Below are 57,671 nucleotides of genomic sequence, written 5' to 3'. Positions count from 1 at the left end.
AGCGTAAAGCGTTCTCTGTTTCTGTTGCCATGCGCATTTATAGTGATCAATTTGCGGGTGAAGTTCGCCGAACCCAGTACCGGTATTCCGTCGATATCTCGCATGTCCTTGTCGGAATGACTTAAATCGATTGATAGTGCCGAGCAAACCCGTTCAAGATTGACTGGGCCACCTTTGTATTTAACTTCCGCCAGGACCTCTTTAACGGAATTTTTGATGGCGTCGATTGAAACGTAGGGAACTGATGCGGGGACGTATTCGTGCTCGACTTCAGGAGGCCTTTCTGGATCAATGCTTCGGAGGAGCTGGGCAATGGTGCTAAAATATTTGCCATCGTGATACGCTGAGAATTTCAGCGATTTGCGCGAATAATCACGCTGGAAGATTTGTGACTCCACATACCCGTTTTCTACGCATGGGCTTCCATGACGATCAGCAACGATTTCGAGGCCGTTCTGATCGTATTTGACGATGCCCATTCTCCGGTTTCTAGCGACCTTGTCAGCGCCGGATTGTAGGCGTGAAGAAACAACCATTATCCCCTTCACCGCATGGTGAAACATCCGACCAATCTTTGAGGAAAAGTCATTTACGTGTAGCTCAGATACGTTGCCGTCGTGGTTTTTGCACTCAAATATCACGTAAAGGTGGGGGTGAGCCCGTCCTTGAGCGTAAAGTTCTATTACAATATCGAACTCGACGTCGGCTTCGCGCTCTTTGCAATAATATGTCTTCTTCTTGAAAATCTTTGAATTTTCCGGCGGGTATGCGCCGAGCAACAACTGTCCATTTTTCTTCTGATCCAGAAGATAATGGTAGAACGCGTCTTCGAGTTTATTGCCCTTGTCTAAGGAACTCACGTTTCGTCCTTTGAAGCAATCGATTGTTTGCACGAATTTAATGACAAACAACTGATATGAAAAGCCTTCCGGTAAATCCTTGTATTAACGTGCTGGCATCACCTGCTTCAGTACGGGGAGATTCAAAGCTAGTTGGGATGGACCGCTGCGATTACCCGATCAATTACATCAGGCCCGGTAGCCTCCCTCGGCGGACCGTCGACAAAGTCATATCCTGGCTCGACAGGAAAAATGGATAACTGGTTCATGCCGCTCTCGATTGCTTGTTTTGCGAAGTCTAACTCTGCTTCGCCGAGGGACGGACTGGACGCGAAGTTGATAAATCCGGCGACAAGATCGCACAATTGAAGGGAAGCGCACTCATGGCTCCTAGATGCCATAGTGGAATGAACGTTGAGGGGGAGCTTTAGCGTTTTGTCGCCGACCTGAAGTGTCGTGGACTTTGCAAGTGGATTCGTCATCAATTCCCACATGCGCGACCGCTTGAAGAAGTGCGTGCTCTCGTCGTGGATCACCTCGAACGCACCCGGGTGATGGTCCCGCCAGAACCCCATGCACTGAACGGCTGCGGTCACGTGCAGGTCGTTCGTGTCCTCGAAATTGCCGATGTTATGAAAACGCTCGAAGGCATTTGCGCCGGTTGCCATTAAGCTCAAAAAATTCTCTGAACCACGAGGAGCAACTGCAAGCGCTGCTTCTAACTCTGACTGAAGCAAGCCCAGCGTCTGTGCCGATGGCGCTCGGGCGAAGGCATTATACGAAGCCATGAGGGCAGTCGCGGCTTGCTCCGCCATGATGTTAGAGAAAGCATAATATGCCATGTTGGCGAAGCGAACGGCATAGTTTTCAGCATAGAAGTCGTGGCCCGCCGCGCGGAACAGCGGCTCGACAAGGTTGTCTACCATTTTGCAGACAATTGAAAACCGCTTGTCGATTTTCGCTCCGCAAAAACTGGAGGACCGGTGTCCGACCACTTCGGCGAATGCGATGAAGGCTCGGCGGCCGCTCTCGCGTCTGAAAAGTGATCTGGACTTGAGTTCTGGGCCGTTCACCCTGGGGAAGCACTTTCTGATGATCTCGACGGCTTCCGCTTCCGGAATGTCGGTGCTTCCTAGCGTGAAATAGGGCTGGTCTCGGTCCAACAGATGCGCGCCGGTTTGACCGCTTTCATCGAAAAATACTCTTGTCACGCTCACCTCATGGAAACAGAAGACATTGTGTTGCCCGTTCACTCAAATCTGGGGGCAGCGGTCGATTACGGTGCCGTGTCCCAGCGAGCGAAACGGGCAAAAACAAGCGTTCGGAATACTACAGTCCGCCGAAGGCCATTTCACTTGCGAAATATCAAACAACGTTCAAATTCCGTTCTTTCCTTAGTTAAAGTTGTGGAACTTTAGCGCGAATCCCTGTCATTCTAGGTTGAGACGATACGTTTCTTAGAGGGACAGTTCATGATCGACTTCAACAAGCTCTCGCGTCCGAAGAGCAACGCGGCTCCGCTCGATCCCTTAGAGATTTTTGCCAAGACGCCCAACCTAAGCAACGCGCCCAACGATTTGTGGAAGGGGCAGGCGGAAGCGCTGACCCGCTGGCATTTGGATCGGAAGAAGGAGGATAATGCCATCCTCCTAAACACAGGCGCGGGCAAGTCCATCGTCGGTGTTTTAATCGCGCAAAGTCTCGTCAACGAGCAGATTGGGCCTATTGTTTTCGCGTGCAGCACGATTGATCTGGTCGAACAGACAGCCCGGGAATGCCAGCGTCTTGGAATTCCGTTTACGACGCGGACGTCAGGGGAGTTTTCGGACGACAAGTTCGAGACCGGCAAGGCCTTCTGCATAACCACCTACCAAGCCCTCTTTGTTGCAAATACCACCTTCTCAAAGGGCAAAGCGCCAGCGGGGGTGATTTTCGATGATGCACATGTCGCGGAGCGCACGATTCGAGACGCGTTCACGCTGTCGATTTCGAAGGAAGACTACCCCACACTTTATTCGGATATCCTGGCTTTGGTTCGGCCCGAGTTCGACAAACTGAACAAGGGACCTCATCTCAATTCCGTATTGGATCAACACGGATCGCATGCCGTGACGATGTGCCCTCCGGCAACCGCCCATCGGTGCCAAACGCAGATTATTGAGGCGATCAAGCGGGTCAAGGATTGGAATCGACCCGGAAGCGACCTTCTTTTTCCGTCCTTGCGGCTGTGGGACAATATTGGCAATTGCGCTATTTATGTTTCGGCGCACACCATCGAGATCACGCCGCCATTCATCCCGACGGGTGTTTACGGGTTTCTCGGCAAGGGCGTTCGGCGCGTATACCTGTCTGCCACCTTGGAATTCGAGACCGATTTCGTTCGCGGTTTCGGCCGCCGGATTGTTAACCAGATTGCTCCAGACAACGATGCGGGTAATGGCGAGCGCCTGATCCTTTTGAGCAGTCTCTTCAAGTCTAAGCCAGACCAAAAGCAGGTTGCGGCTGAGATTTTGAAATCGAACAAATTGCTAATTTCGGTTCCCTCGTATCCGAAGGCACAGGCGTGGAAGCACGTCGGTACCCCGCCAAGCCGAAACAATTTTTCATCTGAACTACAAGCGTTTCGTAACGCTTCGTCGGGAGCGTTTATTCTTGTCTCGCGTATTGATGGGATCGATCTGCCTCAAAACACCTGCCGGGTAATGCTGATTGACGGCGCTCCATCAGGCACCAGCCTCATGGATCACTACCTTTACCAACATCTCTCGCTAAGCAACCTGTTCTCCACGAAGATGGCGGGGCGTATCACGCAGCTGCTGGGCCGCATCAATCGAGGCCGAAGCGATTACGGGGCTTTTGTCATCTATGGCTCCGATCTGAACGTCTGGCTAAAGACAGAGCGTAACGTGGCCCTATTGCCGCCGCTGATACGCAAGCAAGTAATCCTCGGCCAGACCGTTCAAGAGGGTATGGGTAGCGATGCCCCGTCAGATATCGCAGCGCTGATCTCTCAGGTCATCTCACGCGACCAGGGCTGGCTGCAATTCTATCGCGACACAGTCGATGGCCTTGAGGTTTCTCAGGACGCGCTGAATAAGGTGAAGGAGCGTGAGGCTCAACTCGCCACGTCAGCCGTCGCGGAGTGCACGTTCATGACCCGCATGTGGCAAGGGGACGTTGATGGTGCCAGACAAGCTCTCCTGGATGTGCTTGATGACACTGCGCTTGCCGACGCCAAACTTGCAGGATGGTACTCGGTCTGGCTCGGTGCCGCCTATGAAAACGAGGGTGACAACGAGACAGGGCTCGCTCACTACAAGAAGGCCCGGTCGCGTCTGTCAGCTTGGCTGAACGTGCCGTTCAAGGGTGATATTGATGCTAGAGTTGAGGCAGAGGGGGCCAAGACCCCGTTGCAGCGCACCCTTTTGGCTACAAATCACCATGGCCCTCAGGCGATAGGTGATCTCGTTTGGAAGCTGAACCACCAGGCGAAGATTTTGCTCGATGCCGGATCGTCGTCCAACGCGAAAGAGGAAGCTGTTCGGATGTACGGGGAACTTCTCGGTTTCGACGCGTCGCGTCCTGACAACGAATATGGCTTGGGCCCCGATGTGATCTGGATCGATCCCGAAGCGAAAGCGGGGGCGGCATTTGAACTAAAGACCGAAAAGAACAATCCGGCCGAATACAACAAGACAGAGGTAGGTCAGGCTCACAATCACATCCAATGGCTGGCTGACAATGAGGCGGCAACGGCCTGGGAGGGACTGCATATCGTTGGACCGCCCGGAGTTTGCAAAGGGGAGGCCAGTCCTTCTGAGAATATATACCTGGTCGAAACTCAGGCGCTCGCGGCTCGGATGAGAGAATTCGCAGCGAAAGTGGGAGATACGAGGGGACGCACGGCGATAGAGCGATGGACAATACTCAATGAGATCGGTGGCCTGTCCGAGTGGCAGGCGTCTGGCTGGTTCAAAGCCCTCGCAAAAACGACGCTTAAAAGTTTGAAGTCTTAATCTTCCACTGGTCGCCACACTGCAGAACAATAGCAACCCCATCGGCGGGGCCGCCATCTACGGTTCTTGACAGACTGGTATGTGATTCATCGTGCAGCTTCCGGCCTGCATGGCAACATTCAATATTGACCCGGGGACGTTAGTGAACAAGGCAGCGGAGAAATCAGGGAAAGCCACGGTCCAGCCGACGCAGAAGAAGCTCAGACTGTTCTACGCTTGGCAAAGCGACCTCCCAAGCAAAGCAAACCGGAACGGCATCCGCGATGCCCTGAAGGCTGTCGCAAAGAGTGTGCAGCCCGGTGTGAAACTTTCAATCGACGAGGCGACACGAGATACGCCTGGGAGTCCGAACATTCCCGCGAAGATTATGGAGAAGATTCGGGCCTGCGATCTCTTCGTTGCGGATGTCACCACGGTCGTTGGCAAGGCAGGTGAAATCAGGCCATGTGCCAACCCCAATGTGATTTTCGAACTTGGGTACGCGGTCGCCCAGGTGGGTTGGGATCGGATTATCTTGGTCATCAATGGCAAGATTTCACCGGTGAGCGATCTTCCATTCGACTTTGATCGGCACCGCGCGATGGTCTACGAGCACGATGACAAGCCGACGAAGGAGCAGAAGGGAGCATTGACGAAGGACTTGAAGGGGGCCATTGACTTGATCGCTGAGCACGAGCCTCCTCGACCGAAGGACATTGAGGGCCAATCCGAGGAGCAGGTGCGCAAGCGGCGCGATGTCACCAACATTACCTGGGCCTTGGAGCAAATCCATCAACCAAGCGTTGACGATCTCATCGTTGACCTTCCTTACAAGTTGAGCGACAAGGCATTGTGGCACTTTGAGAGCTTCAAGGGTGTCGTCACCAACAGCCTGTTCCACATCAACGATTCGGCCGTAGCCAAGTTGTGCCAAGAGATGCTCGATGGCTGGACGATGGCCCTCTCGGCCGGACAACATTACCAGATATCAAGCAATCCAAATTACTACGTGTGGGTGGGAAACCAGCCTAGTGCGAGCAAGGCCGAGGACAGGGTCTTGAAGGGTGCGGCCAAGCTTGCCAAGGCCCGCAAGGCACTGCTCGACCGGGTTCGTAAGGACTATGTCGAAGTGGACATAGATGCGGCAAGCAGGAAGGCCTTTCACGCGTATCGGGATCAGCTCGTAGACCACTGACGAGCAGCGCGGGCAGTTGGGAGCGGCACAATTTCCCTCAAGGCGATCATTGTTCAGGTTGAACTATGGTCTCCCGAAACGGGGGCGGGGAGGGCGAGTTGCGTCAAGGAAATATACATGCTCTAGCAGGCCTCATCGCCTTGGTTTGCTTGACGCCAGCGTACGCGGAAAACCCTTCGCGGGAAAAGTGCACCTGTGATCTTCAAGCGGATGGGCAGCCGGACAACGGAGCTTGGGTGCAGAACGCGACTTCCTGCTGGTCTACGGAAATCGTCGAACGTCAGTGGTGCGACATCGTAGTTCAGAGCCTTGAAGGCGATGTGCAACAGCAGTCGGTCATACTGAAGATGTTTTCGCGCCCGGACGATGTAACGGCCATGACGACGGCGATTGAAAGCCGTTTCAGCGAGTTCGTCGCAGCATTGGAGCGGCAGGGTACGCCCCTGGACGTTGCCGTCATCTCAAAGGAAGTCCCAGAACTTTTGGCCGACAACGCGGACGTTATCAACGAATGCCTGAATGCGGCGGTCTCCGGAAAGCGCGGGTCCAATGCGAAAGGGCTGCGTGGATTGTGGTGCTCCGTTGGAGAGAGCAGCGGTTGGTTGCGGATCGAAATGCCAGTCGCAGACGTCAGGCTGGTCTACCTAGTCGCGCCCTTACGCGGGAGCTAGGAAATGCTGGCAAGATTTGTAGGTTGGCTTCTCAGTAACATTGGGGCGACGCTGATCGGATTACCGGTAGCGTTCGTAGTCTACTGGCTATATGCGTATTGGTCTGGACCTGCGACCATCGAAATTGACTTCCAAACCTCACACGGCTGTCCAACTGGCCGATTGACCGATCTAGCTCGGCATTTCGATGATAAAAACGTGAGGCTCGAACAAGGCGCTGACCGACTCGTCATTTGTGATCCTGACACGCTACGCACGAACTCGCTTAACGCCCCAGTAGATATCGCCCGCGCATTTCCAGGCTGTCTGACTTATCGATCCGGATCGCTTCTGATGCTTAGGGCAAGCGAGGCAGTATGTGCAGTCCCGTCGAAAAACATCTTCGTGTGTGATGGAGATGTGGCTGGGGTCTCAGTTGGATCGGTCGGAACCGGCCAACCGTCCACTGAGGTGCCCTCTTGCTCAAATGAGAAGTTGTCGCGGTTTGGCATCCGTACCTAAGCGCCATTGGCCAAAGCCCCGTTTATCTGTGCACCGGTTGCGAGACTTATCGGCCCGAGGCTTGGGTTTCGATGCTCGCCTTGCGGCTTTCGCGCCATACGGTGAACAGGCCAGCTGCCACGACGATCAGCGCACCAAAAATCATGTTGCCGGTGACACCTTCCAGCGTCATGGTGCAACCTACGTGATCCTTGGCGAGCGTGGTTCGAGGTGCTGCATTCTTAATGGCGCTGCAGCGCGAACCTGCCAGCCTGGCGACCAAGTGATAATCTGCAACTCGGTATATCTCGACGAGAGCCGGATCACATCGTTGAAACCGACCATTCTTACGTTCGATGAAAGCAACCATGTTCGGGATCGCCTGAGTTATGCAGTGTCCATCGACGACGAAGGGCGGCATACGTTTGAAATCCTTGACGAGGCGAGCAACGTTCTTCCGATCCCGCTGCTCGTGACGAATTCACCCGAGCGGCTTTATGCCAAAGCCGCATTTCCGACTAACGCCCGAGCCATCGCGTCTGTGCTCCGAGAGTATTATTACGGCACCTTGTTGCCGGGTAATCAAGATCAGATGTCGACTACAAGTCCTGACACAAACCCGGTTTGAGCGCGTTCCCGCTCGTATCCTCGCGGATTGCAAATTACACGTGTGTGGCCTTCGCGATAATCGCGAAAGTGATGAATGTGACCGTGCACCCATAGGTCGGGTTTTCCCTGAGCGATAAGCGCGGAGAGGTTGGAAGCGAACGCGGCATTACTCGGATGCCCTCTGAAAGCAGGGTGGAGAGATCGGGGCAGCGGCCCGTGATGAGATAGGACCACAGTGCGCCCATCGAATTGATCTTCCAGTTCGCTGGCGATGAAGGCACGACTTTCCATATGGCGCTCGATTAACTCTTTGGCGGTGAGAAGGCCAGGCATCCCCGTTTCCGGCCAATCCGACCGAAAGATGGCGTGAAAGTCCATCATGTAACGCTTGCAGATGTTGATAGCGTAGGACTTCCTTTCTGGAAGAGGCAGTTCGTTTTCGATGCCATGCTCGATCTCAAAATCGGTCCAAAGCGTCGCACCAACTATGCGAGTTTTGCCCAGCACGATGGTGTCATTCTCAAGTACGGTGACGTTAGAATGCTTTGTCATCCGCCTTGCGGTTTGAAGACCTGCGTGGATCGTCGCCCCGTAGAACTCGTGGTTACCCAGGACCATGACGACCGGCATTCGAGGACTGATGTTTCGGATAAGGAACTGAATCGACATCTCGACGATTCCGGAAACGTCACCGGCGCAGATGCAAATATCTGCATCAGGGATTTCGATATCATGGCGCGTAAGCTCGGAATTGCTGACATGCATGTCGCTGATTATCCAGGCCTTCATGGTGTCGCCTCAAGGTCTCAGGGTACAAGGGAGGGCAGCGGCGAGGAACTGGTCTGCACCGACCGATCAACGACGGGCCAACGTTTGGTCAGCCTGCAAGGCCCACAAGTTTCGTAGGACCTTCGGTTGGTGAAAGGCCTACCAAAAGGGTCTTCAGACGTTCGCCTTCCAGTCGCCTTTCTTCTTTTAGCGCGCGGGCGAGGTCGATTGTGACCTTGAGGTTCGCTTCCAGTAGCCTTTTTGCTCGCGCATATTCCGTAGCCAGAATGAAGTCGACATCCGCTCGGAGCTTGGGTGATGTTTCGAAAACCTTGTAGACTGGCTGGTCAACATCGTCGGGAAAGACAGAAAAGCGCCTCCCTAGACCAAACCTCGCAACCATAAGAGCAGCGGCTTCGGTCGCACCGGTGAGATCACTTCCCCGCGAGCCACCAGCTGTGGTCGAACGATTACTGAAAACAAGCTCCTCACCAGCCATCCCGGCCAAGCTGATTGCGATGTCCCAACGGAACCATTCCTCAGTTCTCAGGGCGGGGACAGGGCAATCTGAAGTCGTCCGACCCAGCGCGTCGTGTGCCTCCACACAGTCATGCATGTCATAGAACACTTCCACGCAAGTCACGCTTCCTACGTCAGACAGCCCGGTCATCACCGCGTGAGCGGCCTCGTGAACGCAAATTCGCCATAGGTCTTCATCGCTTAGCGGTGGCTGCTTCGGCACAACGGCCCAAATGTCCGCGATCATGGGCTTTCGGCTCTCAGCGCGTGCCCGTTGTTTTGCTTTACGAACCAGGCGCTCAAGATCGGCTCCTGTCTGCCCACTTAGTTGCCGGGCAACCTCATAGAATTCCTTGGTCGCACCAAGCGTGGGCAGGTAAAACTGGAGGATTTGCGCCCGCTCAAGTGTATTTGGGCGTTTCATCTCGACGTGTGTTTCCAACCGTCCCGACCTCAGGAGAGCTGGGTCAAGGGCTTCAGGAAAATTCGTCGATGCGACGACGACCACGCCTTCGCGACTGGCCACGCCGTCCAAGGCTTCCAGAAGGGCATTTACGACTTCGATGCAATAGTGCGCGTTATCGCCGGAAAAGGAACGGCGGTCCCCGACGCTATCAACTTCGTCGATCAGCAAAATTGACGGGGCTCTGTCGCGAGCTTCGGCAAAATCCTGTCTCATTGCCTTAAGCAGGTCACCCAGATGGCCGTGGCTCTGCCATTTGGAGAGCGACGTCGGCACCAGATGTGCACTGCATTCCGAGGCGAGTGACGCCGCAAACGACGTCTTCCCTGTTCCCGGCGGGCCATACAAAAGGACTCCCTTATCAAGGTCGGACCAATCCAACTGACCGGCTCGCCACAGCCGGAGATCGCTTTTGAACTTGATGCCCCATTGTCCGGCTTCACCGAATGAAGTGAGCGGGACCAATCTTTGGCCCTTTGTCGGTTTCGTTAAAATACGTTGAAGTCTGGTTAGCGCAGCGGCAGTCGACCGACCTCTACGAAAAATGGAATCGATGAATGCGGGGTCGTGTTGTCTGAGCTGTTCCTTGTCCTCCTCCGAAAGCACACCCGTATCCAACTGCCGGGCGAGGCTGTCGAGATGTCGATCATCAAGGATTTCGAGATCGACGACGGCATCGGCGCTAATCTCGAATTCCGGATGCAATTCCGCGCCTCGCGGAAGGAATACAATGACTTTCTGAGCATCGAGATAGGCGCTTGGGCTGAAGTCCCACGCTCCCCTTTTGGTCCGAGGTGGGTGACAGAAGGTCTTCAGTTTCGAGGGGCCCCGGTCGCCCGATTTCAAGCAAATATCGGCAACATAGTCGAAGTCGTCGATTGGCCAATCACGCGGCACCGTGATCACCAGGACTGATGTCGCTTCAGCGAAAAACTCCCTTTGCCGCCGCATGAGCCTTATAAAGGCGCAGAACGCTAGGAATTTCCGTGGACTCGCCGCCAATGCGGTTTGGGCCGACCGACGACAAAGGCTACCCGGGGTCCGGGAAATTACTGCCCGGAGGTTAGACGTCGCATCCATAAGATGCTTGATCGCTCCGTCGACCAATTCCTGCTCCAGATCGGATTTCACTGGGACGTTCCTCCGACCAGAGGACGACCAAGGCGATACCAGCGGTTGAGAGTCCGCGCGAGTTGCCAGTGTTCGTCCCAGAAAACGATTTCTGTTGTCGCCGCTGGTCTCCCATCTGCCACGCGAGGATGCCCAAGGACGGTACCAAGAAGAATGGGGACTGCGCGCTTGGCGATCATCCAGTCAGAAATGGAAGTTTCAGGTGCGATAGATTCAGGTCCATCTCTGCAGACCTGCTCAAGGTCGTTTGCCAGACGCCTGTAAATTTCGATCATCTCTTGAGTAGCTGAAATCTCCAGACCGAGAGGGTGAGAGAGCATGGTACCTCCAGTGATTCTGTTGAATGCGAAAAAGCCGAGCCGTTCGGATAATTCATTTTGAATACTGTAGGATTCAAAATGTCAACTATGGCATTCATTTTGAATAATGTTGACATTTTTTTCTGCCGTGCGTTTTTCGCCTTTATGGCCATTATCCCGTCTGCAGAAATGTTGCGCGCTGCCAGGGCTTTGCTCGGTTGGAACCAGCGCCAGCTGGCTGCTGCAGCAGCAGTGTCTCGGCCCACCGTGCATAAGCTAGAAACTCGTGGAGCAACGCGTGGTGAGAATGCGCGGGAGAGCGGGGACAATGCCACTCTCGAATCGGTCGAGGCAATTGTGCAGGCCTACGAAGCTCAAGGAATAGAGTTCATCGAGGCGACGTCATCGACGGGGTCCGGGGTTCGTTGGCGAACGCCAGCCGGTAGGATCGGAGACGACCCTGCTGAGGAGGCAGTTCAAAGGAAGCTGTAGTTTCTATGATTCCTCGTCTGGGTGGGCCCTCAAAGCCTAGAGGGTCCGAAACGGCTGATTTGATTCGCGGTAGTGCGATTGCGGAAGCTTCCGTTGATGAAATCAGGAGCTAGTGCAGCTGGCCCAAGTTAAGCGGTCGCAAGAGTGGGTCCGGTTAACACAATCAATGGGCGATCAGAGGATTAGCCATGGCAACAGCCTCGCCAGAGATTTTAAGGGCCGCCAGAACGATGCTCGGGATGCAGCAAAAGCAGATGTCAAAGTTGGCGGGAATTTCTACGCCCACCCTCCACAAGATTGAAAGTGGGAACAAGCGCATCGCGATAGAGTACGTGGAGCGCCTTCAGGCCGCTCTTGAAAAGGCAGGTGTCGAATTTCTCGGGGAAGGCGAAGTTAGCGGGGAGGGGCTTCGCTGGCGCACCAAGCCTCATCGCGCGATTACCTAGGGCCTTCGCTCCTTTATCGTATTGTCCATTCCAATTGATCGAAGGTCGGGTACCGGCTGCATTTTGTAAGCGGAACGAGCCGTTGGGCGCAGACCTGCCACTGAAATTTCATCCAGCGGCGACTAAAGCCCCGGTGGTTCTAGATACGCCAAGTGGCGCGGCGTGAGCAAACGGCGGAAACGCGAAGCTTTCATCTTGCGCAGCGTTGGAGCCGGTTTCAGCGATGGTCCCGGCAAAGTCTGCCGGGGTATCCGAGCGATGAGTGCGGCCGGAAATGGGTGTAATCGTCCGCCCATTCAGCAATGGCACTTCGAGCATGATCGAGGCCGAAGAACAGGCTTTCGTTGCCTCGTCGCGCATGCGGCCGTTGAAACTCTCGACATAGCCATTCTGCATCGGCTTTCCCGGCGCGATGTAGTGCCATTCGACCTTGTGATCATTCGACCAGGCGTGGATGGCATTCGACGTCAGTTCAGTGCCGTTGTCGGAGACAATCATTCCTGGCTTGCCGCCTCGTTCGATCAGCGTCGTCAGTTCTCGGGCGACACGTCGACCGGAGATGGATATGTCCGGGATCGCTGCTAGGCATTCGCGCGTCACACCATCGACAATGCTGAGCACGCGGAAGCGTCTGCCCCAGGCAAACTGGTCATGCACGAAGTCCAGCGACCAGTGAGCGTTGGCCTTCGCTGCAATCAGGATCGGTGCACGCGTGCCGACAGCACGCCGCCTGGGTTTCCGCTTGCGAACGGAAAGACCTATCCTCGCGATAGAGCCGGTAGATGCGATTGATGCCGGACGGCTCTCCAACCGGCTGAAGCAGGACGAACAGCCGTCGATAACCGAAGCGCCATCGCTCATTCGCCAAGTCGCTCTTCCGTAAATCTGTGCTTCTTCATGCGTCCGTCCTTGACTGGCCGGACACTAATCCATTCCGGAGGAAATTCGCAGTGGCAGGTCAGCGCTTGGACAGGTGATGTCAAATTTCCGTGTTGCAGGTCTACACGAACCGCAATCACCTCGGTCACTCACGCGAACGTGATGAACACCCTAGGAAAGGAGTTAGCGATAGAAACATCCGCGTTGCTTTGGTGGGGAAATTCGAACATTTGAAATTATTAATCGTGCATTCATGGAATTAAAACTAATGTCAAAGAAGTTTTCGCAAAGATAAAGAAGTTCTTTTCGAGATAGAATGCATAATTGAAACACATTATTTATGTGAATGAGCAAATGTTGACAAAACAAGCCATGTAATGATCGATTATTTGTATTGATAATTTTAAACTAGTACATTTATACTTTAGTGATGCGGCAGCGGACCGTAGCGTGAGTAACAGGCCGCTGTTTGCCGGTCCGCAAACACGGAGTACCGCCGATGCTGGTCTATTTAACCGACGAATGCCTCATGACCACCGCCCAAGTGGCGGCGCGCCTTTCGATTTCAACGAAGACGCTGTTACTCCACGTCCGCGACGGCGAGATAGGCTGCGTAAACATCGGGACTGGACTTCGCAAGCACCGCCGCTTCGCGCTCTCGCAAATCGCGGAGTTCATCTCCAATCGTCAGACAAGGGAGATTCCGCCATGTCTGTCTATAAATCTAAAGCAAGCCCTTTCTACCACTACGACTTCTGGTTCAACTGCCATCGCTTTCACGGAACTACCAAGGCCCGAAACAAAAGGGACGCGGAAGCCATAGAGCGCCAGCTGAAAGAGCAGGCGAGGCGGGATGCCGACCAGTTCCGCAGGACCGGGAAAGCGCCTATGACCATCGACACTGCCGTCGGCAGATACTGGACGGAGAAAGCGCAGTTTCGTGCCGACAAGGAAGAGTTCTTCGGAGTTCTCGAACGTATCGTCCTATATTTTGGCAAGGGCAAACGCCTCGACGAAATCGACGACGAAGCTATCACCGGGCTGGTTGCGCACAAACGCAAGCTGTTTCGGTGGGGAAAATCCAAGCTCAAGCATGCGCAGGTGAAGACGGTATCGAACGCCACAATCAATCGGAAGACCCTGGAACCCCTCAAGGCCATATTCCGACGTGCCAAGTTGGTGTGGGGGTGTTCTTTGCCGCATGAGCCTCATTGGCGAGAGCATCTGCTGAAGGAGCCGAATGAACGGCTTCGCGAACTTCATCAAGACGAACAGCTGGCGCTCGATTGGGCCATGAGAGACGACTACTATCGTTGGTTCCTGTTTCTCCACCTGAGCGGTCGTCGGTTAAACGAAACACTAATCCGCTGGTCGGACGTCAACTTGCAGAGTGGCGAGATCATGACAAAGGGCAAAGGAGATTTTCCTGTTTGGACTCCAATCTTTCCCAGCATACGTAAGATTCTCGAATCTTGTCGGGGCCATCATCCGGAATTCGTGTTCACTTTTATTGCGCGACGGACAGGTCACGGGAAAGTGGCCGGAAGACGATACCCGATTACGTATCACGGAGCGCTCACGGAATGGCGCCGCGCTCGGGAGCGTTCTGGCGTAAAGAATTTTCGCCTTCACGATTGTCGTCACGACAGGGCGTCGAAGTTGCTGCGGGAAACCCGTAATCTGAAGCTCGTACAGCGCGTGCTGAATCACCATAATATATCCACTACCGCGAAGTACACGAATGTGATGGACGAAGAGGTGTGTATCGCGCTCGAACACAGCGCCAAGTCCCGAAATCAGTCCCGAAAAAAACTTGGAGACGGCGCTCAACCAACGGATTTTGCATGATTTTTCAGGAGCATGGCGTACTGCTCCACAGGCAGTGGGTCACTGCCTTCTAAGCAGGTTGTCGCAGGTTCGAATCCTGCAGGGGTCGCCAATAATTTCAAGCGCTTAGCTGGTGCGTTGGTCGGCTAAAGAACGACGTTTACGGTTCTCTCGCTACCGCTTACAGAACTCATTACGTGATGATCTGCGAGACAGCGTCATCGCCGGCTTGTCTTCTCAGTATCGATTTTCTCATCCGCCATGGGGAGCAGATCTCCGCTACGCCAGCGTGCGGCGGAAAGACCCACCGATTCACGCCCCTAACGCTCAGCTAAGCTCGTTTCCGGAAGCAGGAAAGAAGAGCGATAGCGGGCTTGAACAAGAGCCTATGGCCCTTGGTGTACATGCGGCCGGGCCGATGGATCGTCAGCGCATAGAGATACGAGCGCTTCCCTTGCAAGTAGGACCGGAATTTCTGCACGACCTGACGCCGTGCATCGTTCTGTCGAGCCCGCTTTGCGTCCGTAAGGCTGAGGTGTTGCGTGACTAGGCTTTCTTCGCAGCCAACGATCAGCCCGCCTTCCAAGGCAAAGCGAATGGCCCATTCGCGATCGACGGCCCTGCGGAAATTCTCGTCGAAGGCGAACTTGCGCAAGGTCGAAACGCGGGTGAGCATGGTGCAGGTGCCGACCCTTCCGTCGCCGGGGAGGGGATCGTCGCAGAGGAGATGAAGCGCGACCGCATCGCCGCCCACCGGCTGCGCGCTGCCCATGGCGCTGAGGCTCCTCGTCTTGCCGTTGGAGATCACGCGTCTCCTGCAATAGACCGAAATTGGCGCCGTATGCCGTTCCTCCGCCGCCAGCAGCTTTGCGACCTGAACCCTTAGCCGTTCCGGAGCGTTTTCGTCGTCCGAATCGAGGAACGCCAGGATTTCGCCGGTTGCTTCGCGCGCGAGCGTGTTGCGCGCGCCAGCGTTCCCCTTGTTGGTATCATGACGAACCAGCCTTACCCGCGGATCCTGCTGGCTGACGGATTGAACGATGGCGGCGGACCGATCGGTAGAGACATCGTCGCAGACCAGGATCTCCAGATCATCCCAGTCGAGTTGTCTGGCAGACAAGAGCGTCCGCTCGATCGTCTCTTCGGCGTTGTAGCAACATATCGCAAGTGTTACGCGCATTGATGCCTGTTCCTGTTGCGACCTGTGCTGTTCGGTGACGGTCCCGCCATCGCCGGCATGTTTCCGGATGAAGACTAATTCTGCTTGTGCGCTTTGACGGACGAGCCGACGATGCGCACGGGAACGGCATTGGGCTCCAGATATGAGCTGTCCGAGCGCACGAAGAGGACGTCGACGAGGCGATTGTGCGAACGATGGGGGATGACATCGGCGACTTCGAAGCCTTGCTCTGCCATGTACGCGACAAGTTCTGAAAACCGATAGCTACCTTCAAACCGGCGACGAAGGCTCGCCTCTGTGAAGACGAATTGCGTTTCCCGAAGCGTTTTTTCTGCTCCCTTGAGAACATCAAGGTCAAAGCCTTCGGTGTCCACTTTCAATCCGAATGGACCTTTGTAGCCCTTGTTTTCCAGAAGTTCGTCCAACGGCGAAATCTGTATCTCGACCGTCTTTTCCGGCTGCCGCTTCCAGTCCCTGCGTTTCATCAGGCTCGAGGAGGGACCTTCCAGGGAAAGCGTTGCTACGCCCTTGGCAGAGCCTGCGCCCGATTGAATGTAATCGAAGTTCAGGCCCTTTACGCTGTCTGCGGCCTTCTCCATCGTATCCGGCTGGGGATCGATCAGGACGAACTTCTTGTCCTTGAACAGTTCGTAGAATACCGGGCTGCCTTGATAGACGCCGACATCGATGAACGTACTGATATCAAAGCCGTAGCGCTTCAGGTACGCAGCAGAGTAACGTTCCTCGGAAACATGGAAACCTTGTCGCGTCAGCATCGAGGCGGCTGAGCGAAGCACCCGATTGAACAGCTTTCCCTTGGTCATAGTCCCCTCGGCAATTGCAATTTTTTCCAGACGAGACGCCTGGCCAAGTTGATTTCGTACTGGCTTAGATTTTGAGGCAGTTGTCCGGCATGTAGAACACGGACGTCCGCCACGGACGGCCGTTCACTGGTCCGAAGCCGTCGAAGTCGATACGGCGATAGCCGTTGTTGATCAGCAGGTCGTATCCCTCCTGATACCGCTCGCGTTCACTGTTGTCCCAGATGATTGCGGAGGGCCTTTGCTTCAGGTTCGTCGTCGCCTTGGCGCAATTCACACGATCGCGGCCGTCGATGACGACAACGTCGAAGGCGGTATCCTGGTGGCGCGTGACCTCGGTGGAGTAGTCGCCCCCTTCTACCAATTCGCGGTAGTTGTAGGTTACGTTGGCCGGCGATTGCTTGGAGATCAACTCGAACCAGTCGCGGTCATGTTCGACGCTGACCACCGACTTTGCCTTGCGGCTCCACCAAAGCGTGGAATTGCCGCTTCCGTATTCGAAAACGCGTAAATCAGTCAGCTGCCGGGTGCTGAGAAAATGCAGCATCGGGTAGGTGTACCAGGGGCATGGTTCGCCGTCGGCGGTCATCGGCTTGTGCTGTTTTGCACTTTCCAACCAACCCATCTGCCTCGCGCTTTCGACGAACTTCGGGAAGAAGTCGCGCGGGATATCCGGAGTCTCCCAAAGAAGCAGGTCGAGTTTCTGCTCGATCTTTGGAATGCGGCCGATGAGCTTTGTCGCTTTTACGAAGTTCTTCATCGCGCCCAGCATGATAGTCTCCCTCAGTTTCGGACATGCTTAATGGCTTATATGTTTTGTTAGCGCAAGCGATTGAAACGCGGTTCTGGCAAGCATCGAAGTCAGCCACGCGCATAGCCTAATCACGGATTCCTCACGAACAATGGGCGCCTTGGTCAGCTTGCCGAGGCGCTGGATGTTACGGCAGTGCCGCTACCAATCCGGAAAAGCACATAAAAAAACGGGCCGGCGGATGGTTTCCGACCGGCCCGTTCCGGCAAAAGGCGGAAAGGGGAACGTCTCTGCGCGGGGCTGCAGCGCCGCGCGTAGGGAGATCGATACGGTCCGATAATGCCCGAAAGGCGACATTGGAATTGACATTTCCCGCTTGAAATTTGACATTTCCCGCATGTCTTCCGATGGGCGCCTACAATCTGTGATCGAAGTTTCCGTCGTCATCTTGCCGGAGTCGTCGATCATGTCGCTTGCCTCCGTCTTGGACCCGATGCGCGCTGCAAACCGCATCTCGGGCCGCGATGTGTTTCGCTGGCGGCTGCTTTCGGCCGATGGCAAGCCGGTGGTCTTGACATGCGGTGTGCCGATCGCGGTCGAGGGGATGCTGCACCCGCCGCTTGCCGGCGACGCGCTGCTGGTGATCGGCGGCTTCAACCTTGATCGTCACGCCAGCAAGAAATTCATCGGCGCGCTGCAGGAGTGCTCACGGCACTTCGACATCGTCGCCGGCATCGAATCAGGCTGCTGGCTGCTCGGCCGCAGTGGTCTCCTCAATGGCCGCAAGGCGACGGCGCATTGGGAGGAACTGGAGGATTTCAGTCAGGCGTTTCCAGAGTTGGCCGTGCTTGGCGACCGTTTCGTCGTCGACGGCAAGTTCTGGACCTCGGGCGGCGCTTCGCCGACCTTCGACATGATGCTGCACTGGATCACGCAGCGGCTGGGGTCTGCCCTGGCGCTCGATGTCGCCAGCATCTTCGTCTACGACCAAACGCACAATGCAGCCGACGTGCAGCCCTATGTTTCTCTCGGGCGGATCGAGACGCGCGACCCGAAACTCGCCGAGGCGATCCGCCTGATGGAGCGCACGCTGGAGCGTCCCTTGACGATCGCGGCACTGACAAAGCGGCTGTCGATCTCGCAGCGCAAGCTGGAGTCGCTGTTTGCGCGAGGATTATCGACGAGCCCCGGCGCCTATTACCTTCGCCTGCGTCTTCAGTTCGCCCATCGACTGGTGCGAGACTCTGCTACCCCGATCCGAGAGATCGCGCTTCGATGCGGTTTCGACAGCCTGTCGGCCTTTTCGCGCGCCTATAGCCGCGAGTATGGAATGAGTCCACTGAAGATGCGACTGGCCCGCAGAGGAGCGGAGGCATAGGCAGCGCATCCCGTTAGAGGCCATCGACAATTTAGGGCCGCATCGGTCTCGTCGTGCAACGAGAAAGAGAGGGCTCCGCATGTTTCACTGGTCGCCAATCCGTTTGAGAAAAGGCAGCATCGTCGAGCCCGGCAATTTCGGGCGCATGATCAGGCGCTACCGGCCAGATCAGTTTGGCGACGGCTGGCGGTTGGCCCGCGAACTGCTCTTCGAGCAGGCCCGCGAGGCCTACGCTCCCAAAGCTCCCTCGCGGCTGAATGCCTGCTTCATGTGTCCGACCTATGATGACGCCATGCGATATCAGGCGGCCTACGCTCCTCACTTTCTACAAGTGCTTCACGAGGTGGAGATTGTTGAACACGGTGCGTCGCAACATGCCGGTGCGCTGATCCTGCTGGATGAGAACCAGAACATGTCCTTCCTGGATTCCTATCGCCGTCAGGCGCGCGACTATTGGGAGGGCCGGGCGAGGGGGATCGCGAACTGCTTACGGCGTCGTCGATCCGGGTTGTTCGGGTGTTTTGACCCATTCGCCTTCCGACCGCATCATTGACGTTCGTTATGCATGGCGTGTGACGCGGTTTGGCGGCCAGGCGTCGGTGGGCTGAGCCGGCCGGGTGCAGTGGCGGGGCAACCAGACGCTAATGAACCGTTTGTGGCGGCTCGTCGGTAAAGGCCTGGATGCCGTCGCGCTGCACCGTGGCGATAAACTCCTCGAAAGCTTCCCTGTCGGTCGGGAAGGGTTCCTCCCATGTCGTCGAGAAGCCCTCCTCGTCGATGACCTCGAGGGTCCAGTCGCGATTCGTGCCTGCCTCCCGGTAGATCCGCAATTCCACGACGACGCCGTCGTCACTGAATTGGCCGGAAAATTCCGAAAACTCGTAGTTCTGTTCTTCGTCAGTCATTTCCGAAGTGTAACACGCTTGCTTGAGGACGTCCTGCTATGTTCGGCCTCGACTATGCTGCTCGCAGCTTCAGCCGGGCACACAGGCACATCCGATCGTCTCTACGAAGGTTTGGACCGGAACGCGCCTGTTACCTTGGTGAATGGTTCTGCCGCTACCGGCAGCGGGCCTCGTAGCGGCGGCCATAGCGGTCGCGATAGATGCAATAGCCCTGGCGCTCCTGGGAGCGTCCGATCAGGTTGCCAACAACGCCACCGGCGACCGCGCCGATTGCCGCGCCGCCCCAGCTGTCGCTGACCGCCCCGCCGATGATCGCACCGGTGCCGGCGCCGATCGCCGTGCCTTTCTCGGTCTGCGTGCAGGAAGCAAGCGTACCAATCATCAAAACCGCAATGACAAGCTTTCTCATGCCTTCATCCCTTTGCTCTATACCAAACTGGGCAGTTCACCGCTTTGCATCCTCAGCGAGAGCCTCAGCATCTACTCAACGCGACGAATTGTCGATAGCACGGAATGCAACAGGCGAAAGATGGGGCGCGGCGCGCACCGAAAGTTGGAGCCAATACGCGCAAATGATGATGAAACTCAGCGTCGGAAACGCTGATAAATAACAAATTTCATTGGGGTTTTCGTGGTGAGCGCGCAGGGATTCGAACCCTGGACCTACTGATTAAAAGTCAGTTGCTCTACCGGCTGAGCTACGCGCTCCCTGGCCGCGGCGATGAAGCCCGGCGGAAGTGGGCGGACATATGCACGCGTGTTTCCCCCCGGTCAACCGAAAAATTGCGGGTTTTGTGAAGAAACGGTGCATGGCGCAATGATCGCCAAAAGGTGATTGGTATCATCATGATCCTGCGGCTAAGGAATGGCCCAAATGCCGCGTGCCGGAGTTCTTGCCGTTGTCGATCGCCGATATTTCCATCTGGACCGCCGTCCTTGCCGGCGCCCTTTCGTTCCTTTCTCCCTGCGTTCTGCCGCTCGTACCGCCCTATCTCTGCTATATGGCCGGCGTTTCGGTCGATCAGTTCCGCAGCGGCGACGCGGCGACCATCGGCAGCACGAGACGTGCTGTCTTGCCGGCGGCACTGTTGTTCACGCTCGGCTTTGCCACCGTCTTCGTGGCGCTCGGGGCGGGGGCCTCGTCGATCGGCATGGTGCTTCGACAGCACATGGACCTGCTGTCGCGCATCGGCGGTGTGATCATCATCATCATGGGCCTGCATTTCCTTGGCGTGTTCAAGATCGGGCTGCTCGCGCGCGAAGCCCGTTTCCAGGGCGGCGGCAAGCCGGCGACGCTCTCGGGCGCCTACATCATGGGTCTGGCCTTCGCCTTCGGCTGGACGCCCTGCATCGGCCCGGTCCTCGGCACGATCCTTGGCGTCGCTGCCGCACGTGACACCGTTTCCGATGGCGCGATGCTGCTGGCGATCTATTCGCTGGGCCTTGCCGTGCCTTTCTGGATCGCTGCTGCGTTTTCCGGCTCCTTCATGCGCTTCCTCTTCCGCTTCCGCCGCCATCTCGGTCTGGTCGAGAAGCTCATGGGCGGCCTCCTTGTGCTGGCAGGCCTTGCTTTTCTCTTCGGCTTCATCAGTTCCGTCGCCATCTGGTTCCAGACGACCTTCCCGATCCTGATGAAAATCGGCTAGGGCATACCCTCGTATTTTAGAATCACTTTTCGGCCGGACCGGCCTAATCGTCAGGGCGGTTGATGCGCTAGGCGTGCGGGCGTCGGCGCGGGAAGGTGAAGAATGCGGGGGACAAGATGACGGAAATCGCGGGCCTGGTGCTGCCGTTCTTCGGCCTGATCTTCCTCGGTTATCTGACGGCGCGCTTCGTCCACCATCCGGGCGAGGCGATGGGTTGGCTGAACACCTTCATCATCTACCTCGCTCTGCCGGCGCTGTTCTTCAAGCTCGTCTCGCGCACGCCGATCGAACAGCTGGCGCGCGCCGACTTCATCCTCACCACCGTCGGGGCGACCTACATCGTCTTCTCGCTGATTTTTCTCATCGGCGTCTATGTCAGGCGCAACTCCATAGCCGAGGCGACGATCCAGGGTTTCGGCGCTGCCTATGGCAATATCGGCTATATGGGGCCCGGCCTTGCGCTTCTCGCCTTGGGCGATGCGGCTGCCGTGCCGGTAGCGCTGATCTTCAGCTTCGAGAATGCCGCGCATTTCGCGGTCGCACCGGCGATGATGGCGATATCAGGCGGCCGCCAGGAAAAGCCGCTGGTGCTTGCAGCCAGCGTTGCACGCAAGATCATCCTGCACCCGTTCATTCTCGCCACACTTGCCGGCGTGGTCGCCGCCTTCTTCGCGGTACAGCCGCCGGTGCCGGTGCAAAGATTGATCGACTATCTTGCGCAGTGTGCGGCACCTTGCGCGCTCTTTGCCATGGGTGTGACGCTGGCGCTGCGCCCGATTAAGCGCATTCCCGTAGAGATCGGCTACATCGTCCCGGCCAAGCTGCTCTTGCACCCGCTGGTCATGTTCACGGCGATGAGCCTGACGGGGAACTATGATCCGATCTGGGTGCAGACGGCCGTATTGCTCGCAGCCCTTCCGACGGCGACGAACGTCTTCGTCATCGGCCATCAATATGGCGTGTGGCAGGAGCGGGCCTCGGCGACGATCCTCATCACCACGACGCTTTCGGTCGCGACCGTCACCGGTCTGCTTTACCTAATCCGCTCAGGCGCTCTTCCGCCCGATCTTTTCCCGTAAGCCTTCCTTGAAGGCATTGAGCGCGCTGCCGGGGTGGACGCCTTCGCGCATCAAGAGGCTGCGCAGCGGCCCGACGGCGGAAAGCACATGCAGCCCCAGCGCGCGAAGCGCCTGCACCGGCAGGAATCCGGAAAGTAGCGAGCGGTTGAGGAGATCCACGCTCGCCGTACGGCTGATGATATCCGGCCGGCGGCGGCTGTCGAAGCGATCACCGATATCGCCGGCAAGCGGCTCGCCGCCGGATGCGCCGATGATATTGACGAGCGTCATCACATCGCGAAGGCTGAGATTGAGCCCTTGTGCGCCGATCGGCGGGAAGGCGTGCGCCGCTTCGCCAAGAAGCACGACGCGGCCCTTGCCAAAGCGCTGGGCGGTCATGCCCGAAAGCGGGAAGGATTGCGGCGCGCCTTCGACCGTTGCCTTGCCGAGGATCGATTGCATCCGGTCTTCGACGGCGCGAGAGAGCGCCGCAAGATCGAGCGTCAGCGTTTGCGCGGCATCTTCGGGCTTGCGCACCCAGACAAGACTGGAGCGGTTGCCCGGCAGGGGCACTTGCGTGAAGGGGCCGCTTTCGGTGTGGAACTCGGTCGAGATGTTCTGGTGCGGGAGCTCGTGCGCAAAGTTCAAGACGACCGCTGTCTGCGGATAGGACCAGGTGCTGACGGAGATCTTCGCCGCTTCGCGCACCGGCGACCGACGGCCATCGGCGCCGACGAGCAGATGCGCGCTGCATTGGCTGCCGTTTGCAAGCTCTATCGTTGCGACCGTGTCCGAAAGTTCAAAGCCGATCGCCGACGTGGTGATACGCGTCAGCGTCGGGCTCTCTTCGGCGCGGTGGCGGAGAATATCGATGAAAGGGGCATTCGGAATATTGTAGCCGAAGGCGTCGAGCCCGACTTCGGAAGCGCGGAAATTGACTGGTGGCGCGCGCAACAACCGGTTGGTGCCGTCGAGGATGCGCATGGTCGAAAGCGGCGCGGTCAGCGGCTCGACCTTTTCCCAAAGATTGAGCGTCTTCAGATATTCGATCGATTGGTCCATCAGCGCCGTAGTGCGTCCGTCGGCAACCGCCGGCTCCGGTCCGATCAAGGCCACGCGGTAGCCAGCATCCGCAAGCGCGATGGCCGCGAGGGATCCGGCAAGGCCCGCACCGATAATGGCAATGTCGAAGTGGTCCATGATGCAAAAGCCCTTTCGCGCAAGCTGTGAGGCGTCTTGGCCCAGCCTCGATCATACCTCTAGTCGTCGGCGCATGCGAAATAAATGGGTAGAATCAGCGCAGAAGCAATTTGCAGGTGTCCACAGGACAATGGGGCGAGGGGAGGCTGTAATACTTGAATTTTAGTGGCGATGCGTTGCAAAGGGTGCATATTACGGGCAACGCGCCGCACAGCGGTCGAGGCGGGTCAAGGCCCGCACGGGGAAAACAGCAGGGGTGGGCGGCGTCCGCAGATGAAGTTCTTTAACTACAGACGAGTTCCCTACGCCGAGATTCGCGCCTTCTCCGTGCATATCTTGACCGCATCGGGATCGTTTCTCGCCTTCCTGGGTGTCGTGGCTGCGGCCGAGCACCGTTTCGTCGACATGTTCTGGTGGCTGGGGCTGGCGCTGCTCGTTGATGGCATCGACGGGCCGATCGCCCGCAAGGTGCGCGTCAAGGAAGTGCTGCCCAACTGGTCGGGCGACACGCTCGACAACGTCATCGACTACGTGACCTATGTGCTATTGCCAGCCTTTGCGCTCTACCAGAGCGGCATGATCGGCGAGCCCTGGTCGTTCGTCGCGGCCGGCGCGATCGTGGTTTCGAGCGCGATCTATTATGCCGACATGGGCATGAAGACGGACGAATACTTCTTCTCCGGCTTCCCCGTCGTCTGGAACATGGTCGTCTTCACGCTGTTCGTCATCCAGGCGAGCGAGTTGACGGCGTCGATCGTCGTCTTCGTGTCGGTGGTCCTGACCTTCTTGCCGATCAACTTCCTTCATCCGGTTCGCGTCCAGCGCCTGCGACCGCTGAACCTCGGCATCTTCCTTCTGTGGTCGGCGCTCGGCATCTACGCGCTGCTCCTGCATTTTGCGACGCCGGCATGGGTCGTCACCGGTTTCGTCGTCACAGGCATCTATCTCTACGTGATTGGCTTCGTGCTGCAGATTTTCCCAAGTCTCGGCCGGAAATAGGAGCAGGCAATGGCACAGGCGATTGTGGTACGCGAACTCGGAGGACCGGAGGTCCTGAAGCTCGAAGGCGTGACACTCTCGCCGCCGGGGCCGGGTGAGGTGCAGATCCGGCAGGTGGCCGTCGGACTCAATTTCATCGACGTCTACTTCCGCACCGGCCTCTACAAGTCAGCTTTGCCCTTCGTGCCGGGCAAAGAAGGCGCCGGTATCGTCACTGCGGTTGGCGACGGCGTCAGCCTGTTCTCCGTCGGTGACCGCGTCGCCTATGCGTCGGCCGATGGCGCCTATGCGAGCGAACGCAATGTCGATGCCGCGCAGTTGGTGAAGGTGCCTGACGGCATCAGTCTCGAGACCGCGGCCGCGATGATGCTGAAAGGCATGACGGCGCAATATCTGCTCAACCAGACCTATCAGGTCGGGCCGGGCACGACGATCCTCTTCCATGCCGCAGCCGGCGGCGTCGGGCTCATTGCCGGCCAGTGGGCGAAGGCGCTTGGCGCGACTGTCATTGGTACCGCGGGCTCGCAGGACAAGATCGATCTGGCGCTGGCGCATGGCTACGACCACGTGATCAACTACCGCACCGACAATTTCGTCGCCCGGGTCAAGGAATTGACCGACGGCCGCGGCGTCGATGTCGTCTACGATTCCGTCGGGCGTGACACCTATCCGGCGTCGCTGGATTGTATCAAGCCGCGCGGCCTCTGGGTCAGCTTCGGCAATTCGTCGGGTCCGGTGGATGCCTTCAGCATCGGCATCCTGGCTCAAAAGGGCTCGCTTTTTGCGACGCGTCCGACACTCTTTGGTTACGTTGCCACGCGGCCTGCGCTGGAAGCGTGTGCAAATTCCCTGTTTGATATTGTGCAAAGCAACAAAGTGCGTATCAATATAAATCAGACTTATCCGCTCGCCGATGCGGGGCGAGCGCATACGGATCTCGAGACAAGAAAAACAAGTGGAACAACACTGCTGATTCCGTGATCGAAGCCTTAAGGCGGACGCGGATCAACAGAGGGGAAAGAGGGCAGCGTGCCTGTTGAGGGAGTAGCGGCGAACGGTCATCTATTGGCTGTGAGCAACCTGACGAAATTGTTTGGCAGCTTCGCGGCCTGCAATGGGATCAATCTGCAGATTGAACCGGGCGAAATCCACGCCCTTCTCGGCGAAAACGGCGCCGGAAAATCGACCCTGGTCAAGATGCTGTTCGGCGTATTGTCGCCGACGGCCGGCGAGATACTCTGGCAGGGCCAGAGCGTGCGCATCGCCAATCCCGCGGCTGCGCGCAAGCTCGGCATCGGCATGGTTTTCCAGCATTTTTCGCTGTTCGAGGCGCTGACGGTCGCAGAGAATATCGCGCTTTCCATGGATGCGAACATCTCGCTGGCGAGGGTGGCGGAAGAGGCGTCCCGTCTGTCGCATGCCTATGGCCTGCCGCTCGACCCCAAGGCGCATGTGGCGGATCTCTCGGTCGGCGAGCGCCAGCGCATCGAGATCGTGCGCGCGCTCCTGCAGAACCCGCGCCTCATCATCCTTGACGAGCCGACCTCGGTGCTGACGCCGCAGGAAGCCGATCGCCTGTTCGAAACACTCTACAAGCTGAAGGCCGAAGGCCGTTCGGTTCTCTATATCAGTCACCGGCTGGAAGAGGTGCAGCGCATCTGCGACCGCGCAACAGTGTTGCGCCACGGCAAGGTGACCGGCGCCTGCGATCCGAAGACGGAGACCCCCTCGTCGCTGGCGCGCATGATGGTTGGCGGCGACGTCGCGGCGGTGACGGCCGAAGGCACCAGCGCCAAGGGTCAGGTGCAGCTGGAAGCGCGGCACTTGAGCGTGCCGGCGCGCACGCCTTTCGCCGTTTCGCTGAAGAACATCTGTCTCAAGGTGCATGCCGGCGAGGTGCTGGCGATTGCCGGTGTTGCCGGCAACGGCCAGGGCGAACTCTTCGACGCGCTCTCGGGCGAATATCCGGTTGCCGACGACAATGCGGTGCAGATCCGCCAGAAGCCGGTCGGCAACCGTAACATCAACGCTCGCCGGCTGATGGGCGCGGGCTTCGTTCCCGAGGAGCGCCATGGCCACGCCGCGGTATCGGCGCTGCCGCTCTCGGACAATCTCGTGCTTGCCCGCAGTCGCTCGGACTCCAAGGCGTTCCTCGGCGGCGGCATCCTCAAGATCATCCGTCGCGATGCGGTGACGAGCGCCACGAAGCGCATCTCCGAGGCGATGGACGTGCGCAAGAGTGGCGAGGATCCGCCGGCCGGCTCGCTTTCCGGCGGCAACCTGCAGAAGTTCATCGTCGGGCGTGAGCTCGACCGCCAGCCGAGCGTGCTCGTCGTCAACCAGCCCACCTGGGGCGTCGATGCGGGTGCTGCCAGCCGCATCCGCCAGGCGCTCGTCGATCTCGCCAAGTCCGGATCTGCCGTGCTCGTCATCAGCCAGGATCTCGATGAGATCTTCGAAGTGGCGACGGAGATCGCCGTCATCAGCGACGGAAAGCTCTCCGATCCCTATCCGGCCAAGGAGCTTTCGCGTGAAAAGATTGGCCTGCTGATGGGCGGCATGTACGGCAAGACGGAAGGCACGGAGGCCGCACATGCGCATTGAACTGGAAAAGCGCGCCAAGGTCTCGACGCTGTTTTCGATCCTGTCGCCGTTCATCGCCTTCCTGCTGACGATCGTCTTCGGCAGCATCATGTTTGCGCTGCTCGGCAAAAACCCGGTCATGGCGCTCTACAGCTTCTTCGTCGAGCCGCTGAGCGAGGTCTGGTCGCTGCACGAACTGGCGATCAAGGCCGCCCCGCTGATCCTGATTGCCGTCGGATTGTCGGTCTGCTTCCGTTCCAACAACTGGAACATCGGCGCCGAGGGCCAGTTCATCATGGGCGCGATTGCTGGCTCGATCCTGCCGGTGGTCTTCTTCGACTGGCAGTCGCCGCTGGTGCTGCCGCTGATGATGCTGATGGGCATGCTCGGTGGTGCGCTGTTTGCCGCCATCCCCGCCTTCCTCAAAGCGCATATGAACACCAACGAGATCCTGACGAGCCTGATGCTGGTCTATGTCGCCCAGTTGTTCCTCGACTGGTTGGTGCGTGGACCCTGGCGCAATCCGGGCGGCATGAACTTTCCGGAGACGCGCACCTTTGCCGTCGATGCGATCCTGCCGGAAATGCTTGCCTCCGGCCGTACCCACTGGGGCTTCGCCTTCGCCATCATAGCGGCGATCCTCGTCTGGTTCATGATGCGTTACACGCTGAAGGGCTTCGAGATTTCCGTGCTTGGCCAATCGGAGCGGGCAGGGCGCTTTGCCGGTTTCTCCTCGCGTAAGATGATCTGGTTCTCGATGCTGCTTTCCGGCGCCTTTGCCGGCCTGGCCGGCATTTCCGAGGTCAGCGGCGCGATCCAGCAGTTGCGCCCGGTCATCTCGCCCGGCTACGGCTTCACCGCCATCATCGTTGCGTTCCTCGGGCGCCTCAATCCGCTCGGCATCGTCGCCGCCGGCCTGGTGCTGGCGCTCACCTATCTCGGCGGTGAGGCGGCGCAGCTGTCGATCGGCGTGTCCGAAAAAGTCACGCGCGTCTTCCAGGGTCTCCTGCTCTTCTTCGTGCTCTCCTGCGACACGCTCATCCACTATCGCATCAAGCTGGTCTTCGACCGGTTGACCGCGACTAACAGCGAGGGGAGCCGCTGATGGGTATCGTCGAAGCGATCCTTTTGAGCGTCATCACGGCCGCAACGCCCCTGGTGTTGGCCGCAATCGGCGAACTGGTGACCGAACGGTCCGGCGTGCTGAACCTCGGCGTCGAGGGCATGATGATCATGGGGGCGGTCTCCGCCTTCGCAATCACCCAGATCACCGGTTCGCCCTATCTGGGCATGCTTGCAGGCATCGCCTGCGGCGCGCTGTTCTCACAGCTCTTTGCCTTCCTCACGCTGAGCCTGGTGGCAAACCAGGTGGCGACGGGCCTGGCTTTGACCCTGCTCGGCATCGGCGTCTCCGGCATGATGGGGGAGAGTTTCCTCGGTATGCAGGGCGTCAAGCTTCAGCCGATCGCGATCCCGCTTCTCGCCGATATCCCTTATATCGGGCCGCTGCTCTTCCGGCAGGACATCATCTTCTATCTTTCGATCGCGATCGTCGCAGGCGTTCACTGGTTCCTGTTCAAGAGCCGCGCTGGCCTCAAGCTGCGTGCGGTCGGCGACAGCCACGCCTCAGCACACGCGCTCGGCGTCAACGTCATTCGCACCCGTTATCTCGCCGTGATGTTCGGCGGCGCCTGCGCCGGCCTTGCCGGCGCACAGCTGTCGCTCGTCTACACGCCGCAATGGGTGGAGAACATGTCGGCCGGTCGCGGCTGGATCGCGTTGGCGCTGGTGGTCTTTTCGTCCTGGCGTCCGTGGCGGCTGGTGGCCGGAGGCTATCTCTTCGGCGCGGTTTCGATCAGCCAGTTGCACGCGCAGGCCTTCGGTCTGGGCATTCCCTCGCAGCTCCTTTCGTCGCTGCCCTATGTCGCGACGATCGTCGTCCTCATTCTCATTTCGCATAACCGGCGCATGACCCTGATCAATACGCCGGCATCGCTCGGCAAACCGTTTGTGCCGGACCGGTGATCGCAAGCATTTCATACTGACGTTTCTCAAACCGACAGAGGTCAAGAAAATGAAAAAACTACTGCTCGTTCTCGCAAGCTCCGCGGCCGCGCTCGGCGTTGCCACCGGCGCAAGCGCCCAGGAAAAGGCCAAGGTCTGCTTCGTCTACGTCGGTGCAAAGACCGACGGCGGCTGGACCCAGGCGCACGACATCGGCCGCCAGGAGCTGGAAAAGGCGCTCGGCGACAAGATCGAGACGCAGTATCTGGAAAGCGTGCCGGAAGGCCCGGATGCCGAGCGCGCGATCGAGCGTCTGGCACGCTCTGGCTGCGGCCTGATCTTCACGACGTCCTTCGGCTTCATGGATGCGACGATCAAGATCGCGCAGAAGTTCCCGGACGTGAAGTTCGAGCATGCGACCGGCTACAAGACGGCGCCGAACGTCGCGACCTACAACAGCCGCTTCTATGAAGGCCGCTACATCCAGGGCGTGATCGCTGCCAAGATGTCGCAGAAGGGCGTCGCCGGCTACATCGCTTCCTTCCCGATCCCGGAAGTGGTGATGGGCATCAACTCCTTCGTCATCGGCGCGCGCTCGGTCAACCCGGACTTCAAGATCAAGGTCGTATGGGCCAACACCTGGTTCGACCCAGGCAAGGAAGCCGATGCTGCCAAGGCATTGGTCGACCAGGGCGTTGATATCCTGACGCAGCACACCGACACGACGGCTCCGATGCAGGTTGCCGCCGAGCGTGGCATCAAGGCTTTCGGCCAGGCCTCCGACATGATCAAGGCCGGCCCGGAAACGCAGCTGACGGCGATCGTCGATACCTGGGGCGCCTACTACATCAAGCGCACGCAGGCCTTCCTCGACGGCAAGTGGGAAACGACGTCGAGCTGGGACGGCCTGAAGGATGGCATCCTGACGATGGCGCCCTACACCAACATGCCTGACGATGTGAAGAAGCTCGCGGAAGACGCCGAAGCCAAGATCAAGTCGGGCGAACTGAAGCCCTTCACCGGCCCGCTGAAGAAGCAGGACGGCAGCGAATGGCTCGCAGCCGGCGCGTCGTCGGACGACGGCACGCTGCTCGGCATGAACTTCTACGTCGAAGGTGTCGACGACCAGCTGCCGAAGTAAGCAAGCGCCTACGAAACACAATGCAAACCCCGCCATTTCGGCGGGGTTTGTCGTTGGGAGATCGCGTAAGGGTTGCTTGTCCGTTCGGCGGTGCGCGGTTTACGGTTTTGCACCCGCCCTGGGGCTTTCCGGAATCGACCGTTCAAACTACATTCATTTGCACAGGTTTAGGGGTGACCTCCGTGCTTCGCACGAAGGCGTTGTGGCGCAGCGCGCCGTATGAAGTCAGGCAGGGGAGTGCCTGGAGGAGATGGATTGAACAGGAGTGTGCTGGAAACCGTTGTGTCCGGCTCGCGCAAGCGCACGAGCCACGCACATGTTGTCGATCAACTCGGCAAGGCTATCATATCCGGCGAATTTCCAGTCGGCTCCATTCTTCCGGGTGACCCGGAACTCGCGGCCCGTTTCAAGGTGTCGCGAACCGTTCTGCGCGAAGCGATGAAGACGCTCGCCGCCAAGGGGCTGGTCGTGCCGCGGGCGCGAATCGGCACCCGCGTGACGCCCCGCAACGACTGGAACCTGTTCGACAACGATATCCTGACCTGGCATTTCGAGTGCGGTGTCGACGAAGAGTTCCTCTATCACCTCAGCGAGGTGCGCCTGGCCTTCGAGCCGCATGCCGCCGCGCTCGCGGCGCGAAACGCGTCGGAGGCCGAAATCAGCCGCATGATGCGGCTCGCGGTTGCGATGGGCGAGGAAGGCCACAGTGCCGAGAGCCTCGCCGGCGCTGACCTGAAATTCCACCTTGCTGTCGCCGAGGCCTCCGGCAACCCCTTCATGCGCACGGTCGGCGGGCTGATCGAAGCGGCGCTGGTCGGTGTCTTCAAGCTGAGCTCCCCGGTCGCCGAAAAGGGCGGTATAGACGAAGTCGCCCGCAACCATATTCGGATCGTCGAGGAAATCGGCAGGCGTGACGAGGTCGGCGCGCGCCTTGCGATGGAAAACGTGATCAAGATCGGACGCGAGCGTGTTCGCAGCGCCCTGCACAGCCGCAGTTGATGCTGCGTGCGCTCGAGATTGTTCAACAAAACAGCGCTCGACCCTTCCAATGTTCAGAAGATTGCAGCGATTTCATTGCTTGTGCTTGCTCGGATCGCGCGCTGGCCTTATTTGGTGAGGGCTCGCTCCTTGCGGAGCGACTTTCGTCAACGGTGACCTGGAGACCATGTCCGAGTTTTTTGTCATTTTCGTCCTGCTTTTGATCAATGCATTTTTTGCTCTCTCGGAAATGGCAATCGTCTCGGCAAGCAAGCCCATGCTTCGCCAGATGGCAAAACAGGGAAATGCCCGCGCCGAGGTGGCGCTGCGCCTTGCTGAAGACCCCGGCAAGTTTCTTTCCACGGTTCAGGTCGGCATCACGCTCGTCGGCACCTTGGCCGGCGCCTACGGCGGCGCGACCATCGCTGCGAAGTTTGCGCCGCTGCTCGATGAGATCGCCTGGATCAATCCTTACGGCAACACGGTTGCCCTCGTGCTTGTCGTTACCCTCATCACCTTCCTGTCGGTGGTTATCGGCGAACTTATCCCGAAGCAGCTGGCGCTGAAGAATTCCGAGGTGCTGGCGATGTTCGTCGCGCGCCCGATGCATCTGTTGTCACGGATCGCAGCGCCGGTCGTCTACCTCTTCGAGACGGCGGCATCGCTCGCCATGCGTCTTCTCGGCATCCGCCCCGACGATCCGGATCATGTGACGGAAGAGGAAGTCCACGCGATCATGGCCGAAGGCGTCGAAAGCGGCGCGATCGAAAAGTCGGAGCACGAGATGCTTCGGCGAATCATCCGCCTCGGCGACCGCAACGTGAAGTCGATCATGACCCACCGCACCGAGGTGAGCTTTATCGACGTCAACGACAGCCTCGAAACGGTTGGCCGCAAGATCGATCAGTTCGGCCATTCCCGCTACCCGGTGGTTGACGGTCCAAGCGGCGACGTTCTCGGCGCGGTTCTGGCAAAGGAAATTCTAAACGCTCCGACCTCCGGACCGTTCGATGTCCGCAGGTACATCAAGGAAATCCACACATTGCCGGAGACGGCGTCGTGCCTGAAGGCACTGGAAGCCTTCAAGTCGTCGAGCATCAACATGGCAATGATCGTCGACGAGTACGGAAGCACCGAGGGTATCATCACCATCGCCGATATTCTCGAAGCGATCGTTGGCGTCTTGCCGTCGAACTACGACGACATCGAGCATGCCCTGATCCGCCAGCGCGAAGACGGAAGCTACCTTGTCGACGGCCGCACGCCGATCGACGAAATCCACCTGACAATCGGCATCGAAGGCATCGACGCCGATGGCAATTTCGAGACCATTGCCGGCTTCCTCGTCCAGCAACTGCGCAAGACGCCGGAAGAGGGCGATGTCGCGATTGCCCATGGCTACCGCTTTGAAGTGGTCGACATGGACGCGCGCCGTATCGACAAGATCCTGGTCAGCCGCTCGGATGCGACGGTCAATTGATTCGCACGCCGGCCTGATGCTGTAAAACAGTGACAGCGCCACGCTGACATGGCGCTCTATGACGAAGCCACGTGATCATCGCCGAGATCGAACGGGAACAAAGGTCGGGTTCTGCCCGGCCTTTTGCTTTTGCGGGTCCAGATGGCTCGCGCTTGGTTTGTTCAGCGAATCCTGAGAATGTCGCAGGTCGTGCCCGCGGGCGCCTCGGCCGCGTGCGGCGGCCGCACGATCAGGCAATCGGACTGCGCGAAAACCTTCATCATCGACGAGTCCTGCCGCGAGAAGGGATGGGCAAACAATGCGCCGTCGCTGTCCCTCGTCAGGCGCGCGCGCACATAGTCCTGCCTGACATCGTTGCCCGGAAGCGGGCTTGCAAGCCGCGCGGTCGTCAATCGGTCGCGCGATGGCAAGCGGGCGAGCTTACGGATCAGCGGCTCGAGGAAGAGCAGGGCACAGACGAGGCTGGAGACCGGATTGCCCGGTAGGCCGAGCACCGTGGTCTTTCCGAGTTGTCCCACCATGAGCGGTTTTCCCGGCCGCATGGCGATGCGCCAGAAGTCGAGCGTCATGCCGCAGGCAATGAGCGTCGACTGCACCAGGTCATGGTCGCCGACAGAAGCGCCGCCGAGCGTGACGATTACGTCGACATCGGCGTCCTGAGCTCGCCTGATCTCCGCACTGATCGCGTCCCGATCGTCGCGGACGATGCCGAGATCGATGACCTCCGCGCCGTTGTCGCGCGCAATCGTCGCGACTCCGAAGCTGTTGGAGGCGATGATCTGATCGTCGCCCGGCTTGCTGCCCGGAGCCACCAGCTCGTCGCCCGTCGCCAGGATGGCGATCCGCGGGCGTTTGAAGACCGGCAGGCTGGCATGGTTCATCCCGGCAGCGAGCGTCAAGCGCCCGGCATCGAGCACGTCGCCCGCCGAAAGTCCCGCTTCGCCGGCGATAAAGTCCTGGCCTTCGGTTCGGATATGTCGCCCCTTGCCGGGCACGAATGTGGTGCGGATCCGGTTGCCCGGCAACCGCTCGGTATCTTCCTGGATGATCACCGTATCGGCGCCCGATGGCACTGGCGCACCGGTGAAGATGCGCACGGCTTCGCCCGCCTTCATCTCGCCCTTGAAGCCGTGGCCTGCCGCCGATTGGCCGATCACGGTCAGTTCGGAGCCGATGGTCTCGATGTCCCGGTGGCGCACGGCGTAGCCGTCCATCGCCGAATTGTCGAAGGCCGGGTGGGTGACGCGCGCAGGAAGATCTTGAGACAGCACGCGGGCAAGCCCGTCATGAAGGCTGACGAGTTCTGTCAATTGCGGTGGCGTGGCGCCGTGGAGGATTCGCTCAAGCGCGTCTTCGACGGACAGCAACGCCATGGCCTCAGTTCCCTTCGCGTCGGTAGTCGCCGGATCGTCCGCCGGACTTGCTGACCAGCTGGATGCCGCCGATTTCCATCTCGCGATCCGCGGCTTTCGCCATGTCGTAGATGGTGAGGCAGGCGACGCTGACAGCCGTCAGTGCTTCCATTTCGACGCCGGTGCGCCCCGTCAGCTTGGCAAGCGCCTCGACCCGAAGGCCAGGAAGCGTCGGATCCGGCGTGATGTCGACGGTGACCTTGGTCAGCATCAGCGGGTGGCAGAGTGGAATGAGGTTGGCGGTCTGCTTGGCAGCCATGATGCCCGCCAGCCGCGCCGTGCCGATGACGTCGCCCTTCTTGGCGTCGCCTTCAAGAATGAGCGTCAGCGTTTCCGCCTTCATCCGCACATGGCCCTCGGCGACGGCGATGCGCACCGTCTCGGTCTTGTCGCCGACATCCACCATGTTCGCTTCGCCGCTGCCACCGATATGCGTGAGCGTCGGCTTGCTCATCACTCGGCCGCCAGCGTGGTCGCAACGCCCGTCAGAAGTGCGCGTGTTGCTGATTCGACGTCACTCTTGCGCATCAGGCTCTCGCCGACGAGGAAGGTCGTGATGCCGCTCTTTTCCAGCCGCTGGCAATCCGCATGCGTGAAGATGCCGCTTTCGCCGACGAGCAGACGGTCGGCAGGCACCATGCCCGCAAGCTGCTCGGAAACAGCGAGATCGACCTCGAAGGTCCTGAGGTTGCGGTTGTTGATGCCAACGAGCGGCGAGGCGAGCTTCAGCGCCCGTTCCATCTCTTCGGCGTCATGCACCTCGATCAGCACGTCCATGCCGAGTTCGAAAGATGCTTCTTCAAGGCGGCGGGCGTCGTCGTCGCTGAGCGAAGCCATGATCAGAAGGATGCAGTCGGCGCCCCAGGCACGTGCCTCGAACACCTGGTAGGTGTCGAACATGAAGTCCTTGCGCAGCGCCGGCAGGGCGCAGGCCGCGCGCGCCGCTTCGAGAAAGGCAGGCGCGCCCTGAAAGCTCGGGGCGTCCGTCAGCACCGACAGGCAGGCCGCGCCACCGGCCTCATAGGCCTTGGCGAGTGCCGGCGGATCGAAATCCGGGCGGATCAACCCCTTCGACGGGCTTGCCTTCTTGATTTCGGCGATCAGTCCAAACGTGCCGGCGGCCTTGCGTGCGGCGAGCGCCGCATGGAAGCCGCGCGGGGCGGACTGGTCAGCGATGCGCGCCTTGAGCTCGTCGAGCGCGACGTGCGACTTGGCGGCCGCGATCTCGTCGCGCTTGTAGGCTTCGATCTTGCGCAGGATATCCGTCATGTGCCGATCCTTCCTCAGGCCGCGTTCGAAACGCTGATCAGGCGCTGCAGCGCGGTCTTCGCGCCGCCGCTTGAAAGCGACTGGCGCGCGAGCGCCATGCCTTCGGTGAGGTCCTTTGCCCGTCCGGCTATCATCAGCGATGCGGCCGCATTGGCAAGGGAAATGTCCCGATAGGGGTTCTCGGCACCGTTGAGCACCGCCTGGAGCGCGACCGCATTGTGCGCACCGTCGCCGCCCTTGAGCGCATCGATCGTCACCGTCTGAAGCCCGAAATCCGCCGGCGTCAGCGTGAAGGTCGAAATCTTGCCGTCCTTGAGTTCGGCGACCTCGGTCGTGCCTGTCGTGGTGATCTCGTCGAGGCCGTCGCCGTGAACGACCCAGACATTGTCCGAGCCGAGATCGCGCAGCACTTCGGCGAGCGGCTGCACCCACTGCGGCGCGTAGACGCCGACGAGCTGGCGCTTGACGCCTGCGGGGTTCGAGAGCGGACCGAGCAGGTTGAAGATCGTACGCGTTCCAAGCTCCACCCGCGTCGGGCCGACATGGCGCATGGCGGAATGGTGTTGCTGGGCGAACATGAAGCCGACACCGGCCTCGCGGATGCATTTCGAGATCGCTTCCGGACCGATGTCGAGCTTGACGCCGAGGCAGGAGAGCGCGTCGGCCGTGCCCGACTTCGAGCTCAGCGCGCGGTTGCCGTGCTTGGCAACCGGCACGCCCGCGCCGGCGACGATCAGCGATGCAAGCGTCGAGATGTTGTAGGTGCCGGCGCCGTCGCCGCCGGTACCAACGATATCGACCGCGTCCGCCGGGGCATCGACCGGCAGCATGCGGGCGCGCATCGCGCCCACCGCGCCGACGATTTCATCGACGGTTTCGCCGCGCACCCGCAATGCCATCAGAAAGCCGCCGATCTGCGACGGCGTTGCGGCACCCGACATGATGATTTCGAAGGCGGCACGTGCGTCTTCGCGGTTCAGCGCCTCGCGGGCGGCGACCTTGGCGACGAATGGCTTCAGATCACTCATCCATGGTTTCCTTGGGCCTATCGTTGCGCAATGGCGGTTTCAGCGAGCGTCTGGTTGATCGAAACGCCGTAGGCGGCCTGCAGCGTGGCGACCATCTGGTCCAGGATGTCCTCGCCGCTGACGCGGGCGAGGGCCTCGATCTGGCGGCTGTCGTCCTGCAGCACGTCTGCCGGGCCGGCGGTGTCGACCGAGGTGACCTGCAGAAGGATCTGACCTTCGCCGCCGATGCCGGGAGCATTGGTGACAAAGCCGTTCGCGCCGGAGAAGGCGGCGGCGACGGCCGCCGGGCTGAGAGCGACGTCCGCGGTTGCGCGCGTCAGGCCTGCCTTGGTTTCGACGACGAGGCCGAGTTCGGTCGCGACGTCGGCGAGCTTTGCGCCCTGTTCGACGCGCTGCTTCAGTTCACCGGCCTTCTTGGCCAGGGCTGCACGCTGCTGCTCGGCCATCCAGTCGGCGCCGATTTCGTCGCGGGCTTCGTCCATCGTGCGATCGCGCGCTGGAATGACTTCATCGAGGTCGAACCAGACGTAACCTTCTCGGCCGACATTCACCGGCAGGGTTTCGGCGCCGACGTCGGCCTTGAAGACTTCCTGGAGAAGAGCTGCCTGTTCCGGCAGGCCGACGACGTCATCGCCGTTCTTGTCCTTGCCGGTCGCGTCCACCGCATCGACGGTTACGAACTTCAGCTTGAGCTGGTCGGCGACTTCCTTGATCGGCGCGCCGGAAGCGCGCTCGTCTTCGATCTTGTCATGCAGGCGCATCACTTCCTCGCCCGCCGTGGACAGGGCGATGTCCTTGCGCAGTTCTTCCTTCACTTCGTCGAGGCTGCGGACGGTTTCCGGGCGAATGTTCGTCACGCGCAGGATGACGGGACCGAAGGCACCGTCGACAACCGGGGTCACGCCGTCGGCCTGCAGCGCAAAAGCGGCTTCGCCGATCTTGGCGTCGGGAACGCGATCCTTGGTGAATTCGCCGAGAAGTACGTCGGCGGAGGACTTGCCTTCGGCCTTCACGAGATCGTCGAAGCTGGTGCCGGCAGCAAGCTTTGCCGACGCCGCGTCTGCGGCTTCACGCGAGGTGAAGGAGAGCTGTTCGATGGTCCGCGCGGCAGCGCTGCGGAAGCTTTCCTTGCGGCGTTCGTATTCGGCGCGGATCTCGTCGTCGGTCACAACGGTCGGATCGGCGACGTCGGTCGGCTCGAGCTTCACGTAGGTGATCTTGCGATACTCCGGCGCGCGGTAGTTCGCCTTGCGGTTGTCGTACCAGGGAGAAAGCACGTCGTCGCCGGGCACCTTGACGGGATCGATGTTGGCATTCGAGAGCAGCAGGTAATCGATCGTGCGCTTCTCGTGCCGGTAGGCGCCGATCGCGTCGGTGAGAACCTTCGGAGCGACATAGCCATCCGACAGCGCGTCGACGATCTGGGAGCGGATCGCGGTCTGGCTCTGGCTGTTGATGTAATCCTGTTCGCGCAGGCCCGCATTGCGCAGCACGCTCGTGAACGTCATTCGGTCGAACTGGCCGTTGACGCTGTGGAATGCCGGATCGTCGGCGATGAGCTTTGCGAGCCGATCCTGCGACAGGCCGAGATTCATGTCGTTGGCGAGCTGGTCGAGAGCGGCGCCGGCGACGATCTGCGAATAGACCCGCTGTTCGATGCCGAAAGCGCGCGCCTGCTGCGGCGTCAGCCGCGTGCCGAGCTGGCGGGATGCTTGTGCCAGCATGGTCTCGTAGGCGAGCCGGAATTCCGGGGGCTTGACCTTGACGTCACCGACGACGACCACCGCGTCCGACTGGTTGGTCATCGTCAGCGACGAGCCGCCCCACACCATGAACGACAGAACGAGAACGATTAGCAGGCCTTTGACGACCCAGGTCTGGGCGGCGCTTCTCAGAAATTCGAGCATGGGGGCAGAAACCTCGTTGCAATGCGGTGGCCATCGGCCAAACGAAATCGTTCCTTAAAACAAACGAAACAGGAAATGAAGGGTTGTTTGCCGCAAATTGCGCGCGCTCACGGGATCGTTGATCCCGGTGGTGCACCTGTTTTTTCGGTGCCCGCCGCGACACGATCACGGCAAGCGAGGACCTTGCGAAACGCGTGCGCCTTACGGGCCGGCGCGAACGTTGAAGTTGATGTCGGATTCATTAGCCGGCAACCCAAAAATATCTGTCGCATTGGCTCGAACATGCCGCTGTTCTGTGGTTCTGTTGCAGGGGCGGAGCGATTCTTTCGAGCTTCCGCGGGAAGATTCCATGCAGTCGACAATCGTGATGGTAAACCTGTTTGGAGCAGTGGCGCTGCTTCTCTTCGGCCTGTCCCTGGTCAAGGACGGGGTGACCCGTGCCTTCGGGGCGCGGTTGCGCGCCGGCCTCGCTCAGGGAACCGACGGCTCTCTCCGTTCCTTCGTGACCGGACTTGTCGCAACGCTTGCGCTGCAAAGTTCCACGGCGACGGCACTGATGACGGCATCCTTCGTGGAGAAGGGGCTTATCCATTCGCGCATGGCGCAGATCGTCCTGCTCGGCGCCAATCTCGGCACCGCCATGACCGCCTGGATCGTGGCGACCGGCATCGAGTGGCTGTCGCCGCTCGTCATTCTCATCGGCGTGGTCTTGCACCGCGCCAGCCGGTCGAACGCCCGCCAGGGCCTGGGTGCTGCCTTCGTCGGCATCGGCCTCATGCTTCTGTCGCTGCAACTCTTGGGCGCGGCGACGGAGCCGATGCGCGACAGTCCGGCCCTTGGGGCGTTCCTGTCGATGCTCGACAGCGCCTGGCCGGTGGCGCTGCTCATTTCCGCGGGACTTGCCTTTGCGTCGTCGTCGAGCCTCGCTGTGGTGATGCTGGTGCTGTCGCTCTCGACGACAGGCATCCTCAGCGTCGGGCTGACCGTGGCACTCGTGCTTGGCGCCAACCTTGGTGGCGCTGTTCCGCCCGTCATGGCGACGCTCGGTTCCGCGCCGTCGGCGCGCCGCGTCACCATCGGCAACCTCGTCGTTCGTGCCATTGGCTGCCTGATCGCGCTGCCGTTGACAGGCATGAGCGTGGAGTTTCTGCAGAGCCTGCCGCTGCCGCGCCAGAACCTGCCGGTCGACATTCACCTGGCCTTCAACCTTGCTGTCGCCATTCTTGCCTGGCCCTTCGCCGGATTGCTGTCGCAGCTGATGGCCCGGTTCATTCCGGATGGAGAAGCGGAGGAAACCGGCCCGCGCTATCTCGACGAGGGCACGCTGAATACGCCTGTCATGGCGCTTTCGGGCGCCACTCGCGAGGTCTTGCGCGTCGGCGACCTGGTCGAGGCGATGTTGATGCGCGCCGCGAACGCCTTCAACAACAACGATCTTTCGGACATCCGCGATATCGGCAAGTTCGAAAAACAGGTCGATCAGCTGCAGCAGGAGGTGAAGATCTTCCTGTCGCGATTGGGCCGCGATGGCCTGAGCGCCGACGACGGCCGCCGCTCGATCGTCATCATCGACTACGCCATCAATCTCGAACACATGGGCGACATCATCGAGAAGGGGCTGTGCGAGCAGATCACCAAGAAGGTCAGCAACGGCCTGAAGTTCTCGGAGGAGGGCTATCAGGAGCTGAAGAGCCTCTTCAATCTGACCATCGACAACCTGCGTGTCGCGCAGACCATATTCGTCACCCGCAATGCCGATCTCGCCAAGCAGCTCATCGAGGTGAAGGTCAACGTGCGCCACATGGAAAAACGCTCCGCCGAGCGCCATATCGAGCGGCTACGCGACGGACTGGTCCAGAGCCTGCAGACGAGCTCCCTGCATCTCGATATGCTCAGGGATCTGAAGCGCGTCAACGCGCATATCGCTTCCGTCGCCTATCCCATCCTTGAGGAAAACGGGCTGCTCAGCGAGAGCCGCTTGCGGCCGGGCGCTTAGTCATCGGCGTCCGTCAGCCGCCGACGTTGGCCGCAGGCTTCAGGCCGTTGCGGACAAAGGCGTCGTAGCAGCGTGTCAGCGTGATCCGGCTGTGTCCCGTCTCGAGGCTCGGCAGATAGAGCGACAGCAGCGTCCGGTTGACGTTGGTCACCGGGCAGGTCGGTACCAGCGCGATGTCGACAGCAGCGATGGCGGCGCGAACATCTTCGTCCGGCGGCGGAATGGCGCGGAAGGGATCCGCGCCGATCGCGACATGCCGAGGCGCGCTGCGGTCCATCAGCCACGGAAAGGGATTGGTGAAGTCGACGTTGAAGATCGTCTCGAAGCGCACGCGGTTTGAAGCTTCGTAGGCCCTGAGCGCGTCGACCGCGTCGTCGACATTCATCAGCCATGCCGCCTGAAAATCGAAATCGCTATAGAGGAGGAACGACGGCAATTCGCCGGCCTTGGCGAAGGCGTCGAAAGCGGAGCGCTCGGTCGCGTAGATGGTGCGCAGGCGCTCGGCGCGCAGTGCCAGTATGGGCCGCACATTGACGGCGCCCATGGTTTTGAGGTTGCGGCTTTCCAGCGGCACGTTGTTGACGGCCCCGATCCAGGCGCGGGCGCTCTTTTGCGCGACGGCCGTGACCGGCGGCAAGGCTGCCGCCAAGGCAAGAATGGCGACGGCGATTGCGGCGGGCCTTGTTTTGGCGGTCGCGACCTCGTCGATCGCAAGCTTGAGGAGCAGCGGCAACAGGAAAATGAACGCCTGACTGCCGGTGTTCTGGCTCTCAAAGACGATGCCGGCAACAACGAAGGCCGCCAGCCAGAGAAACGGCTGGTCGAACGTCCTGCCAATCGCCGACATTGACGGACTTCTCGCAAGTTGGCGTAGCGACTGGGCGAAGGACGAAAGGTGGCTTCCGAAAAGCACCAGGCAAAGCAGTCCGGCCGGGATCAAAAGGCCGGCATTGAGCGAGGCGGCCTGCAGCAGGCGCGGCAGCAAGCTGCCGTCATTGACGGAAAGCAGCGCCAGGATATCCGAGAGATAGGCGGAGACGCCGCTGAAGGCGACTTCGACGATGGCGAGGACAGCAACGACCAGTAGCCCGGCTGCGATAGCCGAGCGGAACGGCAGGCGTCCTGCAGCAAAGGCCATGAGGCACATGAGCGTGCCGGCAACCGCGCCGGTGATCTTGACGAAGAACAATGCCGCCATGGCGCTGGCGACCGTTGCGACGAGCAGCCGGCGATCGCGCACATGGACGAGTGCGGCTGCAAGCACATAGAGAAGCTGGCAGACTTGGCGGTTGTAGATGCCGAAACCATCGGAGCCAGGGTAGGGGTAGAAGTCGCCGGTGTTGAACGGAAGCACCGAGAACGCCAGGAACGGCAGCAGGGTCGCATAGGCAAGTGCCGTCGAACGCTTCTGGACATCGACGACCACAAGCGCGATCAGCGGTCCCGTGGCGAGAAGCAGGCACCAGCTTGCCAGGAGCAGCGGCTGGCCGTTCGGAAAGATGCGCTGCAGGCCGGTGAAGAGATAGTAGCCGAGGGCGCCGACGGGGGTGAAGAAATCGACTGACGGTATCTGGCCGTCGCGGATGCGGTTGGCAGCATCGAGGTAGAGATAGTGGTCCCAGAACATCGGGCCGATCGGCTGCGGGATCGTGAAGCTCACCAGAACCGCGAGTACGCCAAGCACAAGGGCCAGCAGCAGAAGCGGAGATCGGGCGAGAAGAACAACCGCGCCGGTAGGCTTTGCCGGTGTGTCGATGTCAGTGCGGCTGTGCATTGCGGCTTGATCCCCCGAAGGAGCGATGCACCCGCACGGTTTTGCTGACACAGGCTCCGCGCCTTCTTATGCCATCATCCGGTTTTAAGCCGGTTAATGCGACGTGATTGTGAGAATTATGCTTCTCGCAATATGTTGCTGCTAGCACCGCGCCGAATCGAACGGCGATTTTGTACTTGAGCCGATTCCAATCTAAGGAATTGTGCAGAGGGCGTGAGCCTGGAAGAGACCAAGGAGAGATATATGGAACGGACGTGCCTGGCCATCGTTTTGGCTGCGGGTGAAAGCACGCGGATGAAATCGTCCATGTCGAAGGTGCTGCATCCGGTGGCCGGCCGGCCGATGATCGCCCACGTCGTCGAGGCGCTCGCAAATGCTTCCATCTCCGATATCGCTCTCGTCGTCGGCCGCGACGCCGACGCAGTCTCGGCCGCCGCCGACATCGGCGGCGTGTCGGTTTCCTCCTATCTGCAGAAGGAACGGCTCGGCACCGGTCACGCGGTGCTTGCGGCCCGCGATGCCATCGCAAAGGGTTTCGACGACATTCTCGTCGTCTTCGGCGATACACCGCTGATCAAGCCGGAGCCGCTTCGAGCCGCTCGCGAGGGGCTGGCGGCCGGCAATGAGGTCGTGGTGATCGGCTTCGAGGCGGCAGATCCGTCGGGCTATGGCCGCCTGATCGTCAAGGACGGCGCGCTACTCGCCATTCGCGAGCACAAGGACGCAACGGAAGAAGAGCGCCGCATCACCTATTGCAACGGCGGCCTGATGGCGATCGACGGTCGCAAGGCGCTCGACCTTCTCGGCCGCATCGGCAACGCAAACGTCAAGGGCGAATACTACCTGACCGACCTGGTCGAGATCGTTCGCGAGATCGGTGGGCGGGCGATTGCCGTCGAGGCCCCCGAAGAGGAGCTGACGGGCTGCAACACGCGCGCCGAACTCGCCTTCATCGAGCGCCTGTGGCAGCAGCGCCGTCGTCACGAGTTGATGCTGTCGGGCGTCTCGATGATCGCGCCGGAAACCGTGTTTCTCGCCTGGGATACCGTGCTGGAGCAGGATGTCCTGGTCGAGCCGAACGTCGTGTTCGGTCCGGGCGTGCGCGTCGAAAGCGGCGCGATCATTCACGCCTTTTCGCATGTCGAGGGTGCGACGGTGCGCGCCGGCGCGACGGTCGGCCCTTATGCACGCCTGCGCCCGGGTGCCGATCTCGGTGAAAAGTCCAAGGTCGGCAATTTCTGCGAGGTCAAGAAGGCGGAGATCGGCGCCGGCGCCAAGGTCAATCACCTAACCTATATCGGCGATGCCTTCGTCGGCGCGGGTACCAACATTGGCGCTGGCACGATCACCTGCAACTATGATGGCGTGAACAAGCACGAGACGCGGATCGGCGAAAATGCCTTCATCGGCTCGAATTCGTCGCTGGTTGCGCCGGTTACGATCGGTGACGGCGCGCTGGTTGCTTCCGGCAGTGTGATCACTGAGGACGTGCCGGCCGACGCCGTCGCCTTCGGCCGCGCGCGCCAGGAAATCAAGCCCGGCCGGGCACGGCTGCTGCGTGAGCGCTACCAGGCGGTGAAGGCGGCCAAGAAGGCGGCGAAGGCTGACATTTAGGCCTATGATGCCCGCGCGCTGACGCGTGCGGGCGCCGAGCACTTCGGATTGTCGCACGCCCCTTGGATCGGGTTGGATTCGCGGGAACATGCGGCGGCGTTAAACATTGAAATCGAAAGTGAAATCGGGGCGGATTGCCTCGATCCGCAAATGCTTTACCAAGGCAGCGCGCAGGGCGGCATCTTTCGCCCTCGTTGAACAGGGGCGCCGATCACGGCGCGGGGACGAATTCGGAGACGACTATGTGCGGTATTGTAGGCATCGTTGGCAACCAGCCGGTATCGGAACGACTGGTCGATGCGCTGAAGCGCTTGGAGTACCGCGGCTATGATTCCGCCGGTGTCGCCACCGTCATTGGCGGCAAGCTGGAGCGCCGGCGCGCCGAAGGCAAGCTCGTCAATCTGGAGATCAGGCTGCGCGAAGAGCCGCTTGCCGGCACGATCGGCATTGCCCACACTCGCTGGGCAACCCATGGCGCGCCGACCGAGCGCAACGCGCACCCGCACTTCACAGATGGCGTCGCCGTCGTGCACAACGGCATTATCGAAAACTTTGCCGCGCTGAAGGACGAGCTGATCGCCGGCGGTGCCAAGTTCGAGACGGACACCGACACCGAGGTCGTAGCGCATCTGCTCTCCAAGTTCCGGCGCGACGGGCTTGGCCGGCGCGAGGCCATGCACGCGATGCTGAAGCGCGTCACCGGCGCCTATGCGCTGGCTGTGCTGTTCCAGGACGATCCGTCGACGATCATGGCGGCGCGCAACGGCCCGCCGCTTGCGATCGGTCACGGTCGCGGCGAGATGTTCCTCGGCTCCGACGCGATCGCGCTTGCGCCCTTTACCAACGAGATCACCTATCTGATCGATGGCGACTGGGCGGTGATCGGCGCGAATGGCGTGCATATCTTCGATCTTGACGGCAACGTCGTCGACCGGCCGAAGCAGCTGTCGACAGCGGCCGCCTACATGATCGACAAGGGCAACCACCGGCACTTCATGGAGAAGGAGATCTATGAGCAGCCGGAGGTGATCGCGCATGCGCTCAGCCACTACATCGACTTTGCCGGCAACCGCATCAAGGCGCTGCCGGGCACGATCGATTTCGCCAAGGTTCCGAGCCTTGCGATTTCCGCCTGCGGCACTGCCTATCTCGCCGGTCTCGTCGGCAAGTACTGGTTCGAGCGTTACGCCCGCTTGCCGGTGGAAATCGACGTTGCGTCCGAGTTCCGCTACCGTGAGATCCCGCTGCCTTCTGATGCGGCCGCGCTGTTCATCTCGCAATCCGGCGAAACCGCCGATACGCTGGCGTCGCTGCGCTATTGCAAGGAGCTCGGCCTGAAGATCGGCGCCGTGGTCAACACGCGCGAATCGACCATCGCCCGTGAATCCGACGCGGTCTTCCCGATCCTTGCCGGCCCCGAAATCGGCGTTGCCTCGACCAAGGCCTTCACCTGCCAGCTCGCCGTGCTGGCGTCGCTCGCGATCGGCGCCGGCCGCGCCCGCGGCACGGTGAGTGCCGAGGAAGAGCAGGTCCTGGTTCGCTACCTCGCCGAAATGCCGCGCATCATGGGCCAGGTGCTGAACGCCGTTCAGCCGAAGATCGAGCTTCTGTCGCGCGAGCTGTCGAAGTGCCGCGATGTGCTCTACCTCGGCCGCGGCACCAGCTTCCCGCTGGCGATGGAAGGGGCACTCAAGCTGAAGGAGATCTCCTATATCCATGCGGAAGGTTATGCCGCCGGCGAACTGAAGCATGGACCGATCGCGCTGATCGACGAGAACATGCCGGTCATCGTCATCGCCCCGCACGACCGGTTCTACGAAAAGACCGTTTCCAACATGCAGGAAGTGGCGGCCCGCGGTGGTCGGATCATTCTCATCACCGACGAGAAGGGCGCTGCCGCTTCCAAGCTCGAGACCATGGCGACGATCGTGCTGCCTGATGTCGACGAAGTCATCGCACCGATGATCTTCTCGCTGCCGATCCAACTGCTTGCCTATCATACGGCGGTGTTCATGGGCACCGACGTCGACCAGCCCCGCAACCTCGCCAAATCGGTGACCGTCGAATGATCTATGTCCGGCACGAGCGCCCGGGAGATGAGAAGGCGATCCGCGACGTCACCGCGGCCGCCTTTGAAGGGCATCCGCACAGCGACCAGAGCGAGCCCCTCATCATCGAGCGGCTGCGTGAGGCCGGCGCGCTGACCGTCTCGCTGGTCGCCGAGATGAACGAGGAAATCGTCGGGCACATCGCCTTTTCGCCAGTAACGCTCGACCCGGCGGAAAGCGGCTGGTTCGGGCTCGGTCCGGTCTCGGTCAAGCCGGACGTTCAGGCCCAGGGCATCGGCAGGCAACTGATCCTCGAAGGCCTCGAATGGCTGCGGGCGGAAGGCGCCTCGGGCTGCGTCGTCGTCGGCGATCCGGCCCTCTATCAAAAGTTCGGCTTCCGCAACGAATCGGCTCTTGTATTCCCCGGTTGTGCGCCGCAATATTTCATGGCGCTGGCTCTTTCCGGCGCGATGGCGGCCGGCACGGTCGCCTATCATCCGGCCTTCGGCGTCGAGTGAGGTTGAGACGGAAGAAGCATGACGGAACATTCCAAACGCGGCTATATCGCGACGCGGCTGCGCAATTACTTTCTGACCGGCTTGATCATCTGTGCGCCGGTTGCGATCACCGTCTGGCTCGTGCGCACCTTCATCGATTGGGCCGACGGCTGGGTTAAGCCCTATCTGCCGAACTTCTACAATCCGGATACCTATTCTCCGGTTGCCATTCCCGGGTTCGGCCTGCTCGTCGCCATTTTCGTGATCACCTTCGTCGGCTTCATGACCGCAAACCTCGTCGGTCGGTCAATCGTCAATCTCGCCGAGTCGCTCGTCAATCGCACCCCGTTGGTCCGCACGATCTACAAGTCCACCAAGCAGATCTTCCAGACGGTGCTGCAGGAGCAGTCCTCCTCTTTCAAGAAGGCCGGGCTGATCGAGTATCCGAGCCCGGGCATCTGGTCGCTGGTGTTCATCGCAACGGATGTGAAGGGCGAGATCGCCTCGAAGTTCAAGGAACGCGGCATGGACATGGTGGCCGTCTTCCTTCCGCCGACCCCGATCCCGACGGCGGGTTTCCTGCTCTTCATCCCGCGCGACAAGATCATCCCGCTCGACATGAGCGCGGAGGACGCGGCCAAGCTTCTCATCTCGGGTGGCCTCGTGACCCCCGACCAGAAGCCGCTCGCCAACGCCCCCTTGAAAATCACCCAGCAAGAGACCGCCTGACGCCTAGAGCGCCGTGCGTTCCAATGAACGCACAAAGGATGCTTTAGCCGGCACGCAGGAAGCGGATGGCCTCGTCGCGGCGGTAGAGATAGAGCAGCGTGCGGAGCGCTTCGCCGCGTTCCGATGTGAGGTCGGGGTCGCGCTCGATCACGTAGGCGGCGTCCTTGCGCGCGATTTCCAGCAGATCGCCGTGGGCTTCGAGGCTGGCGATGCGGAAGCCGGGCGTGCCTGACTGGCGTGTGCCGAGCAACTCGCCTTCGCCGCGCAGCTTCAGGTCCTCCTCGGCGATCAGGAAGCCGTCCTCGCTGTCGCGCAGGATCGAGAGCCGGGCACGGCCGGTTTCGCCGAGCGGACCCTTGTAGAGCAGGATGCAGGTGGATGCCTCGTCGCCACGGCCGACGCGGCCGCGCAGCTGGTGAAGCTGGGCAAGGCCGAAGCGTTCGGCATGCTCGATCACCATGATCGTCGCGTCCGGCACGTCGACGCCGACTTCGACGACGGTGGTCGCGACCAGCAGGCGGATCTCGCCGTTCTTGAAGGCGAGCATGACGGCGTCTTTCTCCGCGCCGTTCATGCGGCCGTGCACCAGGCCGACATTGTTGCCGAAGCGCTTGGCAAGGCTCTCGTATCGTTCTTCGGCCGACATGACATCGACGGCTTCGGACTCTTCCACGAGCGGGCAGATCCAGTAGGCCTTCTTGCCCTCGCGTAGTGCGGCGTCGAGCCGATCGACGATATCGTCCACGCGTTCCGTTGGGATCGTCACGGTCTGGATCGGCTTTCGTCCGGCGGGCTTTTCGGTGAGCTTCGACACATCCATGTCGCCAAAGGCGGCAAGCACGAGGGTGCGCGGGATGGGCGTTGCGGTCATGACCAGCATATGCGGCGAGATGCCCTTGGCGGTCAGGCGCAGGCGCTGGTGAACGCCGAAGCGATGCTGTTCGTCGACGACGGCCAGCGTCAGCTCCTTGTAGCTCACCGTATCCTGGAAAAGCGCATGCGTGCCAATCACCATCCGGGTCTCACCGGAGGCGATCCGTTCGACAATGGCGTCGCGTTCCTTGCCCTTCGTGCGGCCGGTCAAAACGTCGATGGCGATGCCGGCAGGGGCGGCCATTCTGGCAAGCGTCGCATGGTGCTGGCGTGCGAGGATTTCCGTCGGCGCCATCAGCACCGCCTGCCCGCCGGATTCGACGGCTGCCAGCATGGCCATCAGTGCCACCATCGTCTTGCCGGAGCCGACATCGCCCTGCAGCAGCCGGAGCATGCGGTCCGTCCCGGCCATGTCCTTCAGGATGTCGGCGATTGCCGTCGACTGGCTGTTCGTCAACGAAAAGGGAAGGGCGTCGATGACCGGACGAGAAAGCACGCCGGTCGCGTGAACCGGTACTCCCGCGACCTTGCGCAGGCGCTGGCGAACGAGAGCCAGGGACAATTGACCGGCGAGAAACTCGTCATAGGCAAGGCGGCGGCGGGCGGGGGCCTGCGGATCGAGGTCCGTCGCGTCGCGCGGATCGTGCAGCGCGCGAAAACTCTCGGCCGCGGTGCCGAAACCCTGCTTCGCCAGCAGCGCATCGTCCATCCATTCCGGCATTTCCGGGACGCGGGCGACGGCTGCCTCGATCGACTTACGCAATATCCTTGGTGAAAGTCCTGCCGTCAGCCCGTAAACCGGCTCGACCAGCGGCAGGTTTTCCGCCTCGCTGGCCCGAACCGCATAATCCGGGTGAACCATGGACGGGCGGCCGTTGAACCACTCGACCTTGCCGCTGACGATGACCGTCTCGTCGACCGGCAGCGATTTTTCCAGCCAGTTGCCCTTGACGCGGAAATAGGTGAGCGCCAGTTCCCCGGTCTCGTCATGCAGGAAGACGCGATAGGGCAGGTTGGGCTTGCCGCGCGGCGGCGGCTGGTGGCGATCGACCCGACCAGTGATGGTGACGATCACTCCTTGCGGCGCGTGGGCGATGCCCGGCTGCTGGCGCCGGTCGATCAGCGAATGCGGCGCGTGAAAAACGAGGTCGACTACCCGGCAGTCCTCGATCGTCTCGCGACCGAGCAAACGGGCATAGAGTTCGCCGATCTTCGGGCCGATGCCTGGAAGCGTGTCGAGCGGAGAGAAGAGCGGATCGAGCAGTGTGGGGCGCATGGCGATGAAATTGCGACGATAATTCGGGCTTTGGCAAGGCTGACAATCGGCTATTCAGAGTTTATAGAGCCGTTGACGACAAACCGTACCCCAAAGCCTTGCGCGTTCGTCCGAGTGTGCGGGCGTCATCGCGGGCGGCAGGAAGGAATTTCCCATGACCGGAATATCTCGCACCAGCGCCGATCTCGATCCGCGTCGACGGCGGATCCTGTTTCGCGCCTGGCATCGCGGCATTCGCGAGATGGATCTGATCCTCGGGCAGTTTGCCGAGGCCGAGCTCTCGACGCTTTCTGAAGCACAGCTCGACGAACTCGAGACGATCATGGGCGAGGAAGACAACGATCTCGTCAAGTGGATCATCGGCGAACAGCCGGTGCCGGCTCGCTATCAGACGCAGATGTTTCAGCGCATCGCTGCCTATCGTCCGGATTTCGACAAGCTTCCCGAAGAGATGAAATAGACCGATGATGCTGGCTGGCCTTGATCCGAAGAAGATTGTCGAAGCACAGCGAGAGATCACGATCGGGCCGGTCCCTTCCGGTGCCGAGGCGCTGATCCTCGCCGAGTTGGCCCGTGCAGGCCAGCCGGTCGCCTACATTCTTTCGGACGGCCAGCGGATCGCCGATCTGGAACAGGTCCTCTCATTCGTCGCGCCCGACATTCCGGTGCTGACGCTTCCCGGTTGGGACTGCCTTCCCTATGACCGCGTCTCGCCGAGCGCCGACACCTCGGCACGGCGGCTGGCGGCGCTGAGTGCCTTGATTGCGCACAAGAAGAAGCCGCATGCGGCGATCGTGCTGGTCACGGTCAACGCCGCGCTCCAGAAGATCTCACCGCAGGACGTGATCCAGAGCCTGGCGTTCTCGGCTCGTCCGGGCAATCAGGTGCGCATGGACGACATCGCGCTGCGGCTGGAGCGCAACGGCTTCGAGCGCGTTGCGACCGTGCGCGAGGTTGGCGAATACGCGGTGCGTGGTGGCATCCTCGATGTCTTCGTGCCCGGAAGCGGCGAGCCGCTGCGCCTCGATTTCTTCGGCGACACACTCGAAACCATCCGCTCCTTCGATCCGGCAAGCCAGCGCACCACCGGTCAGGTCCGCTCCCTCGATCTCAATCCTATGAGCGAGGTGTCGCTGACGCCCGAAACGATCAGCCACTTCCGCAAGCACTACCTATCGCTGTTCGGTGCGACGACCCGCGACGACGCGCTTTACCAGGCTGTCTCCGAAGGCCGGCGTTATGCCGGCATGGAGCATTGGCTGCCGCTGTTCTATGACGGGCTGGAGACGGTCTTCGACTATCTCGACGGCTTCCGTATCGTCACCGATCATCTGGCGCGCGAGGCCGCGGCCGAGCGCTCGAAGCTCATTCTCGACTATTATGACGCCCGTCTGGCCTCGGCGTCTCCGGGCAAGGCGCAGGCCACCCAGGGCACGCCCTACAAGCCCGTTCCGCCGGAACTGCTTTATCTGAGCGCGCATGGCTTCAACGCCGGCCTGAGCTCACGCGATGCCATTCGCCTCTCGCCCTTCAACGAGCACGAGGGCGAGGCCCGCCAGGTGATCTCGGTCGATGCGCGCCAGGGCATGCGCTGGGCGAAGTCGGCGGGCGAGGGCGAAGCCGAAAGCGAACGCGTCAACGTCTTCGATCAGGCGGTCAAATACATCGCCGAGCGGCGCTCGAAGGGTGCCAAGGTAGTGATCTCAGGCTGGAGCGAAGGCTCGCTCGACCGCCTGCTCCAGGTGCTTGCCGAACACGGTCTCGGCAACGTCAAGCCGATCAAGGCGCTCGCCGAGGTCAAGTCGCTGAAGCCGGGTGAAGCGGCCGCGGCCGTGCTCAGTATCGAGGCCGGATTCGAGACGGGTGATCTCGTCATCATCGGCGAGCAGGACATCCTGGGCGACCGCATGGTCCGCCGCTCGAAGCGGCGCAAGCGCGGTGCCGACTTCATCGCCGAAGTCGCAGGCCTCGACGAGGGCAGCTATGTCGTGCACGCCGAACACGGCATCGGCCGTTTCGTCGGCCTGCGCACCATTGAGGCGGTCGGCGCGCCCCATGATTGCCTCGAGCTCGTCTATGCCGACGATGCCAAGCTGTTCCTGCCGGTCGAAAACATCGAGCTTCTGTCGCGCTACGGCTCGGAAGGTACCGATGCGATCCTCGACAAGCTCGGCGGCGTTGCCTGGCAGGCGCGCAAGGCCAAGCTCAAGAAGCGGCTGCTCGATATGGCCGGCGGCCTGATCCGCATCGCTGCCGAACGCCATACGCGCCGCGCGCCGGTGCTGGCCGCGCAGGACGGCGTCTATGACGAGTTTGCCGCCCGCTTCCCCTATGACGAGACCGAAGACCAGCTGAACTCGATCGAGGCCGTGCGCGAAGACCTCGGCAGCGGCCGTCCGATGGACCGCCTGGTCTGCGGCGACGTCGGCTTCGGCAAGACCGAAGTGGCGTTGCGCGCAGCCTTCATTGCCGCCATGAACGGCGTGCAGGTGGCGGTCGTCGTGCCGACGACGCTGCTTGCCCGCCAGCATTTCAAGACATTTTCCGAACGCTTCCGCGGCCTGCCGATCCGCATCCAACAGGCATCCCGTCTCGTCGGCTCCAAGGAACTGGCGCTGACGAAGAAGGAAGTGGCCGATGGCAAGACCGATGTCGTCGTCGGCACCCACGCGCTCCTCGGCACGTCGGTCAACTTTGCCAATCTCGGCCTCTTGATCATCGACGAAGAGCAGCACTTCGGCGTCAAGCACAAGGAGCGGCTGAAGGAACTGAAGTCGGACGTCCACGTCTTGACGCTTTCGGCAACGCCGATCCCGCGCACGCTGCAACTGGCGCTGACGGGTGTCCGCGAACTGTCGCTGATCACCACGCCGCCGGTCGACCGCATGGCGGTGCGCACCTTCATCTCGCCTTTCGACGCGCTGGTGATCCGCGAAACGCTGATGCGCGAGCACTATCGCGGCGGCCAGAGCTTCTATGTCTGCCCGCGCTTGAGTGACCTGTCCGAAATCCATGATTTCCTGAAGTCGGACGTTCCGGAGCTGAAGGTGGCGGTTGCCCACGGCCAGATGCCGGCAACCGAGCTCGAAGACATCATGAACGCTTTTTATGACGGGCGTTACGATGTGCTTCTTTCGACGACGATCGTCGAATCCGGTCTCGACGTGCCGACGGCCAACACGCTGATCGTACACCGCGCCGATATGTTCGGTCTTGCCCAGCTCTACCAGCTTCGCGGCCGCGTCGGCCGCTCGAAGGTGCGCGCCTTCGCGCTGTTCACGCTGCCGGTCAACAAGACGCTGACGGGTATGGCAGAGCGCCGGCTGAAGGTGCTGCAATCGCTGGATACGCTTGGCGCCGGCTTCCAGCTGGCGAGCCACGACCTCGATATCCGCGGCGCCGGAAACCTGCTGGGCGAAGAACAGTCGGGCCATATCAAGGAAGTCGGCTTCGAGCTTTACCAGCAGATGCTCGAGGAAGCGGTCGCCGAACTCAAGGGCGAGGAAGAGATCCACGACACCGGCTGGTCGCCGCAGATTTCGGTCGGAACGCCGGTCATGATCCCGGAACACTACGTGCCGGACCTGCATCTGAGGCTCGGTCTCTATCGCCGCCTCGGCGAACTGACGGACCTCAAGGAGATCGACGGTTTCGGCGCCGAGATGATCGACCGCTTCGGCCCGCTGCCGATCGAGGTCCAGCACCTGTTGAAGATCGTCTACATCAAGTCGCTCTGCCGCACGGCAAATGTCGAGAAGCTCGATGCCGGCCCGAAGGGCGTCGTCGTGCAGTTCCGCAACAAGGAATTCCCGAACCCGGCGGCACTCGTCGGCTACATCGCTAAGCAGGGCACGCTTTCGAAGATCCGGCCCGACCAAAGCATCTTCTTCCAGCGCGAACTGCCAACACCGGAAAAGCGCCTGTCGGGTGCAGCAATGGTGATGACCCAGCTCGCCGGCCTGGCGAAGTAACAAAAAACCGTACTGCCGCGTGGTGCGGCAGTACGGTCAGGTCTGTCGAAGCAGATCTGTTTCGGCTCGCCGCGCGATCAGTTCGGCTTGCCGCTCGCCTTCATCTCGGCGATTTCACGTACCGCATTGGTCAAGACGTCGACCGATTGGGCGCCCATCACCGCATATTGTCCTTCGAGGATAAAGCAGGGGACACCGGTCACGCCCATTTCGCGGGCCATGCCGACCTCCTCCTTGACCGCGTCCTTGTCGGCATCGGAACCAAGCAGTGCTGCAATGACGGGGCGGTCGAGGCCGGCCTGCTCGGCAATATCGAGAAGCACGGCGTGGTCGCCGACATTTCGGCCTTCTTCGAAATTGGCCTTGAACAGCAGGCCGACGACGGCCGACTGCGCTTGCTCGCCGTTGGTTGCGGCCCAGCGGACAAGCCGATGAGCGTCAAGCGTGTTCGGGCTGATCTTCACCGCATCGAAATCGAAGGCGATGCCGTCGGCATTGCCGAGTTCGCGCAGCGTGTCGTGAGCGCGGTCGACGGCCGCCTGGCCGCCGAGCTTCTCGGCAAGATGCCGCTTGTGATCGATCCCCTCGGGCGGCAGGTCTGGATTGAGCTGGTAGGGGCGCCAGTTGACCGTGACAAGCACGTCCGGAACGTTGGCAATCGCCTGGTCGAGCCGAGCCTTGCCGAGATAGCACCAGGGACAAACGACGTCCGAGACGATATCGATGCTGACGGTTTGCATGGTGTGGGCGCCTTTCCTTTTTCCGGTATGACGGCGAGATAAGCCGGTTTGGCCCGGCTTTCAATGCGTTACCAAAAGGGAACCGACCCTCTATTGCGCGTCTTGATCCCACCAGGTCGGAAGCTGGTAGCCGTAGAGCGGCATCACGTCCGGCCGGCCTATATGCTTGCGCCGCGCCACCCACTGGGCGTCGAGGTGGTAGAGCGGCACCAGGTAGGAGTTGTTGACGAGCAACCGGTCATGCGCGCGCACGGCCGCCGTGAAATCTTCGCTCGTGCGGGCCTGCAGGATGTTGTTGACCATCCGATCGACGTCCTTGTCGGCGACGCCAGCGAAGTTGTCGCTGCCTTGTCGGTCGCGCGCCTGCGAGGTCCAGCGCCCGGCCTGCTCGATGCCGGGTGACAGCGTCGAGGGGAAGGATTTGATGATCACGTCGTAATCGAAGGACTGGCTGCGCTGCTGGTACTGCGAATCGTCGACGGTACGCACGGTCGCCTGGATGCCGAGAGGGGCGAGAAACCGCTGGTAGGCGAGCGCAATTTTTTCCTGGCCGGCATTCTGGCTCATGATCTCGAAGGCAAGCGGCTTGCCCTGCGGATCGACCATCTTGCCGTCCTTGATCTGATAGCCGGCCTCGCGCATCAATGAGACGGCGACACGCAGCACGTTACGGTCGCGGCCGGACGCGTCGGTCACCGGCAGGCGGTAGGTGCCGTCGAGGATCGCCGGGTTGATTCGATCGCGGGCGTCGCCGATCAGGCCGAGTTCTCGGTCGTCGGCCGGTGCGCCGAGAAAGCTCAGCGTCGAGTTCTGCCAGTAGCTCTGGGTGCGCGTATAGGCGCTGTCGAAGAGGTTCTTGTTGACCCACTCGAAGTCGAACACCAGCGCCAGACCTTGGCGGAGCTTCAGATTGTCGAACATCGGCCGGCGGGTATTGAAGACAATGCCAAGCATGCCCGACGGCGTCTTTGGCGTGAAGGTTTCCTTGACGACGTCGCCGGAGCGAACGGCCGGGAAATCGTAGCCGCGCGCCCATTTGGTGGCGCTGCCTTCGGGATAGATGTCGATCTCGCCCTTCTTGAAGGCTTCGAACAACGAGTTCTCCTGGAGGAAATACTCAACAGAGATCTCGTCGTAATTGTCTTGGCCGACCTTCGAGGGCAGGTCCTTCGCCCAATAGTCCGGGTTTCGCTTGTAGACGATGCGCTCGCCCGGCTTCACCTCGGCCACGCGATAGGGGCCGGAGCCGAGCGGCGGCTTCAGCGTCGTCTGGTCAAAGGTCGCGAGGTCGATGGCATGTTTCGGCAGCACTGGCGACAGGCCGAGCAGAAGCGGCAGCTCACGGTCGGCATCCTCGGTGAAGGTGAAACGCACGCTACGCTCGCCGACTTTCTCGAGTTTCGCCACCTTGGCCATGCGGTTGCTGAAGGGGACACGTCCCTTGTCGCGCAGCAGCTCGAAGCTGAAGATCACGTCCTCGGCGGTCACCGGCTGCCCGTCGGCCCAGCGGGCCTTCGGGTTGAGATTGAACTGGATGAAGGTCCGGTCGTCGTCCCACTCCACGGTTTCGGCGAGCAGGCCGTACATGGTGAAGGCTTCGTCGCGCGAGCGCTGCATCAGCGATTCGTAGACGAGGTTGCCGTATTCCGGATCCCACATGCCGCGCGCGGTCGTTCGCATGCTCTTCAGGATGAAGGGATTGAGGCTGTCGAAGCTGCCGACGACGCCGTAGGAGATCTTTCCACCCTTTTTTACGTCCGGATTGACGTAGGGAAAGTTCTTGAAATCGGCAGGCAGCGCCGGCTCTCCGTGCATGGCAATCGCATGGACAGGAGCGGCTGCCGCAGGAGCGCCGAATGAAGTGGTGGTCAGGATCAGCGCCAGACCGGAAAGAATTGCACGCAAGGTCACCTCCCGTGAGGGGTATCAACAGGCCGATTCCCCGAACGTTACCAATGCCGACGGATGAATCCAACCGATCCGCGGTCCAAATTCCGCCCAGTATGAAGTCAAAAAATGACAGGAAACACTGGATAATCGAAGCGAGCCAATGTAACAGGTGTTTCCGGAAACGGGGTCATGCATTTGCCTTATTTGGCCAACAGGACAACGGCGGCTGACGATACTCACCTGCGGAACAACTGTTCCGTTACCGGATTTCAGGAGACGGAATCACAATGATGTTCAAGTCGAATATTGCAAAACGTTCGGGCATGGCAGCGCTGGCGCTCACTGTAGCTGCTGCGGGCGTTCCGAGCGTTGCGTCTGCACAGCAGGCTGGCGGCAAGCCGCCGCAGGGCTGGTTCAAGGTTTGCACCAAGCAGGAAGACAACGATGTCTGCATCGTGCAGAACCTGCTGACCGCCAACAACGGCCAGCTCGTGACCGCTGTCGGCCTCATCACCGTTTCCGGCAAGGTCAACCGCAAGATCATGCAGGTTTCGGTACCGTCGGCGCGCCTCATCCCGACCGGCGTTCAGATGCAGATCGACGGCGGCAAGCCGGTCAAGCTCGACTACGCCATCTGCATGCCCGACAAGTGCGTTGCCGAAGCGCCGCTTTCCGACCAGCTGATCGCCAGCCTGAAGAAGGGCAATGAGGTCGTCTTCACCTCGGTCAACTTCCAGCGCGCTCCGAACCCGATCAAGATGGCCCTCACGGGCTTCACCGGTGTCTACGACGGCGAGCCGATCGAGCAGTCGCAGCTCGAAGAGCGCCAGCGCCTGCTGCAGGAAGAAATGCAGAAGAAGGCCGAGGACGCACGCAAGAAGCTTGAAGAAGCCCAGAAGGCTGCCAAGCAGAACTAAGCGGTCCTCCGCAAACGCATAAAGAAGCGCCCGGACCTCGCGGTCCGGGCGTTTTCATTTGTTCGAGAGCGAAGCGGCCTCAGTGGCGAAACGTCGCCTTGGGCCTGTAGTGACCGACGCCATCCTTGTCGAACAGGGCATCGACTTGCGCGTGGCGCATCGGCCGGTCGCTGTCGTCGAATTCCAGGTTCTGTTCGGAGACGTAGGCGACATACTCGCTGTCGTCGTTCTCAGCGAACAGGTGATAGAAGGGCTGATCCTTGCTTGGGCGGATCTCCTGTGGAATGGCGTTCCACCACTCCTCGGTGTTGGCGTATTCCGGGTCGACGTCGAAAATGACGCCGCGGAACGGGAAAACCCGATGGCGAACCACCTGTCCGATCTCGAATTTGGCGTTTCTCTGTTTCATGACGCAACACATCCTTTCAGGAGATTATCTGGGTTGGCGAACCCAAAACATCAATAGGGACTTCCCTTCTGCCCTCCGTTGATCGATCTCGCCACGCGTGTCCCGCGGACGCGCAAAAGTTGTTGGCAACATAATATCACACAATTCGACGGTTTCGTGCCGCTCCCTGCGCGGAAGCGCTTGCAATCCGTGCGCGCTAACAAAAAGGCCGGCAGCTCCTTTTAGGGAGCCGCCGGCCCAAAGCACGGCTTGGACCGGTGGTCGATGCCGCCGGTCGCACGGTCTTAGACCGAGTAGTACATGTCGTACTCGACCGGATGCGGGGTCATTTCGAAGCGCATGACTTCCTGCATCTTCAGTTCGATGAAGGAATCGATCTGGTCGTCGTCGAACACGCCGCCAGCCGTCAGGTACTTGCGGTCCTTGTCGAGGCTTTCCAGCGCTTCGCGCAGCGAGCCGCAGACGGTCGGGATCTTCTTCAGTTCCTTCGGCGGCAGGTCATAGAGGTCCTTGTCCATCGCCTTGCCCGGGTGCAGCTTGTTCTTGATGCCGTCGAGGCCGGCCATCAGCATGGCTGCGAAGGC

The 57,671-nt window shown here is 60.3% G+C and carries 48 protein-coding genes, 1 tRNA gene and 2 pseudogenes (2 of these 51 running past the window's edge); 28 read left to right on the top strand and 23 right to left on the bottom strand.

Annotated elements, in window-relative coordinates:
* Together JVX98_RS13875 and JVX98_RS13870 are read right to left on the bottom strand one after the other, a co-directional pair.
* Positions 1-860 carry the 5' portion of an ImmA/IrrE family metallo-endopeptidase gene (locus tag JVX98_RS13875; protein WP_205238986.1) on the bottom strand. Its footprint begins 430 nt before the window's first position, so only the first 860 of its 1,290 coding nucleotides appear in the window; its start codon is at positions 858-860; its stop codon lies beyond the left edge, outside the window.
* A gap of 128 nt (positions 861-988) precedes the next feature.
* Positions 989-2,050, bottom strand: coding sequence for a DUF3800 domain-containing protein (locus tag JVX98_RS13870; protein ID WP_205238985.1), 1,062 nt, complete (start codon positions 2,048-2,050; stop codon positions 989-991).
* Positions 2,051-2,311: 261 nt separating this feature from the next.
* On the opposite strand from JVX98_RS13870, the gene JVX98_RS13865 reads away from it, so the two are divergent.
* From JVX98_RS13865 to JVX98_RS32345, 4 genes and pseudogenes are all read left to right on the top strand, one after another.
* Positions 2,312-4,855, top strand: a complete 2,544-nt coding sequence (locus JVX98_RS13865; protein WP_205238984.1) for a DEAD/DEAH box helicase family protein — start codon at positions 2,312-2,314, stop codon at positions 4,853-4,855.
* A gap of 142 nt (positions 4,856-4,997) precedes the next feature.
* Complete coding sequence (locus tag JVX98_RS13860) at positions 4,998-6,029, top strand: TIR domain-containing protein (RefSeq protein WP_205238983.1); 1,032 nt, start codon at positions 4,998-5,000, stop codon at positions 6,027-6,029.
* A 236-nt stretch (positions 6,030-6,265) separates the two neighbouring features.
* Positions 6,266-6,700 (top strand): hypothetical protein, encoded by a 435-nt coding sequence (locus JVX98_RS13855; RefSeq protein ID WP_205238982.1) that lies wholly within the window; start codon positions 6,266-6,268, stop codon positions 6,698-6,700.
* Between the two features lie 676 nt (positions 6,701-7,376).
* Positions 7,377-7,664 (top strand): annotated as a pseudogene (locus JVX98_RS32345) (aspartate 1-decarboxylase); the annotation flags it as partial.
* A gap of 104 nt (positions 7,665-7,768) precedes the next feature.
* Here JVX98_RS32345 and JVX98_RS13845 read toward each other — a convergent pair.
* Positions 7,769-8,578 (bottom strand): metallophosphoesterase, encoded by an 810-nt coding sequence (locus JVX98_RS13845; protein WP_205238981.1) that lies wholly within the window; start codon positions 8,576-8,578, stop codon positions 7,769-7,771.
* Positions 8,579-8,666: 88 nt separating this feature from the next.
* Entirely contained in the window at positions 8,667-10,670 is a 2,004-nt protein-coding gene (locus JVX98_RS13840) for an AAA family ATPase (RefSeq protein WP_205238980.1), read from the bottom strand.
* A gap of 398 nt (positions 10,671-11,068) precedes the next feature.
* Between JVX98_RS13840 and JVX98_RS13835 the strand changes: the two genes are divergently transcribed.
* Positions 11,069-11,461 (top strand): helix-turn-helix domain-containing protein, encoded by a 393-nt coding sequence (locus JVX98_RS13835; RefSeq protein ID WP_371826546.1) that lies wholly within the window; start codon positions 11,069-11,071, stop codon positions 11,459-11,461.
* Between the two features lie 188 nt (positions 11,462-11,649).
* On the top strand, positions 11,650-11,907 hold the full coding sequence (locus JVX98_RS13830; protein ID WP_205238979.1) for a helix-turn-helix domain-containing protein: 258 nt from the start codon (positions 11,650-11,652) through the stop codon (positions 11,905-11,907).
* 108 nt (positions 11,908-12,015) lie between these two features.
* On the opposite strand, the pseudogene JVX98_RS13825 reads toward JVX98_RS13830, so the two are convergent.
* A pseudogene (locus JVX98_RS13825) lies at positions 12,016-12,790 on the bottom strand (IS3 family transposase); the annotation flags it as partial.
* A 495-nt stretch (positions 12,791-13,285) separates the two neighbouring features.
* Here JVX98_RS13825 and JVX98_RS32685 point away from each other — a divergent pair.
* Positions 13,286-13,609 (top strand): helix-turn-helix domain-containing protein, encoded by a 324-nt coding sequence (locus tag JVX98_RS32685; protein ID WP_205238978.1) that lies wholly within the window; start codon positions 13,286-13,288, stop codon positions 13,607-13,609.
* Positions 13,495-14,634: a site-specific integrase gene (locus JVX98_RS13815; RefSeq protein WP_205238977.1), complete on the top strand. Its 1,140-nt coding sequence runs from the start codon at positions 13,495-13,497 to the stop codon at positions 14,632-14,634. The genes JVX98_RS32685 and JVX98_RS13815 overlap by 115 nt, the downstream gene beginning before the upstream one ends.
* A gap of 310 nt (positions 14,635-14,944) precedes the next feature.
* Here JVX98_RS13815 and JVX98_RS13810 read toward each other — a convergent pair whose 3' ends face one another.
* The 3 genes from JVX98_RS13810 to JVX98_RS13800 all read right to left on the bottom strand — a co-directional run bounded on the left by JVX98_RS13810 (position 14,945) and on the right by JVX98_RS13800 (position 17,386).
* On the bottom strand, positions 14,945-15,793 hold the full coding sequence (locus JVX98_RS13810; RefSeq protein ID WP_205238976.1) for a glycosyltransferase family 2 protein: 849 nt from the start codon (positions 15,791-15,793) through the stop codon (positions 14,945-14,947).
* A 74-nt stretch (positions 15,794-15,867) separates the two neighbouring features.
* A complete protein-coding gene (locus JVX98_RS13805) occupies positions 15,868-16,617 on the bottom strand; it encodes an FkbM family methyltransferase (protein WP_205238975.1) in 750 nt (249 codons plus the stop codon).
* A 64-nt stretch (positions 16,618-16,681) separates the two neighbouring features.
* Positions 16,682-17,386: a hypothetical protein gene (locus JVX98_RS13800; RefSeq protein ID WP_205238974.1), complete on the bottom strand. Its 705-nt coding sequence runs from the start codon at positions 17,384-17,386 to the stop codon at positions 16,682-16,684.
* Positions 17,387-17,762: 376 nt separating this feature from the next.
* Here JVX98_RS13800 and JVX98_RS13795 point away from each other — a divergent pair, with 376 nt between their 5' ends.
* A complete protein-coding gene (locus JVX98_RS13795) occupies positions 17,763-18,743 on the top strand; it encodes a GlxA family transcriptional regulator (protein ID WP_205238973.1) in 981 nt (326 codons plus the stop codon).
* Positions 18,744-18,822: 79 nt separating this feature from the next.
* Positions 18,823-19,296, top strand: a complete 474-nt coding sequence (locus JVX98_RS13790) for a DUF2441 domain-containing protein (RefSeq protein WP_205238972.1) — start codon at positions 18,823-18,825, stop codon at positions 19,294-19,296.
* Positions 19,297-19,384: 88 nt separating this feature from the next.
* Here the strand turns inward: JVX98_RS13790 and JVX98_RS13785 are convergent, their stop codons facing one another.
* From JVX98_RS13785 to JVX98_RS13775, 3 genes are all read right to left on the bottom strand, one after another.
* Positions 19,385-19,648: a hypothetical protein gene (locus JVX98_RS13785; RefSeq protein ID WP_043623603.1), complete on the bottom strand. Its 264-nt coding sequence runs from the start codon at positions 19,646-19,648 to the stop codon at positions 19,385-19,387.
* A gap of 154 nt (positions 19,649-19,802) precedes the next feature.
* Entirely contained in the window at positions 19,803-20,057 is a 255-nt protein-coding gene (locus JVX98_RS13780; protein WP_205238971.1) for a YMGG-like glycine zipper-containing protein, read from the bottom strand.
* Between the two features lie 223 nt (positions 20,058-20,280).
* Positions 20,281-20,356 (bottom strand) — tRNA-Lys (locus JVX98_RS13775).
* Between the two features lie 191 nt (positions 20,357-20,547).
* Here JVX98_RS13775 and JVX98_RS13770 point away from each other — a divergent pair.
* Both JVX98_RS13770 and JVX98_RS13765 read left to right on the top strand, forming a co-directional pair.
* On the top strand, positions 20,548-21,294 hold the full coding sequence (locus JVX98_RS13770) for a cytochrome c biogenesis CcdA family protein (RefSeq protein WP_043620288.1): 747 nt from the start codon (positions 20,548-20,550) through the stop codon (positions 21,292-21,294).
* A gap of 116 nt (positions 21,295-21,410) precedes the next feature.
* On the top strand, positions 21,411-22,373 hold the full coding sequence (locus JVX98_RS13765) for an AEC family transporter (protein WP_192446090.1): 963 nt from the start codon (positions 21,411-21,413) through the stop codon (positions 22,371-22,373).
* Here JVX98_RS13765 and JVX98_RS13760 read toward each other — a convergent pair.
* On the bottom strand, positions 22,341-23,552 hold the full coding sequence (locus JVX98_RS13760; protein WP_192446091.1) for a UbiH/UbiF family hydroxylase: 1,212 nt from the start codon (positions 23,550-23,552) through the stop codon (positions 22,341-22,343). The genes JVX98_RS13765 and JVX98_RS13760 overlap by 33 nt on opposite strands.
* Positions 23,553-23,825: 273 nt before the next feature.
* Here JVX98_RS13760 and pcsA point away from each other — a divergent pair, with 273 nt between their 5' ends.
* The 8 genes from pcsA to JVX98_RS13720 all read left to right on the top strand — a co-directional run bounded on the left by pcsA (position 23,826) and on the right by JVX98_RS13720 (position 32,737).
* Positions 23,826-24,551: a phosphatidylcholine synthase gene (gene pcsA / locus JVX98_RS13755; protein WP_034790952.1), complete on the top strand. Its 726-nt coding sequence runs from the start codon at positions 23,826-23,828 to the stop codon at positions 24,549-24,551.
* A 9-nt stretch (positions 24,552-24,560) separates the two neighbouring features.
* A complete protein-coding gene (locus tag JVX98_RS13750; protein WP_205238970.1) occupies positions 24,561-25,532 on the top strand; it encodes a quinone oxidoreductase in 972 nt (323 codons plus the stop codon).
* A 48-nt stretch (positions 25,533-25,580) separates the two neighbouring features.
* A complete protein-coding gene (locus tag JVX98_RS13745) occupies positions 25,581-27,155 on the top strand; it encodes an ABC transporter ATP-binding protein (RefSeq protein WP_205238969.1) in 1,575 nt (524 codons plus the stop codon).
* Positions 27,145-28,239 (top strand): ABC transporter permease, encoded by a 1,095-nt coding sequence (locus tag JVX98_RS13740; RefSeq protein ID WP_205238968.1) that lies wholly within the window; start codon positions 27,145-27,147, stop codon positions 28,237-28,239. Before JVX98_RS13745 ends, JVX98_RS13740 begins: the two co-directional genes overlap by 11 nt.
* Entirely contained in the window at positions 28,239-29,159 is a 921-nt protein-coding gene (locus tag JVX98_RS13735) for an ABC transporter permease (protein ID WP_043620304.1), read from the top strand. The genes JVX98_RS13740 and JVX98_RS13735 overlap by 1 nt, the downstream gene beginning before the upstream one ends.
* Positions 29,160-29,208: 49 nt before the next feature.
* The gene (locus tag JVX98_RS13730; protein ID WP_205238967.1) at positions 29,209-30,279 is read left to right on the top strand and encodes a BMP family ABC transporter substrate-binding protein; all 1,071 of its coding nucleotides are present in this window, start codon (positions 29,209-29,211) and stop codon (positions 30,277-30,279) included.
* 219 nt (positions 30,280-30,498) lie between these two features.
* Positions 30,499-31,278, top strand: a complete 780-nt coding sequence (locus JVX98_RS13725) for a FadR/GntR family transcriptional regulator (RefSeq protein ID WP_205238966.1) — start codon at positions 30,499-30,501, stop codon at positions 31,276-31,278.
* A 166-nt stretch (positions 31,279-31,444) separates the two neighbouring features.
* Positions 31,445-32,737 carry a hemolysin family protein gene (locus JVX98_RS13720; protein ID WP_205238965.1) on the top strand — a complete coding sequence of 431 codons (1,293 nt, stop codon included), beginning with the start codon at positions 31,445-31,447 and terminating at the stop codon, positions 32,735-32,737.
* Positions 32,738-32,898: 161 nt separating this feature from the next.
* Here JVX98_RS13720 and glp read toward each other — a convergent pair whose 3' ends face one another.
* Genes glp through JVX98_RS13695 form a run of 5 tightly spaced genes read right to left on the bottom strand, consistent with a single transcriptional unit; the run spans position 32,899 to position 38,353 of the window.
* Positions 32,899-34,110 carry a gephyrin-like molybdotransferase Glp gene (gene glp / locus JVX98_RS13715; RefSeq protein ID WP_205238964.1) on the bottom strand — a complete coding sequence of 404 codons (1,212 nt, stop codon included), beginning with the start codon at positions 34,108-34,110 and terminating at the stop codon, positions 32,899-32,901.
* A 4-nt stretch (positions 34,111-34,114) separates the two neighbouring features.
* On the bottom strand, positions 34,115-34,603 hold the full coding sequence (moaC, locus tag JVX98_RS13710; RefSeq protein ID WP_192446098.1) for a cyclic pyranopterin monophosphate synthase MoaC: 489 nt from the start codon (positions 34,601-34,603) through the stop codon (positions 34,115-34,117).
* Positions 34,603-35,418, bottom strand: a complete 816-nt coding sequence (gene trpC, locus JVX98_RS13705) for an indole-3-glycerol phosphate synthase TrpC (RefSeq protein WP_192446099.1) — start codon at positions 35,416-35,418, stop codon at positions 34,603-34,605. Before trpC ends, moaC begins: the two co-directional genes overlap by 1 nt.
* Positions 35,419-35,432: 14 nt before the next feature.
* Positions 35,433-36,446 carry an anthranilate phosphoribosyltransferase gene (gene trpD / locus JVX98_RS13700; RefSeq protein ID WP_205238963.1) on the bottom strand — a complete coding sequence of 338 codons (1,014 nt, stop codon included), beginning with the start codon at positions 36,444-36,446 and terminating at the stop codon, positions 35,433-35,435.
* A gap of 17 nt (positions 36,447-36,463) precedes the next feature.
* Positions 36,464-38,353 carry a peptidylprolyl isomerase gene (locus JVX98_RS13695; RefSeq protein WP_205238962.1) on the bottom strand — a complete coding sequence of 630 codons (1,890 nt, stop codon included), beginning with the start codon at positions 38,351-38,353 and terminating at the stop codon, positions 36,464-36,466.
* A gap of 349 nt (positions 38,354-38,702) precedes the next feature.
* On the opposite strand from JVX98_RS13695, the gene JVX98_RS13690 reads away from it, so the two are divergent.
* Entirely contained in the window at positions 38,703-40,349 is a 1,647-nt protein-coding gene (locus JVX98_RS13690; protein ID WP_205238961.1) for a Na/Pi cotransporter family protein, read from the top strand.
* 13 nt (positions 40,350-40,362) lie between these two features.
* Here JVX98_RS13690 and JVX98_RS13685 read toward each other — a convergent pair whose 3' ends face one another.
* Positions 40,363-42,123 (bottom strand): hypothetical protein, encoded by a 1,761-nt coding sequence (locus JVX98_RS13685; RefSeq protein ID WP_205238960.1) that lies wholly within the window; start codon positions 42,121-42,123, stop codon positions 40,363-40,365.
* A 243-nt stretch (positions 42,124-42,366) separates the two neighbouring features.
* On the opposite strand from JVX98_RS13685, the gene glmU reads away from it, so the two are divergent.
* The 4 genes from glmU (at position 42,367) to JVX98_RS13665 (ending at position 47,011) form a co-directional block, all read left to right on the top strand.
* A complete protein-coding gene (gene glmU / locus JVX98_RS13680; RefSeq protein ID WP_205238959.1) occupies positions 42,367-43,737 on the top strand; it encodes a bifunctional UDP-N-acetylglucosamine diphosphorylase/glucosamine-1-phosphate N-acetyltransferase GlmU in 1,371 nt (456 codons plus the stop codon).
* A gap of 242 nt (positions 43,738-43,979) precedes the next feature.
* Complete coding sequence (gene glmS, locus JVX98_RS13675; RefSeq protein ID WP_205238958.1) at positions 43,980-45,806, top strand: glutamine--fructose-6-phosphate transaminase (isomerizing); 1,827 nt, start codon at positions 43,980-43,982, stop codon at positions 45,804-45,806.
* Complete coding sequence (locus JVX98_RS13670; protein ID WP_043620505.1) at positions 45,806-46,303, top strand: GNAT family N-acetyltransferase; 498 nt, start codon at positions 45,806-45,808, stop codon at positions 46,301-46,303. The genes glmS and JVX98_RS13670 overlap by 1 nt, the downstream gene beginning before the upstream one ends.
* A gap of 18 nt (positions 46,304-46,321) precedes the next feature.
* Positions 46,322-47,011 (top strand): DUF502 domain-containing protein, encoded by a 690-nt coding sequence (locus tag JVX98_RS13665; protein WP_043620334.1) that lies wholly within the window; start codon positions 46,322-46,324, stop codon positions 47,009-47,011.
* A gap of 43 nt (positions 47,012-47,054) precedes the next feature.
* Here JVX98_RS13665 and recG read toward each other — a convergent pair whose 3' ends face one another.
* Entirely contained in the window at positions 47,055-49,160 is a 2,106-nt protein-coding gene (recG, locus tag JVX98_RS13660) for an ATP-dependent DNA helicase RecG (RefSeq protein WP_205238957.1), read from the bottom strand.
* A 154-nt stretch (positions 49,161-49,314) separates the two neighbouring features.
* Here recG and JVX98_RS13655 point away from each other — a divergent pair, with 154 nt between their 5' ends.
* Both JVX98_RS13655 and mfd read left to right on the top strand, forming a co-directional pair.
* Positions 49,315-49,620 carry a succinate dehydrogenase assembly factor 2 gene (locus JVX98_RS13655; protein WP_043620340.1) on the top strand — a complete coding sequence of 102 codons (306 nt, stop codon included), beginning with the start codon at positions 49,315-49,317 and terminating at the stop codon, positions 49,618-49,620.
* Positions 49,621-49,627: 7 nt separating this feature from the next.
* Positions 49,628-53,131 (top strand): transcription-repair coupling factor, encoded by a 3,504-nt coding sequence (mfd, locus tag JVX98_RS13650; protein ID WP_205238956.1) that lies wholly within the window; start codon positions 49,628-49,630, stop codon positions 53,129-53,131.
* A gap of 77 nt (positions 53,132-53,208) precedes the next feature.
* Here the strand turns inward: mfd and JVX98_RS13645 are convergent, their stop codons facing one another.
* Positions 53,209-53,871: a DsbA family oxidoreductase gene (locus JVX98_RS13645; protein WP_192446107.1), complete on the bottom strand. Its 663-nt coding sequence runs from the start codon at positions 53,869-53,871 to the stop codon at positions 53,209-53,211.
* A gap of 90 nt (positions 53,872-53,961) precedes the next feature.
* Entirely contained in the window at positions 53,962-55,776 is a 1,815-nt protein-coding gene (locus JVX98_RS13640) for an extracellular solute-binding protein (RefSeq protein ID WP_205238955.1), read from the bottom strand.
* Positions 55,777-56,048: 272 nt separating this feature from the next.
* Between JVX98_RS13640 and JVX98_RS13635 the strand changes: the two genes are divergently transcribed.
* Positions 56,049-56,678, top strand: a complete 630-nt coding sequence (locus tag JVX98_RS13635; RefSeq protein WP_043620346.1) for an invasion associated locus B family protein — start codon at positions 56,049-56,051, stop codon at positions 56,676-56,678.
* Positions 56,679-56,757: 79 nt separating this feature from the next.
* Here JVX98_RS13635 and hspQ read toward each other — a convergent pair whose 3' ends face one another.
* On the bottom strand, positions 56,758-57,087 hold the full coding sequence (gene hspQ, locus JVX98_RS13630; RefSeq protein WP_034791060.1) for a heat shock protein HspQ: 330 nt from the start codon (positions 57,085-57,087) through the stop codon (positions 56,758-56,760).
* Between the two features lie 284 nt (positions 57,088-57,371).
* Positions 57,372-57,671, bottom strand: the 3' end of a protein-coding gene (gene glnA, locus JVX98_RS13625) for a type I glutamate--ammonia ligase (RefSeq protein WP_034791062.1). It continues 1,110 nt past the right edge of the window; 300 of the gene's 1,410 nt are visible here — the last part of the coding sequence; its start codon lies beyond the right edge, outside the window; the stop codon is at positions 57,372-57,374.

Origin of the sequence: Ensifer sp. PDNC004, from assembly GCF_016919405.1 — a bacterium.
GTDB lineage: Bacteria > Pseudomonadota > Alphaproteobacteria > Rhizobiales > Rhizobiaceae > Ensifer.
The sequence above is the reverse complement of the archived record's forward strand: the minus strand, read 5'-3'. Positions and strand labels throughout refer to the sequence as shown.

What these genes read in the sequence shown, in the direction of transcription:
- trpD (WP_205238963.1), bottom strand. Translation starts at nt 36,446, where the DNA reads ATGAGTGATCTGAAGCCATTCGTCGCCAAGGTCGCCGCCCGCGAGGCG.
- JVX98_RS13795 (WP_205238973.1), top strand. Translation starts at nt 17,763, where the DNA reads ATGTCTTCCGATGGGCGCCTACAATCTGTGATCGAAGTTTCCGTCGTC.
- JVX98_RS32685 (WP_205238978.1), top strand. Translation starts at nt 13,286, where the DNA reads ATGCTGGTCTATTTAACCGACGAATGCCTCATGACCACCGCCCAAGTG.
- JVX98_RS13665 (WP_043620334.1), top strand. Translation starts at nt 46,322, where the DNA reads ATGACGGAACATTCCAAACGCGGCTATATCGCGACGCGGCTGCGCAAT.
- JVX98_RS13810 (WP_205238976.1), bottom strand. Translation starts at nt 15,793, where the DNA reads ATGCGCGTAACACTTGCGATATGTTGCTACAACGCCGAAGAGACGATC.
- JVX98_RS13865 (WP_205238984.1), top strand. Translation starts at nt 2,312, where the DNA reads ATGATCGACTTCAACAAGCTCTCGCGTCCGAAGAGCAACGCGGCTCCG.
- JVX98_RS13730 (WP_205238967.1), top strand. Translation starts at nt 29,209, where the DNA reads ATGAAAAAACTACTGCTCGTTCTCGCAAGCTCCGCGGCCGCGCTCGGC.
- moaC (WP_192446098.1), bottom strand. Translation starts at nt 34,603, where the DNA reads ATGAGCAAGCCGACGCTCACGCATATCGGTGGCAGCGGCGAAGCGAAC.
- glp (WP_205238964.1), bottom strand. Translation starts at nt 34,110, where the DNA reads ATGGCGTTGCTGTCCGTCGAAGACGCGCTTGAGCGAATCCTCCACGGC.
- JVX98_RS13815 (WP_205238977.1), top strand. Translation starts at nt 13,495, where the DNA reads ATGTCTGTCTATAAATCTAAAGCAAGCCCTTTCTACCACTACGACTTC.
- JVX98_RS13690 (WP_205238961.1), top strand. Translation starts at nt 38,703, where the DNA reads ATGCAGTCGACAATCGTGATGGTAAACCTGTTTGGAGCAGTGGCGCTG.
- JVX98_RS13695 (WP_205238962.1), bottom strand. Translation starts at nt 38,353, where the DNA reads ATGCTCGAATTTCTGAGAAGCGCCGCCCAGACCTGGGTCGTCAAAGGC.
- recG (WP_205238957.1), bottom strand. Translation starts at nt 49,160, where the DNA reads ATGCGCCCCACACTGCTCGATCCGCTCTTCTCTCCGCTCGACACGCTT.
- JVX98_RS13830 (WP_205238979.1), top strand. Translation starts at nt 11,650, where the DNA reads ATGGCAACAGCCTCGCCAGAGATTTTAAGGGCCGCCAGAACGATGCTC.
- JVX98_RS13765 (WP_192446090.1), top strand. Translation starts at nt 21,411, where the DNA reads ATGACGGAAATCGCGGGCCTGGTGCTGCCGTTCTTCGGCCTGATCTTC.
- pcsA (WP_034790952.1), top strand. Translation starts at nt 23,826, where the DNA reads ATGAAGTTCTTTAACTACAGACGAGTTCCCTACGCCGAGATTCGCGCC.
- JVX98_RS13720 (WP_205238965.1), top strand. Translation starts at nt 31,445, where the DNA reads ATGTCCGAGTTTTTTGTCATTTTCGTCCTGCTTTTGATCAATGCATTT.
- JVX98_RS13635 (WP_043620346.1), top strand. Translation starts at nt 56,049, where the DNA reads ATGATGTTCAAGTCGAATATTGCAAAACGTTCGGGCATGGCAGCGCTG.
- JVX98_RS13785 (WP_043623603.1), bottom strand. Translation starts at nt 19,648, where the DNA reads ATGACTGACGAAGAACAGAACTACGAGTTTTCGGAATTTTCCGGCCAA.
- JVX98_RS13760 (WP_192446091.1), bottom strand. Translation starts at nt 23,552, where the DNA reads ATGGACCACTTCGACATTGCCATTATCGGTGCGGGCCTTGCCGGATCC.
- JVX98_RS13645 (WP_192446107.1), bottom strand. Translation starts at nt 53,871, where the DNA reads ATGCAAACCGTCAGCATCGATATCGTCTCGGACGTCGTTTGTCCCTGG.
- JVX98_RS13750 (WP_205238970.1), top strand. Translation starts at nt 24,561, where the DNA reads ATGGCACAGGCGATTGTGGTACGCGAACTCGGAGGACCGGAGGTCCTG.
- JVX98_RS13655 (WP_043620340.1), top strand. Translation starts at nt 49,315, where the DNA reads ATGACCGGAATATCTCGCACCAGCGCCGATCTCGATCCGCGTCGACGG.
- JVX98_RS13725 (WP_205238966.1), top strand. Translation starts at nt 30,499, where the DNA reads ATGAAGTCAGGCAGGGGAGTGCCTGGAGGAGATGGATTGAACAGGAGT.
- trpC (WP_192446099.1), bottom strand. Translation starts at nt 35,418, where the DNA reads ATGACGGATATCCTGCGCAAGATCGAAGCCTACAAGCGCGACGAGATC.
- JVX98_RS13790 (WP_205238972.1), top strand. Translation starts at nt 18,823, where the DNA reads ATGTTTCACTGGTCGCCAATCCGTTTGAGAAAAGGCAGCATCGTCGAG.
- hspQ (WP_034791060.1), bottom strand. Translation starts at nt 57,087, where the DNA reads ATGAAACAGAGAAACGCCAAATTCGAGATCGGACAGGTGGTTCGCCAT.
- JVX98_RS13805 (WP_205238975.1), bottom strand. Translation starts at nt 16,617, where the DNA reads ATGACCAAGGGAAAGCTGTTCAATCGGGTGCTTCGCTCAGCCGCCTCG.
- JVX98_RS13685 (WP_205238960.1), bottom strand. Translation starts at nt 42,123, where the DNA reads ATGCACAGCCGCACTGACATCGACACACCGGCAAAGCCTACCGGCGCG.
- glmS (WP_205238958.1), top strand. Translation starts at nt 43,980, where the DNA reads ATGTGCGGTATTGTAGGCATCGTTGGCAACCAGCCGGTATCGGAACGA.
- glmU (WP_205238959.1), top strand. Translation starts at nt 42,367, where the DNA reads ATGGAACGGACGTGCCTGGCCATCGTTTTGGCTGCGGGTGAAAGCACG.
- JVX98_RS13780 (WP_205238971.1), bottom strand. Translation starts at nt 20,057, where the DNA reads ATGAGAAAGCTTGTCATTGCGGTTTTGATGATTGGTACGCTTGCTTCC.
- JVX98_RS13740 (WP_205238968.1), top strand. Translation starts at nt 27,145, where the DNA reads ATGCGCATTGAACTGGAAAAGCGCGCCAAGGTCTCGACGCTGTTTTCG.
- mfd (WP_205238956.1), top strand. Translation starts at nt 49,628, where the DNA reads ATGCTGGCTGGCCTTGATCCGAAGAAGATTGTCGAAGCACAGCGAGAG.
- JVX98_RS13735 (WP_043620304.1), top strand. Translation starts at nt 28,239, where the DNA reads ATGGGTATCGTCGAAGCGATCCTTTTGAGCGTCATCACGGCCGCAACG.
- JVX98_RS13835 (WP_371826546.1), top strand. Translation starts at nt 11,069, where the DNA reads ATGTCAACTATGGCATTCATTTTGAATAATGTTGACATTTTTTTCTGC.
- JVX98_RS13845 (WP_205238981.1), bottom strand. Translation starts at nt 8,578, where the DNA reads ATGAAGGCCTGGATAATCAGCGACATGCATGTCAGCAATTCCGAGCTT.
- JVX98_RS13800 (WP_205238974.1), bottom strand. Translation starts at nt 17,386, where the DNA reads ATGCTGGGCGCGATGAAGAACTTCGTAAAAGCGACAAAGCTCATCGGC.